Below are 57,671 nucleotides of genomic sequence, written 5' to 3'. Positions count from 1 at the left end.
TAAGTTGTGGTTTCCAGCGGCAGCAATCTCCAGTGCTCGCTTACCTTGTTGTTGGCCAATAATATCTTGTAAGTCTCGACCATGTTTTTCGATCGTTTTTCGCTTAGGCGTTTGAAAAAGATTCAGTCGATGTTGACCACAAAGCTCGGCACATACTTCCAGTAATGATTGGGCCGATTTATGTTGTTCCTTCCCCACCAGCGCCGCCTGATCGCCATTCACATGTGGGACGACCAAATGACGTTGAATCTTACTGGCTTCCAGCGCAGCAGGCAGCACACCTTTTACAGGTCTCAGACCACCAGATAACGCTAACTCACCAACAAATTCGTAGTTTTTGAGCTTATCTGTCGCGATTTGCTCCGAAGCGGCCAAAATTCCCAATGCAATAGGAAGATCAAAACGCCCTCCCTCCTTGGGTAGATCTGCCGGAGCCAAGTTCACGGTGATCCGCTTAGCAGGAAATTGAAAGTTAGAATTAATGATCGCACTGCGTACGCGATCTTTGGACTCTTTTACCGTTGTCTCTGGCAAGCCTACTAAGGTAAACCCTGGCATGCCGTTGCTGATATGAACTTCTACACTAACCGATGGCGCTTGCACCCCGACGCTTGCTCGACTATGAATGATTGCCAGCCCCATACGTTCCTCAATTTTTTTGAACACTCTGTAAACAAATGTTTTATCTAGTTGGTTATGTTATATACCGCGTCCCAATTGAGAGTTAATGTGAAAAAAGAATGACTTTTTGCTTGTCATGCAGCGGAATTGTGTGATACCACTAATGACGCAAACAATTTCGTAGAACATTACACAACATTTTTTAACGAAAAAAGAACGACAGACAGATGAACCTTTTCGCTCATATCAACGCACTGCTAGCCCTGATTATCGTGGTCATTATTGGCACCGCGCGGGGTATTGTGGGCGAAAGGTAACCACAAATTACAAAAAACCCCCGCACTGAAAAGTCCGGGGGTTTTTTTACAACTACAAGTTGTCATCTGTCTAACCCTCGGACAGTTTAACGGGAAGAATGGGAGTGCACATGAAGTGCAATAAATATGGCAATCGCTACGAGCCACAACGTAGCAAAGGAGGTTTACGATGACTGGTGCACAACTTGTCGTAGCCGCTTTAAGACAGCAAGGCATCGAAACCGTTTTTGGCTACCCCGGCGGGGCCATCATGCCAATCTATGATGCTTTGTATGACGGTGGGGTGGAACACATCCTATGCCGTCACGAGCAAGGGGCCGCTATGGCAGCTATCGGGATGGCTCGTTCCACTCAAGACGTTGCTGTGTGCATGGCAACTTCTGGCCCAGGAGCCACTAACCTTGTTACCGGCCTTGCCGACGCTTTCCTTGACTCCGTACCTCTAGTTGCCATCACAGGCCAGGTTGCTAGCTCTCATATCGGTACCGATGCATTCCAAGAAATGGATGTGATCGGAATGTCCCTAGCCTGTACTAAGCACAGCTATCTCGTGACCGAAATTGAAGATCTAGCTCCGACACTTGCCGAAGCCTTTGAGGTCGCAAAAACCGGTCGTCCGGGTCCTGTCATTGTCGATATCGCCAAAGACGTTCAACTCGCTCAAGCACCTACAGACCTTCTTCCTCCATACATAGCACCAGCAATCGAAGATGTCAGCGCTGAAGATATCAAACGTGCGCAAGATGTGCTGGCAGCATCTACTCGCCCAGTGTTGTATGTTGGTGGTGGCGTGCAACTTGCGAAAGCAACCGATGCAGTACGCGAATTTCTTCGCTTAAACCCAATGCCTGCAGTTAGCACATTAAAAGGCCTCGGTACCATTGAACGCCATGATCCTCACTATCTTGGTATGTTGGGTATGCATGGCACCAAAGCCGCCAACCTAGTGGTTCAAGAAGCCGATCTATTGATCGTGGTTGGCGCGCGTTTTGATGACCGTGTGACGGGTAAGCTCGATACGTTTGCACCAAATGCGAAAGTGATTCACATCGACATTGATGCTGCGGAGATTCATAAACTGCGCCACGCCAACGCACCATTACGTGGCGACATCAACACCATTCTTCCTCAGCTAGAGCTGACTCAAGATATCTCACCGTGGGTTCATCACAGTGAAAGTCTGCGCAGCGGCTTTAAGTGGCGTTACGACCACCCAGGCGAGTTAATCTACGCACCGCTATTGCTTAAACAACTGTCTGACATGATGCCAGATAGCTCAATTGTCTCGACCGACGTCGGTCAGCATCAGATGTGGGCAGCGCAACATATCCAGCCACGCGAACCACAAAATTTTATCACTTCTGCTGGCCTTGGCACCATGGGCTTTGGCTTGCCAGCAGCGATGGGCGCTGCAGTCGCACGTCCTGATGATCAGTCTATCCTTATTACAGGTGACGGTTCATTTATGATGAACGTTCAGGAATTGGGCACGCTGAAGCGTCGTCAGATTCCAGTGAAGATTGTCCTTCTTAATAACCAACGTCTTGGCATGGTTCGCCAATGGCAGTCATTGTTCTTTGACGGTCGCCACAGTGAAACCATTCTTGATGACAACCCAGATTTCGTGATGTTAGCAAAAGCATTCGATATCCCGGGCAAAACCATCACCAAGAAAGAAGAAGTCGAACCTGCTCTCAAAGAGATGCTAGCGAGTGAAACTTCTTACATGCTTCACGTTTTGATTGATGAAGAAGAAAACGTGTGGCCATTGGTGCCACCTGGCGCATCAAACAGTGATATGTTGGAAAATACATAGGAGACAATCGCATGGACAGATATTTACTCGACATCAAAGCCGATGACAAACCGGTACTGTTGGAGCGCGTTCTACGTGTGATTCGTCACCGAGGTTTCGTGATCAAACAAGTCGCGGCTACGCAAAACCACGAAAGCAAAGTAGCCAGCGTCGAGATCATCGTCGACAGCGATCGACCAATCTCGTTTTTGATCAATCAAATAGAGAAGTTGTGGGACGTTCGTAAGGTTGAGGTGCTAAAAATCCGCAACGATGAACTGCCAAATCACAACTTACAACAACACGTAAGTGCATAAGGAAGGCAACAAATGGCAACGAAAACTGCAGATTTCATTTGGTTTAATGGTGAGATGGTTCCATGGGCAGAGGCGAACGTTCACGTTCTGACTCACGCAATGCACTATGGTACATCCGTGTTTGAAGGCGTGCGCTGTTACAACACACCAAAAGGCCCAATTGTCTTCCGTCACCGTGAGCATGCACAACGTCTAAAAGATTCTGCCAAGATTTACCGCTTTCCGATCCCTTTCTCTGTAGAAGAAATCATGGAAGCGACCCGCGAAACACTGCGCCAAAACAAACTCGACAGCGCTTACATTCGTCCATTGGGTTTTGTCGGTAATGTTGGCTTAGGCGTATGTCCACCAGTTGGCACTGAGATGGATCTAATCATTGCAGCATTTCCTTGGGGCTCTTACTTAGGCGAAGAAGCGCTAGAAAAAGGTGTCGATGCGATGATTTCAAGCTGGAACCGCGCTGCGCCAAACACCATCCCAACTGCAGCTAAAGCAGGCGGTAACTACCTATCTTCACTATTGGTTGGTGGTGAAGCGCGTCGTCACGGTTACGACGAAGGTATTGCGCTAAGCGTAGATGGTTACCTATCGGAAGGGGCTGGTGAAAACATCTTCGTTATCAAAGATGGCGTAATCACCACACCACCAGCAACTAGCGCGATTCTACCGGGCATCACTCGTGACTCGATCATGACAATTGCACGCGATAAAGGCTACGAAGTACGTGAAGCGAACATTGCTCGTGAAGCCCTTTACCTTGCCGATGAAGTCTTCATGACAGGTACTGCGGCTGAGATTGTACCAGTGGCAACCATCGACAAGATTGAAGTGGGCACTGGTAAGCGCGGCCCTATCACTAAAGAACTACAAGCAGCCTACTTTGGCCTATTTGACGGCACCACGGAAGATAAGTGGGGCTGGTTAGACTATGTGTACCCAGAACAGAAGTAAGAAGGATTAGGAAATGCCAAAATATAGATCAGCTACCACCACACATGGTCGTAACATGGCGGGTGCACGAGCACTGTGGCGTGCAACGGGTGTGAAAGAAGAAGACTTCGGTAAACCAATCATCGCCGTTGTAAACTCGTTTACTCAATTTGTTCCGGGTCACGTACACCTGAAAGACATGGGTCAGCTTGTAGCACGCGAAATCGAAAAAGCTGGCGGTATTGCGAAAGAATTCAACACCATCGCGGTTGATGATGGTATCGCAATGGGTCACGGCGGCATGCTGTACTCACTGCCTTCACGCGAACTGATCGCAGACTCTGTGGAGTACATGGTCAACGCGCACTGTGCCGATGCCATGGTATGTATCTCTAACTGTGACAAAATCACTCCGGGAATGTTGATGGCATCTATGCGTCTCAACATCCCGGTTATCTTTGTTTCTGGTGGTCCAATGGAAGCGGGTAAAACCAAGCTTTCTGATCAGATCATCAAACTAGACCTTGTAGATGCGATGATCCAAGGCGCGGATCCAAAAGTGTCTGATGAGCAAAGCGAGCAGATCGAACGCAGCGCATGTCCAACGTGTGGATCGTGTTCAGGCATGTTCACTGCAAACTCAATGAACTGTCTAACGGAAGCACTGGGTCTTTCTCAACCAGGTAACGGTTCTATGCTGGCAACGCACGCTGACCGTGAACAACTGTTCCTTAATGCAGGTCGTCGCATCGTTGAACTGACTCGTCGTTACTACGAGCAAGATGACGAATCAGCACTGCCACGCAACATCGCTACGTTTGATGCGTTCGAAAATGCGATGGCACTGGATATTGCAATGGGTGGCTCAACCAACACCATTTTGCACCTGTTGGCTGCAGCGCAAGAAGGTGAAGTGGATTTCGATATGGAAGATATCGATCGCCTATCACGCCAAGTACCACACCTATGTAAAGTGGCACCATCTACCCAGAAATATCACATGGAAGATGTACACCGCGCTGGTGGCGTCATGGCAATTCTTGGTGAGTTAGATCGTGCAGGTCTTCTACACAATGATGCGCGCACCGTGCTTGGCCTTTCGATGAAAGAGCAGCTGGCGAAATACGACATCATCCAAACTGAAGACGAAGAAGTACTTAAGTTCTACCGCGCAGGTCCTGCGGGAATTCGTACTACTCAAGCGTTCTCACAAGATTGCCGCTGGGATCGCCTTGATGACGACCGTGCGGAAGGCTGTATTCGTACTATCGATCATGCCTTTAGCCAAGAAGGTGGCCTAGCCGTTCTATCAGGCAACATCGCATTAGATGGTTGTATCGTTAAGACTGCTGGTGTGGATGAGAGCATTCATAAATTCACTGGCCCAGCCGTAGTTTTCGAAAGCCAAGAAGACGCCGTAGAAGGCATCTTAGGCGGCAAAGTAAAAGCTGGCGACGTGGTTGTTATCCGTTACGAAGGCCCTAAAGGTGGTCCGGGCATGCAAGAAATGCTTTACCCAACCACTTATCTAAAATCGATGGGCCTTGGCAAAGAGTGTGCACTTCTGACTGACGGCCGTTTCTCTGGCGGCACATCAGGTCTTTCTATCGGCCACGCCTCTCCTGAAGCAGCAAACGGCGGTGCAATTGGCCTGGTAAAAGAAGGCGATATGATTGCAATTGATATTCCAAACCGTTCAATTTCACTCCAAGTGTCTGAACAAGAACTTGCTGAGCGCCGTGCAAAACAAGACGAACTAGGCTGGAAACCAGTTGACCGCCAACGTGAAGTTTCATTTGCACTCAAAGCGTACGCGAGTATGGCAACCAGTGCTGACAAGGGTGCAGTACGAGACAAGTCGAAGCTAGAGGGCTAGCAATGATGGAAGCTCAACCCGAAAAACAAGTGAACCAAACTGGCGCAGATTATCTGCGCCAAATCCTTCGCGCACCTGTTTATGAAGTAGCAACAGTGACGCCACTGCAAGAAATGCCTCGTTTATCTGCACGTATCGGGAATAACGTGCAGATCAAGCGTGAAGATCGCCAACCCGTACACTCGTTCAAATTGCGCGGTGCATACAACATGGTGGCGAGTTTATCTGAAGCACAAAAAGCCGCTGGTGTCATTGCAGCATCGGCAGGTAACCACGCTCAAGGCATGGCGCTCTCTGGTACTAAGCTAGGCATCAAAACCACCATCGTGATGCCTAAAACCACACCAGACATCAAAGTCGATGCGGTACGTGGCTTCGGTGGCAATGTAGTGCTGCACGGCAGCAACTTCGATGAGGCAAAAGCGGAAGCGGAACGCCTTTCTGATCTGCATGGGTACACATTTGTCCCTCCTTTCGATCACCCACTGGTGATTGCAGGTCAAGGCACCATAGGCATGGAAATGCTGCAGCAAAATGGTCACCTTGATTACATTTTCGTCCCTGTCGGTGGTGGCGGTTTGGCTGCGGGTGTTGCGGTACTTGTGAAGCAGCTCATGCCAGAAATCAAAGTGATTGCAGTTGAGCCAGAAGATTCGTCATGCCTCAAAGCTGCTTTGGATGCTGGTGAGCCAGTAGTACTAGACCAAGTCAGCATGTTCGCCGATGGCGTCGCTGTAAAACGCATTGGCGAAGAGACTTTCCGTCTATGCCAAAAGTACATTGATGGCCATATTGCCGTCTCTAGCGATGAAATCTGCGCAGCAGTAAAAGACATCTTTGAAGACACCCGTGCGATTGCAGAGCCTTCTGGCGCGCTTGCTCTGGCGGGTTTGAAGAAGTTTGCTGAGCAAAACAAACTGCAAGGTAAGAATTTAGGTACTGTGCTGTCTGGTGCCAACACTAACTTCCATGGCTTACGTTATGTTTCTGAGCGTTGCGAGCTTGGTGAGAAACGTGAAGGTTTGCTTGCCGTCACCATTCCTGAGCGTCAAGGTGCCTTCTTTGAGTTCTGTAACCTCATTGGCGGCCGCGCCGTAACGGAGTTTAACTACCGCTACAACGATGACGCATTGGCAAATATCTTTGTCGGTGTGCGTTTGCAAGGCGGTCAGGAAGAGCTAGAACATATCATTCACGACTTACGTGATGGTGGCTACCCAGTGGTTGATTTGTCTGATGATGAAATGGCGAAGCTGCACGTGCGCTACATGATTGGTGGTAAGCCATCTAAGCCGCTTAAAGAGCGCCTCTACAGCTTTGAATTCCCAGAGTATCCTGGGGCGCTACTTAAGTTCTTAAGCACACTCGGTACTCATTGGAATATCAGCTTGTTCAACTACCGTAACCACGGCGCTGACTACGGACGTGTTTTATGTGGTTTCGAGTTAGATGAAAGCGATTTAGCTCAGTTTTCTGCACATTTACGTGAACTTGGCTATCAATGCAAAGACGAGACAGACAACCCATCGTATAAGTTTTTCTTGTCATAAAACGCCACATTTTAAACATATCAATGAAAACACCTCGCTAATGCGAGGTGTTTTTTATGACTGTAACCAATCTTTATGTAGCTGATTAGGCGACCCAAGATAGTCCACCATCCACTGGATCAATTTATGATTATCATCTTTGCGCCATACTAAGCAGCAGTGACTGAGCGGTTTATCATCCGGCATGACCTTCTCCACCAGCACACCATCATTGATTAAGGGTGTTGCAATATGACGTGGCATGTAACCCACGCCCACCCCATTTTTTAAACATTCAATCGCACTATACCAATTGGGCAATAATAATCGGCGCTGTTGCGGATAATGGCCAGTATGGCGTTTTGGCAGCACGTTCGAAGTATCATCAAGACAGATCGCCGGAAATTGACTCACAAACGCTTCAGTAAGCACTTGTTGTCGAACGCAAGGATGAGCGGGTGACATTACAAATGCCCAATCTAATACGCCCATATCTTTGACTTCAAAATCTCCCCCAACGGGAACCGCAGATGTCGCGCCAACGACAATGTCGGCTCGACCTTGTGCTATGGCTTCCCAAGAACCATTGAAGACCTCCATATTGATCTGCAATTCAGCAAATTCAAACTCGCGATAGAAATCTTCCACCAAAGGTTTGAGTTTTTCTAACTTCACCACGTTATCTAAGGTCAGCTTTAACGTGCTTTTCCATCCTTGAGCCGCTCGCCGCGTTTGTGCTTTCACCTCTTCCATTTGACGCAGCAAAGAGCGCGCCTCGGCCATAAAAAGTTCACCCGCTGGAGTTAGCTCGACTTTCCTTGGTAAACGTCGAAACAGCACCACATCTAAATCTTGCTCGACCTGCCTTACTCCATAGCTGATGGCTGAGGGGACTTTATGCAATACCTCAGCCGCAGCGGTGAAACTGCCTAAACGGGCAACCGTATCCAGCATTTCCAAAGACGCTTTAGAGAACATGATTTAACCTTTCAAAAAATTTGATTGATAACCAACAATTTTAGCGTTTTATTTTCTCAAAATCGAAAAATAGAATAATAAGGTAAATAAATCAGGGTTGGCGCCAACTGATGTTGATTAAAAAATGATTAAATAATTTGACTGGTTGAATCATGAAAATCTCAAAACTACAGCTCATTTATCTGGCAGCATTATCGATGCTTGGCTTCGTTGCTACCGATATGTATCTGCCAGCATTCAAAGCGATGGAAATCGACTTTGCAACAGGCCCTGAGCAAATTGCGCTCTCTTTAACGGTATTCCTCGTTGGTATGGCGATTGGCCAGCTAATGTGGGGATTGGCATCCGATAAATTTGGCCATCGTAATACACTCGCAGCCGGGTTGGTGCTATTTACTATCGCGTCATTCGGTTTGGCTTTCTGTGATCAAGTATGGCAACTACTCACACTGCGCTTTATCCAAGCTATCGGTGTGTGTGCACCAGCCGTGATCTGGCAGGCTATGGTCATTAAGCGCTACTCAAGCAGTAGCCAACAAATTTTTGCGACAATCATGCCACTCGTCGCGCTATCACCAGCACTAGCACCTCAATTAGGGGTTGTGTTGGCAGATAACTTCGGCTGGCACAGTATCTTTATTACGCTAACACTGGTTGGTGTCTTTTTGGTCTTTGCGACCATGGCACAAAAAGACGAGAAAGCAGAAATCAAACAAACCAGTATGTCTGCCGACATCAAAGCGCTGCTGAGTTCTAAAAAATACCTTGGCAACGTGTTTATGTTTGCGACGGCTTCAGCTGCATTCTTTGCTTACCTAACTGGGATGCCAGAAATCATGGCGCAACTGGGCTACGAAGCAAAAGATATTGGTTTGAGCTTTATCCCACAAACCATCGCGTTTATGGCTGGTGGCTACTTAGGTAAAGTAGGCGTTCGAAAATTTGGTGATGAAAAGGTTCTGCGCCAACTGATTGGCCTATTTAGTGTCGCGGCATTAATGATTTTCATTGCTTCACAGTGGGAGCTGTCATCGATTTGGCCTATTCTTGCGCCATTCTGTTTGATTGCCGTTGCTAACGGCGCGCTGTACCCAATAGTGGTAAACCGTGCACTGGCCAGCGCACAACAGAGCCCTGCAACAGCAGCAGGTCTGCAAAACAGCCTGCAAATCTGTGTAAGTAGCTTCTCAAGTGCATTGGTAGCCGCAATGGCAAGCCAAGCTCAGATGGTTACTGGCATCGCAATCATCATCTGTATGGGTGGGCTGTGGATGGGATACATTCTGTCGAATCGCGAATTATCCAAGCACTTTACGACTCCTGACAACGCCCGAGTCGTGAGTGAAGACGAACTTTAATCGTTCAGATAATAAAAAGAGCCGCGCAATGCGGCTCTTTCTGTTTATAAGCTTTTCAACCCCCATTTCTTGGCAGTCTGCTTAAAAAAGCCTTGAGTCTTTTTCAACTCTACCCAGTGATTGATGTAATTAATCCATACTTGATCGTCTTGCGGCAACAACATAGCAATTGGGGTTGGTTTACGCGGTGCGGTCACTGGCACTATCGCCAACTGTTTAAACTTATCCACCAACGTCGCTGCTTCCACATTGGACGTCACGGATACATCGGCCCTGCGAGCTAGTAGTTCTTGGAAGTCGCGCGCTGGCGCTTCAATAACAATATGCTGAGCAGACGGGAAGAACTCTTTCACCATTTTTTCTTGTACCGTACCTAACGTCGCTGCGACTTTTACTTCTGGTTTATTAAAATCCGCCCAATCAGAAAATTTGGCGAGATCTTTCTTTTGCACCACAGGTACAAAGGCAAGGTAGAAATACGGCTGGCTGTATCCAGCTACTTTCGCGCGCGACATGTTCAGAGATGCGCTGCCAGTAATATCGTATTTGTTGGCGGTAATGCCATTAACTAGCGTCTTCCAATCCGTGGGCACATACTCCACTTTTACACCGAGATCTTTAGCAAGTTCTGTTGTTACATCGATATCGAAGCCACGATAACTGTTTGTCGCGGGGTCTTTCATCGTCATCGGATTCCAATCTCCCGTCGTTCCAACTCGGAGTACGCCATTGTCTAAAATGGATTGAAGACGGCTTTCAGCGTGAGCGACTTGAGTCACAGCAAGCAAACACATTCCTAGCACTAGTAAAATCTTTCTCATTTTTATTCCCTTAAAAATAATGACCTTATACGGTTTAATAATTAACCTTTATTAGAGCTCTACTGATAACATAGCAGCAACAAAGGAAGTTTTTTAGTTAATTCAGGGAGTAAATGTGACGTTTCGAACTCTATGGCTGTTTTCACTGCTATTACTCACTGGTTGTTCAGATTATCAATGGGGCTGGTATGTACTTGACCCTTCGACGGATCAAGGGCTCACCAATCTAAAGTTTTTAATCGCTGGGTTTAATGACACCATTCAGGTATCACTCCTCAGTATGTTATTTGCGATGAGCTTGGGCCTGATCGTTGCGTTACCCGCTCTGTCGGACTCTGCCTCTCTGAAGTGGATAAACCGTATTTATGTCGAGGTGATCCGTTCAGTGCCAGTTTTAGTCTTACTACTTTGGGTGTATTACGGCATGCCTACACTATTGGATGTCTCACTCAATCACTTTTGGGCGGGTGTTATTGCACTGACTATCGCTGAGAGTGCGTTTATGGCGGAAGTGTTTCGCGGTGGGATACAAGCTATCAGCCGTGGCCAACATGAAGCGGCTGAATCTTTGGGCTTAAGCTATTGGCAAAAGATGCGCCTGGTAATTCTTCCCCAAGCATTTCGGCAAATTCTCCCACCACTGGGCAATCAATTTGTCTACATTCTCAAGATGAGTTCTTTAGTCAGCGTGATTGGTTTAAGCGATCTCACTCGCCGTGCTAATGAGCTGGTGGTGAATGAGTACTTACCCTTAGAGATTTATACCTTCCTCGTTTTGGAGTACTTGTTGCTCATCCTATTTGTATCTCAAGCCGTTCGTTGGCTCGAAAAACGTATTGCCATTCCTAGCTACTAGCGATGAAGCCTTAGCTAGAAACAACAAAGCCGCTCTTGTTGAGCGGCTTTGACAATATAGAGACAGAGTGTAGGTAATGCTTATTTCTGTTTTACAGGACGCTGCCAGCCAGTAATTTTGCGCTCTTTGACGCGAGTAATTACTAACTCACCTTCTTCAACATCTTTTGTTAGTGTCGTGCCTGCACCGATGGTTGCGCCATCAGCGATAGTGACAGGCGCCACCAGCTGGCTATCAGAACCAACAAAAACATCATTACCGATGATGGTTTTAAACTTGTTCGCACCATCGTAGTTACAAGTGATAGTACCTGCGCCGATGTTAGTACGTTGACCGATCTCTGCATCACCTAAGTAAGTTAGGTGGTTCGCTTTTGAACCTTCTCCGATGCGCGCATTTTTCACTTCAACGAAGTTACCCACATGGGAATCGTTACGCATTTCAGCACCAGGACGAAGGCGAGTAAATGGACCAACCGTACATTCTTCACCAACCGTTGCACCTTCAATCACACTGTAAGGGCGAACGATGGTGTTGTCGTCGATTTCACAATCTTTCAGTACACAACCCGCACCGATAACCACGTTATCACCCAGTGAAACTTTACCTTCGACGATAACGTTCACGTCGATTTCACAGTCCATACCGCACTGTAACTCACCACGCAAATCAAAGCGTGCTGGATCGCGTAGCATGACACCTTGCTCTAGTAGCTTCTGAGCTTGCATTGACTGGAAAGCACGCTCTAGACGAGCAAGCTGTGCGCGGTCATTGACCCCTTCCACCTCAATGGCATTGACTGGGTGTACTGCCTCAACGGCACGACCTTCATCGTGTGCAGCTGCAATAACGTCAGTTAGGTAGTATTCGCCTTGTGCGTTGTTGTTGTTTAAGCCAGACAACCAACGCTTAAGATCCCCACCAGTCGCAACCATCACGCCAGTGTTGATCTCTTTAATTTGTTTTTGTTCTTCTGTTGCATCTTTTTGCTCAACGATCGCCACAACAGGACCATTCTTACGGATAATACGACCGTAGCCTGTCGGGTTATCTAGAATCACTGTTAGTAGTGCAATACCGCCTGTTGGCTGTGCATCTAATAGGTTTTCAATCGTTTCAGCTGAAATCAGTGGAACATCACCGTAAAGCACCAGTACTTTTTCATCGTCTTCAAACTTCGGAGACGCTTGATCAACCGCATGACCTGTCCCTAACTGCTCCGCTTGAAGCACCCAATTTACAGGCTCTTCTGCAAGAGTGGTTTGCATTTGATCACCACCGTGGCCAAAGACCAAGTGGATATTTTGTGCACCTAGACCTGTACATGTATCAATCACATGTTTTGCCATTGGCTTACCTGCCAAAGTGTGTAGCACCTTAGGCATGTTCGAATGCATACGGGTACCTTTACCCGCTGCAAGAATCACAGCACTGAATTTCATTGATAACCTATTGACGTTTTATGTTAATTGGCCGTTATTTTAAACAGCTCTTTTAAAATAGTTAATGGAGTAAGGTAAATTTCCAACTAAAATTAATCAAAAAGGCGACCAATTGGCCGCCTTTTTTCATGCAACGTTGCTAATTGAGCTTAGCGACGCTTTTTTGTCAGCTCGATAACTCGTAGCTGAGCAATGGCTTTAGCCAGTTCACTGGCCGCTTGTGCGAAGTCCATGTCACCATGCTGATTCTGGATTTGCTCCTCAGCGCGGCGTTTGGCTTCTTCTGCCTTCGCTGCGTCTAGCTCTTCACCACGGATAGCTGTATCAGCTAGTACAGTCGCTGTACCAGGCTGAATCTCTACCATACCACCAGAAACATAAATAATTTCTTCGTGGCCGTGCTGTTTCACAATACGCACCATACCAGGCTTGATAGCGGTCAGCAGCGGTGTGTGACCATGGAAAATACCAAGTTCACCTTCGCTACCGGTCACCTGAAACGTTTCAACACGACCAGAGAAGATTTTCTTCTCAGCGCTTACTACGTCTAGGTGAAAGGTTATTGCTGCCATATCGCCTCCTAGTTAGCCTTATAGCTTCTTCGCATTCTCAATAGCATCGTCGATGCTACCGCAGTACATAAATGCCTGCTCAGGAATGTCGTCGTATTCACCAGCTAGTAGACCTTTAAAGCCACGTAGAGTCTCTTTTAGAGGTACGTAAATACCAGGGTCACCTGTAAATACTTCTGCTACGTGGTAAGGCTGAGTTAGGAAACGCTCAATCTTACGTGCACGAGATACAACTTGCTTATCTTCTTCAGATAGCTCGTCCATACCTAGGATAGCAATGATATCTTTCAGCTCTTTGTAGCGCTGAAGAGTCTGCTGAACACCACGAGCAACTTCGTAGTGATCTTGACCAACGACTAGTGGATCAAGCATACGAGATGTTGAATCTAGCGGGTCGATCGCAGGGTATAGACCCATTGCAGCGATGTTACGGTTAAGTACAACCGTTGCATCCAAGTGCGCGAACGTTGTTGCTGGAGACGGGTCAGTCAAGTCATCCGCTGGTACGTATACCGCCTGTACAGACGTGATAGAACCTGATTTCGTTGACGTGATACGCTCCTGAAGTACACCCATCTCTTCTGCAAGAGTTGGCTGGTAACCTACCGCAGAAGGCATACGACCTAGTAGTGCTGATACCTCTGTACCTGCAAGTGTGTAACGGTAGATGTTATCAATGAACAGTAGTACGTCACGACCTTCGTCACGGAAACGCTCTGCCATTGTTAGACCAGTCAGTGCAACACGTAGACGGTTACCTGGTGGCTCGTTCATCTGACCGTAAACCATCGCTACTTTTGATTCTTCAGGCTTCTCAACGTTTACAACGCCCGCTTCCTGCATCTCGTAGTAGAAATCGTTACCTTCACGAGTACGCTCACCAACACCAGCAAATACTGATAGACCTGAGTGCTGTAGTGCGATGTTGTTGATAAGTTCCATCATGTTAACGGTCTTACCTACACCTGCACCACCGAATAGACCGATTTTACCACCCTTAGCGAATGGACAAATTAGGTCGATTACTTTAACGCCCGTTTCTAGAAGTGCAATTTCGTTTGATTGCTCTTCGTAGCTTGGTGCACTACGGTGGATAGAGTAAACCTCTTCCGCACCCACTTCACCACGCTCGTCAATCGCGTCACCTAGGACGTTCATGATACGACCTAGAGTTTTAGTACCTACTGGTACTGAAATTGGAGCGCCAGTGTTAACCACTTCTACTCCACGACGTAAACCATCAGAGCTACCCATTACGATACAACGAACTACGCCACCGCCTAGCTGTTGTTGAACTTCAAGAACTAGACGCTCTTTTGAGTCCGTTACGTTTAGAGCGTCATATACACTAGGTACATTGCTCTGTGGGAACTCTACGTCGACTACCGCACCGATGATCTGTACGATCTTACCTGTAGCCATCGTTAATCCTCTAAACTATTTCGTTTTACCTAAGCTTAAACCGCAGCTGCACCACCAACGATTTCTGATAGTTCTTGTGTAATCGCAGCCTGACGGGCTTTGTTATACACAAGTTCCAAATCGTCAATCAAACTGGTTGCGTTATCCGTTGCAGCCTTCATCGCAATCATTCGAGCCGCTTGCTCACAAGCAAGGTTCTCAACCACACCTTGGTATACCTGAGACTCTACGTAACGCACTAATAGCGTATCCAGTAGAGGTTTTGGTTCAGGCTCATAGATGTAGTCCCATGAATGCTCACGCTGCATCTCTTCGCTGTCCGATTTAGGCAAAGGTAGCAATTGATCGATCGTTGGTTGCTGAACCATAGTATTTACAAACTTGTTGAATACTACATATAGACGGTCCAGTTCACCTTCATCGTATTTCTTCAGCATTACGCCAACAGAGCCGATTAGGTCTTGTAGGCTTGGATTATCTCCAAGACCAGAAACCTGTGCCGCAACTTTTGCGCCACCATGTTTAAAGAAAGCTGTTGCTTTTGAGCCAACAACGGCTAGCTCAATCTCAGCACCTTTCTCTCTCCATGCTTGCATGTCTGTAACGGCTTTTTTGAACACGTTAATGTTCAAACCACCACACAGACCACGGTCTGTCGAAACGATGATGTAACCAACACGTTTAGCTTCACGCTCTTCTAGGTACGGATGACGGTACTCTAGGTTTGCGTTAGCCACATGACCGATCACTTTACGCATTGTTTCAGCGTATGGACGAGAAGCTTCCATTGCATCTTGAGAACGACGCATTTTTGAAGCTGCTACCATTTCCATCGCTTTCGTAATTTTCTGAGTGCTTTTAACACTACCGATTTTATTACGTATCTCTTTTGCGCCGGCCATCGTTACTCTCCGTTAGTTGGTGGCAGAAACTGCCACCGACCTAATTACCAAGTTTGGGTTGCTTTGAAGTCGTCAGTCAGTTTCTTCAACTGAGCTTCGATTTCATCGTTGTAAGCGCCAGACTTGTCGATCTCAGCTGCTAGTTCAGCGTATTGACCGCGAGCGTACGATAGTAGAGCCGCCTCGAAATCTAGAACTTTGTTAAGTTCTACATCATCAAGGTAACCGCGCTCTGCCGCGAAGATAGTTAGAGCTTGGTCAAATACAGACATTGGAGCGTACTGCTTCTGCTTCATTAGTTCTGTAACTTTTTGACCATGGTCTAGCTGTTTCTTCGTTGCGTCATCAAGGTCAGAAGAGAACTGAGCAAATGCCGCTAGTTCACGGTATGCAGCTAGTGCTGTACGGATACCACCTGATAGTTTCTTGATGATTTTCGTCTGAGCTGAACCACCTACACGAGATACTGAGATACCTGGGTCAACAGCAGGACGAACACCAGCGTTGAATAGCTCAGTTTGTAGGAAGATCTGACCATCGGTAATCGAGATTACGTTAGTCGGTACGAATGCTGAAACGTCACCTGCTTGAGTTTCGATGATAGGAAGAGCAGTCAAAGAACCAGTCTTACCTTTCACTTCACCGTTAGTGAAACGCTCTACGTACTCTTCGTTTACACGAGCTGCACGCTCTAGTAGACGCGAGTGTAAGTAGAATACGTCACCTGGGAATGCCTCACGGCCTGGTGGACGTTTAAGTAGTAGAGAGATCTGACGGTAAGCTACCGCTTGCTTAGATAGATCATCGTAAACAATCAGTGCGTCTTCACCGCGATCGCGGAAGTATTCACCCATCGCACAACCTGCGTAAGGCGCTAGATATTGAAGCGCTGCAGATTCAGAAGCTGATGCAACTACAACGATAGTATTTTGTAGTGCGCCGTGCTCTTCTAGTTTGCGAACAACGTTAGCGATAGTCGATGCTTTCTGACCGATTGCTACGTAGATAGAGAAAATACCAGAGTCTTTCTGGTTGATGATCGCGTCGATCGCCAGTGCTGTTTTACCAATCTGACGGTCACCGATGATAAGCTCACGCTGACCACGACCGATTGGGATCATTGAGTCAACTGACTTATAACCAGTTTGCACAGGTTGGTCTACCGATTTACGGTCGATTACACCTGGTGCGATCACTTCTACAGGCGAAGTCATTTTCGCTTCGATTGGACCTTTACCATCGATAGGCTCACCCAGCGTGTTTACTACGCGGCCTAGTAGTTCTGGACCAACTGGCACTTCAAGAATGCGGCCAGTACCTGTAACTTTCATGCCTTCCTTAAGGTCAGCATATGGGCCCATTACAACCGCACCAACCGAGTCACGCTCAAGGTTAAGTGCCAGTGCATAACGGCCACCCGGTAATTCAATCATTTCACCTTGCATCACGTCCGCTAGGCCGTGGATGCGGATGATACCATCGCTTACCGATACGATAGTACCCTCGTTGCGAGCTTCACTAACAACTTCGAAAGATTCGATACGTTGTTTGATCAGATCGCTAATTTCCGTGGAATTAAGTTGCATGCTCCAATCCCCATTAAGACTGCAATGCATCGCTCAGGCGGTTCAAACGACCACGCGCTGAGTCATCGATGACTAGGTCTCCGGCTCGAATAATAACCCCACCAAGTAGGGTCTCATCTACACTGCAATTCAGCTTCACTTTGCGTTCAAGACGCTTTTCAAGTTTGCTGCCAATGTTTGCAAGTTGTTCATCAGAAAGCTCTGTTGCTGAAATTACTTCAACATCAATTTCTTTCTCATGTTCTTTTTTCAGAGTAAAAAACTCCGTACAAACATCAGGAAGGGCCGATAAACGACCATTCTCAGCCATTACCTTCAAAAGGTTTTGACCGTGCGCATCAACTTGTTCGCCGCAAACTGCAACAAAAATTTCTGCCATTTTGTCAGCAGAAACCGAACCCGTTAGTAGTTCGTTCATTTGTTCGTTTTTGGCCACTTCAGCAGCAAAAGATAACATTTGGCCCCATTGGTCCAACTGGTCTTTCTCTAAAGCAAAGTCGAAGGCTGCTTTAGCATAGGGGCGTGCGATAGTAGTCAAATCAGACATATGCGCCCCCAGACTTAAAGTTTTGCAGTAATGTTGTCGAGAATATCTTTTTGCGCATCTTTATCGATAGAACGCTCAAGGATTTTCTCAGCACCAGCTACAGCCAGAGTAGCAACTTGTTTGCGCAGCTCATCGCGTGCACGATTGCGTTCAGCTTCAAGTTCTGCTTCTGCTTGCGCTAGGATTTTCTGGCGTTCTGCCTGAGCTTCCTCGCGAGCTTCATCAAGAATTTGAGACTTACGCTTGTTCGCTTGTTCGATGATCTCAGTTGCTGTGCGCTTCGCTTCTTTCAATTGATCAGAAGCGTTGGCTTGTGCTAGATCCAAGTCTTTCGCAGCACGTTCTGCTGCTTGAAGACCATCAGCAATTTTCTTCTGACGCTCTTCGATCGCTTGCATCAATGGTGGCCATACATACTTCATGCAGAACCACACAAATAGTGCGAACGAGATTGCTTGACCTAGCAGAGTTGCGTTTATGTTCACAACAGCTACCCCTCTATTTGGACTTAGTGTTAATCAGTGACAAGCGATAATCGCCCGTCCCGAGTTAAAGGTGATTAACCTAGTTGACCAACGAATGGGTTTGCGAAAGTGAATAGTAGCGCGATTACGATACCGATCATTGGAACCGCATCAAGTAGACCCGCGATGATGAACATCTTAACTTGTAGCATAGGAGCCATTTCTGGTTGACGTGCAGCACCTTCTAGGAATTTACCACCTAGCAGTGCGAAACCAATCGCTGTACCAAGAGAAGCAAGACCGACGATAATACCTACGGCGATTGCAGAAAAGCTCAGTAAAGTTTCCATTACTATCTCCAATTTATAGTTGTTGGCTTAGTGCCCAAATAAAAAGCTTTAAAAAAATTAATGATCAGGATCTTCGTGTGCCATTGACAGGTAAACAATTGTCAACATCATGAATACGAAGGCTTGAATCGTAATAACCAAGATATGGAAGATTGCCCACGGTAGTGAACCCATCCATTGTAAGTACCATGGTAGCATTGCCGCACAAAGAATGAATACAACCTCACCCGCGAACATGTTACCGAATAGACGCATACCAAGTGATAGAGGTTTCGCTAATAGCGATACCACTTCAATTAGTAGGTTAAACGGAATCATCAGTGGGTGATTGAATGGATGTAGTGCAAGTTCTTTTGCGAATCCACCTAGACCTTTTACTTTGATGCTGTAGTAAATCATCAATGCAAAAACGCCTAGAGCCATAGCCATGGTGATATTCACATCAGCAGACGGTACAACCTTAAGGTAAGGAATACCTAGCCAATGCTCTGCTGGGTATGGTAAGAAGTCGATAGGAACTAAGTCCATCACGTTCATCAAAAATACCCAACAAAAGATAGTCAGTGCTAAAGGCGCGATCAGTGGGTTGCGTCCATGGAACGTGTCTTTGACGTTATCGGCGACAAATTCAACGATCATTTCTACAGCACACTGAAGCTTACCCGGTACACCCGCTGTTGTTCTCTTTGCTACTTTGTAAAAAATTCCGAGGAAAATTAAACCAGTAAACCAAGAAAAAAACAGGCTATCGATATGTACGTTCCAGAAACTTGTCTCCGACCCTACTAAACCCAACTTGTATAGCGATAGGTTAGAAAGGTGGTGGGCAATGTAACCGGACGATGTTAGCGCTTCACCTGGCGCAGCCATAACTCATCCTATTTTTTGTTGTTAATGAATAGCACTGGTGCACAGATATTAATACCTAGTACCAGCAAATAGGTTAGTTTGAGGGGAACAAGTTCCACCTGCATATACATGTAGGCAACATAGAACAGTGCAACCGTGATGAGAATTTTCAGTACTTCACCCGTATAGAAGGAAGCAGCGATGCGCTTGGCAGCGCGAGCTCCACTAAACATGAAAGCACACAGCGCGAATACTGCATTGGCAACAACAAAAATGCCTCCGCCAATCAGCGCTGAAAATCCCCAGTCAGGATTTATGGCTACCGCCATTCCTGCTGCCACAAAAATAACCGCGCCAGACTGGATCATTAACAATTGCCTTGCGAGCTCTCGTCCTGGTCTAGCTAACGCAGCTACCATGTATTCGTACCTCTAGTAATATCCACTTCGCACTTAACTCTCTGTGCTGGGAAATTGGCGAAAATTATACGTTCAGTTCAACGTAAAGCAATTCGATTGCATCAAAAACTTACAGTTTTGTTTACAAAACGACAACTTTCGCACAAAATTCGATTAATTAGATTAATTGACCTAAATCAATTATCTCATCTAGGCCTCAAGCTTGGCAATTAGTTGGTCCAATTTGTGAGGCTCATCAAGACTTATCGTCAATTTCGCTTTTCCGTTTGCAGAACGGGTAAGAGAAACTTTTGCATCAAGCAGCTGACTCAATTTATGCGACATTTGCTCGGCTTCGGTATCCTCTTGTTGCCCTTTTTGCTCATTTTGTGGGGCTAAGCACTTTTTTACTAACTGTTCGGTTTGGCGAACAGTCATTTGCTTCTTAGCCACTTGTTGAGCTACTTCGACTTGCTGTTCGCCTTCTAACGCTAACAGAGCTCGAGCATGACCCATTTCCAATTTTTTATCTGCAACCAGACCTTTTACATCAACTTCCAACTGATTCAGACGTAATAGGTTACTGACCGTCGTTCTTGATTTACCAATCACATCGGCCACTTGCTGATGTGTCAGCGTGAATTCATCTTGTAGACGTTCAAGCGCTTGGGCTTCCTCAATCACATTCAAGTCTTCACGTTGAATGTTTTCAATCAACGCCATGGCGATGGCGGCACGATCTTCAACTTTTTTCACCAAACACGGCACGCGTTTTAAACCCGCCTGCCTTGCAGCACGCCAGCGGCGCTCACCTGCGATGATCTCAAACTGACCATTTTCGACCTGGCGAACCACGATTGGTTGAATAATGCCTTGTGATTGAATCGAAGCCGCTAGTTCTTCTAGCGCTTCAGGCGCCATATCTTTACGCGGTTGGTATACGCCCGGCTGCAATTGACCAATCGCTAAATCGGTTAACTCACCGTCTGCCGATAATTCTTGGCTATGCGATGCAATATGCTGTTTTTCACGAGCAAACGAACTGGTCGACAATAACGCATCCAGTCCTTTTCCGAGACCACGCTTAGACATGGGATTGAATTCCTTAGGTTAGAGTTAAACTGGGATTTCTTCGCGGCGGAGCATTTCGCCCGCTAGAGCAAGATACGCTTTGGCACCTGCGGAGTACTTATCGTAGTACATTGCTGGCTTACCGTGACTTGGCGCTTCAGCCAAACGAACATTACGCGGAATGACAGTACGGTAAACTTTATTCCCAAAGTGTTTTTTAAGTTGATCGGATACTTCATTCGATAAGCGGTTGCGTGGGTCGTACATGGTACGCAATAAACCTTCGATTTTTAGGTTTTCATTCACAACAGCCGCTAACTTGCTGATTGTATCCATAAGAGCAGTTAAACCTTCTAACGCAAAGTATTCACATTGCATCGGCACCAGCACAGAGTCAGCTGCCGCCATCGCATTGATTGTAAGAAGGTTTAGAGAAGGAGGACAATCAATAAAGATGAAATCATAGTTATCGCGAACTGACGACAATGCATTTTTTAGACGCACTTCACGAGCGAAAACTTCCATCAATTTGATTTCTGCCGCGGTTACGTCTCCGTTCGCCGCGATCAAATCATACTTCCCTGTTGTTTGGGTACAAACGACTTGATCGAACGGTGTATCTTCGACCAAAAGATCGTATGCGGTGGCATCGACCATATACTTATCCACGCCACTGGCCATCGTAGCATTGCCTTGCGGGTCGAGATCGATCACCAAAACCTTGCGCTTTGTTGCCGCCATCGAAGCCGCTAAGTTAATGCACGTTGTTGTTTTGCCGACCCCACCTTTCTGGTTGGCGATTGCTACAATTTTACCCACGATTACCTCGCTAATTTTCCTTGCGCGATAAGATTACTAGATGACGATCACCTTCCAACTCAGGAACAGCCAAAGATATGATCTCTGTCACACTGCACCATTCAGGAAGCTGATCCATTTCATCTTTAGGGTGCTGTCCTTTCAGCGCTAGAAACACCCCGTGCTCTTGTTTCGGCAAATGGTGGCACCATTCCACCATGTCTGTCATTGAAGCAAAAGCTCGACTCAAAACGCCATCAAATTTTTCTTCAGGTTGGAATTCTTCGACGCGACTTTGAATTGGTGTCACGTTTTTCAGCCCTAATGTGTGCACGACTTGCTTGATAAAACGAATGCGTTTGCCAAGACTGTCGAGCAAAAAGAAGGTTTTCTCAGGGTTCATTATTGCCAAAGGGATGCCCGGTAACCCCGGACCAGTACCAACATCAATGAAGCGCTCACCGGGCAGGTGTGCGCTTACAACGATACTATCAAGAATATGTTTCACTAACATATCAAGCGGATCACGTACCGATGTTAAATTGTACGCTTTGTTCCATTTGTCGAGCAGTTCGACATAACCAACTAACTGCTCTCGTTGCTGTTCTGACACTTCCAAATCGGTTTTCGCGATCAGTGAATCCAGCTTTGTTCGCAATGCGCTCATTATTCTTCCTCACCTTTCTTCAGCAAACCATGCTTTTTCAAGTGAACAAGTAGAATAGAAATTGCAGCAGGCGTAATACCAGAAATGCGTGATGCAATACCAATGCTCTCTGGTTTGGCCTCGCTCAGTTTAGCAACGACTTCGTTTGATAAACCTTTTACATCGCGGTAATCCAAATCAGCAGGTAACTTGGTATTTTCGTGACGCAGTGATTTTTCGATCTCTTCCTGCTGACGCTTGATGTAACCATCGTATTTCACTTGAATTTCAACTTGCTCAGCCGCTTGCTGATCTTCAAGTGCAGGAGCAAACGCTTCAAGTTGCGTCAGTTGCGAATAAGTGATCTCTGGACGACGCAGAAGATCCTCACCACTCGCTTCACGGGCCATTGGGGTTTTCAGCAGCTTGTTCAGCTCATCAACACCCTCTGACTTCGGATTCATCCACGTTGCTTTCAAACGCTGACGCTCCGTTTCCATATTGTTGATTTTCTCGTTAAAGCGAGCCCAACGAACATCATCAATCAAGCCTAGCTCGCGCGCTTTTTCCGTTAAACGTAAATCGGCGTTATCTTCACGAAGTAGCAGGCGGTATTCCGCACGAGAAGTGAACATGCGGTACGGCTCTTTGGTACCCATGGTCGATAAGTCATCAATCAACACGCCCATGTAAGCTTGGTCACGACGTGGGCTCCAGCCTTCTTTGTCTTGGCTAAACAAGCTTGCATTTAGACCGGCCATCAAGCCTTGCGCTGCGGCTTCTTCGTAGCCAGTCGTGCCATTAATCTGGCCAGCAAAGAACAAACCATGGATGAACTTCGTCTCGTACGTTTGCTTCAAATCACGTGGATCGAAGAAATCATATTCAATCGCATAACCTGGGCGAACGATGTGCGCATTTTCAAACCCTTTCATTGAGCGCACGATTTGTACTTGCACATCAAATGGCAAGCTGGTCGAGATACCATTAGGGTATAACTCGTGCGTGGTTAGGCCTTCTGGCTCAATGAAGATTTGGTGGCTGTTTTTGTCAGCGAAACGCATCACTTTGTCTTCAATAGACGGACAGTAACGAGGACCAATACCTTCAATCACACCTGCGTACATTGGACTGCGATCCAAGTTACTGCGGATCACATCGTGAGTTTGTTCATTGGTGTGGGTGATGAAACATGGAATCTGACGCGGATGCTGTTCACGTTTGCCCATGAACGAGAATACAGGCGTTGGGTTATCACCGTGCTGAGCTTCTAGCACTGAAAAATCAACAGTACGAGCATCAATGCGCGGTGGAGTACCTGTTTTTAAACGATCCACACGGAACGGCAGTTCACGCAGTCGATCCGCTAATGCGATCGATGGTGGATCCCCGGCACGACCACCAGACGAGCTTTCCATACCTATGTGGATCTTACCACCAAGGAAGGTACCCACGGTTAGCACAACGGCTTTCGCATGGAAGCGAAGTCCCATTTGAGTTACCACACCAACTGCGCGATCTTGTTCAACAATCAGATCATCAACTGACTGCTGGAACAACGTTAAGTTAGGCGCATTTTCTAATGCATTACGAACGTACGCTTTGTACAGAGCGCGATCGGCTTGAGCTCGAGTTGCTCGTACTGCAGGACCTTTGGAGGCATTTAGTGTACGAAACTGAATACCTGCATGGTCGATGGCTTCAGCCATCAAACCGCCCATAGCATCTACTTCTTTTACTAAGTGACCTTTACCAATACCACCGATCGCCGGATTACAAGACATCTGGCCTAATGTATCGATGTTATGGGTAAGGAGAAGCGTTTTTTGTCCTGTGCGTGCAGATGCGAGCGCGGCTTCCGTTCCTGCGTGTCCGCCACCGACAACAATGACGTCAAAGTTTTCGTGATAAAGCATGAACTGACCTCAGGTATTCAAAGGGATTTAATGGACAGATAAAGGAGCCGTATTTTACCTGCTTTATGCCAGAGAGAAAAACGTTTTCTCGTTTTATCCGTTTTAAGCTTCAAGATAAATATATATAAGATCTATATATATGATCTTTTATTAGATCTACTATTAGGATCGACCGTTTCTGTGGATAACCTAAAAATGATCAACAAGATCATGGATCTTCTTTGGATCATATCTTGTGATCATGATTGGATCAGATCGAGGATTACCTGGGATCAAAAGTGGTGGTTATACACAGGGGGTGAAATTGATCAAAGTTGTTATTGGGATAACTAAAGGAAAATCACTGGATCTTATTGTAGTTATCCACAGTCTGTTTGGTTGGTTTTTGAGCGGTTAAACAAAATAATTTGGTGGGAGAGTTATTCACATGGGAGAAAACAGAGCCGAATTTCGACTCTGTTGAAGGGAAAGTCGTGAGTTTAAAAACGTTCGATATTCTCTTTTAACCACATTTCTGCGGCGTCTTCTGGCACATCATGGCTCAGTACATCGATTTTAAAGCAATCTGCGAGAGGGGTTGCACCAATATCCTCTAATAAATCATAAGCGTGTTGACCAGCGGCACAGAACGTATCGTAGCTAGAGTCACCAATCGCAATCACCGCAAATTTTACATCAGTCATTTTTGGCGGTGTATTTTGTAATGCTGCGATAAAAGGTTGGATATTATCAGGATACTCACCAGCTCCATGTGTAGAGGTGATCACCAACCACGTACCTTGATTTTCGATATCACTGAGGGAAGGCTGGTTGTGGATCGTTGTTTCAAATCCATTCTCGTTGAGTAGATCACTCAGGTGATCCCCTACGTATTCTGCGCCACCTAACGTGCTGCCTGTAATAATGTGGATCATACTTCTTCCTTATTGAATGCGACGGCTAAAGCTCATGGATGGCTTGCCGTACAAAAAGAAACGCGGTGTGAGTTAAGCTCAGCACCGCGCGTTCGATTATTTACTTCCCGATACAGAATGAAGAGAAGATTCGTCCCAGTAAGTCGTCAGAACTGAACTCACCGGTAATCTCATTGAGATGTTGTTGGGTGATACGTAGCTCTTCAGCCAATATTTCACCTGCCATATAGCCTTCAAGCTGCTCCTGGCCTATTTGAAGGTGCTGTGCGGCACGTTCTAATGCATCGAGATGACGACGACGAGCCATAAACCCACCTTCACTGTTGCCAGAGAAGCCCATACACTCCTTGAGATGATCGCGCAGAGCTTCAACCCCTGCACCAGTCTTCGCTGACAAACGGATAAGAGTAGGGTTATTGACGTGGCAGATCCCCATATCTTCACCCGTTTGATCCGCTTTATTACGGATCACAGTTATGCCAATGTTGTCTGGTAGGCGATCCACAAAATCTGGCCAGATATCTTTCGGATCGGTGGCGTCGGTTGTCGTGCCATCCACCATGAACAACACGCGGTCTGCTTGGGCTATTTCATCCCACGCGCGTTCGATACCGATTTTCTCTACTTCATCGGAAGCATCACGCAAACCTGCTGTATCAATGATGTGTAGTGGCATGCCATCAATATGGATATGCTCACGCAGTACATCACGCGTGGTTCCTGCGATGTCGGTTACGATTGCAGACTCTTTACCCGATAGTGCGTTCAGCAGGCTTGATTTGCCCGCATTTGGACGACCCGCAATCACGACTTTCATCCCTTCACGCATAATAGCGCCTTGGTTAGCTTCTTTGCGCACCGCATCTAGGTTGTCGATGATGGCTTGTAGGTCACCAGCCACTTTACCGTCGGCCAAAAAGTCGATCTCTTCTTCAGGGAAGTCGATGGCTGCTTCAACATAGATACGCAAATGAATCAGCGACTCAACTAAGGTATTAATGCGGCCTGAAAATGCGCCCTGTAAGGATTGCAGTGCCGATTTTGCTGCTTCTTCAGAACTGGCATCAATGAGGTCTGCGATCGCCTCGGCTTGAGCGAGGTCGAGTTTATCGTTCAGAAATGCGCGTTCAGAGAACTCACCAGGGCGAGCAGCTCGAATACCATCTATACCTAGAATGCGTTTTATCAGCATATCCATCACGACAGGGCCGCCATGGCCTTGCAGCTCAAGTACGTCTTCACCGGTAAATGAGTGTGGGTTAGGGAAGTACAGTGCGATGCCCTGATCAAGCACAGTGCCATCTTCTGACTTAAACGGCAGGTACTCTGCGTAGCGGGGCTTTAGTGTTTTGCCAGTGACTTCTAACGCCACTTGGTTGGCTTTAGGGCCAGAAACTCGAATAATACCGACACCGCCACGACCAGGCGCGGTCGCTTGAGCGACAATCGTATCTGTAGTCATAATTTTGCCTTTTGAGCTGGGCTATAGGGAAGATACCTAGGGAGCCATCACAATTAATTAGCTGAATTGTAATCAGCCAAAAACAAAAAGGCGACCTTTTGGCCGCCTTTCTCAATCATTTCCTAAAAGGTTACTTGCTGTGTAAGCCTTTTTTCTCTAATCCTTTGTAGATCAGAGTTTGCTGGATAAGCGTTACGATGTTCGACACCAACCAGTACAGAACGAGACCTGATGGGAAGAACAAGAAGAAGAAGGTAAACATAACCGGCATAAAGGTCATGATCTTCTGCTGCATTGGATCCGTTACCGTTGTCGGGCTCATCTTCTGGATTAGGAACATAGACGCACCCATCAATAGCGGCAGGATGTAGTAAGGGTCCTGCGCTGAAAGGTCATGAATCCAACCGAAGAATGGAGAGTGACGTAGCTCTACCGATTCCATTAGTGCCCAGTAAAGCGCGATGAAAATAGGCATCTGTAGGATAAGAGGTAAACAGCCACCTAGTGGGTTCACTTTCTCTTTCTTGTACAGTTCCATCATTTCTTGGCTCATGCGCTGACGGTCATCACCGATACGCTCACGCATAGCTTGCAGCTTAGGCTGAAGCATACGCATTTTCGCCATAGACGTGTATTGCGCTTTTGTTAGTGGGTACATTGCACCACGAACGATGAAGGTCAGACAGATGATTGCCACACCCCAGTTACCAACAAAGCTCTGGATGAATGAAAGCAACATATGAAGAGGCTTCGCAATGAACCATAACCAGCCGTAGTCCACTACTAGGTCTAGGTTAGGTGCCACTTCTGCCATTTCATCTTGCAGTTTTGGACCAACCCAAAGTGTTGCTTCAAACTTAGCCTGATCGCCTGTTGCGATAGTTTTGTTCGGCATACGAACGCCGATGTCGCCGAGGTTGCCAATTACACGAGTGTATAGGTTAGTACCTGGTTCGTTACGTGGGATCCAAGCTGCGGCAAAGTAGTGCTGAATCATTGCTGCCCAACCTTGGCCATCGGCTAGGTTAAGAGACAGGTTGCGATCCTGCATATCATCAAAGCTGTACTTCTTGTAACGCGTATCTTCTGTTGAGTATGCGCCACCACGGTAAGTAGGCATTGTGATGCTACCACCATCGTCCATTAGATTTTGACGTAGGTGAGCGTACATACCAAATGTTGCGTTGTTGCCTGAGTTGTTCACTACATCGTATTCAACATTAAGCGCGTAGCTGCCGCGTTTAAAGATGTAAGTTTTGGTGTATTCGATGCCGTTTGCAGTGAATGTCATCGGAACGCGAAGTTCATCTTGACCGTCAGCCATTGTGAAGCTGTCTGCACTTACGTTGTAGTGAGGGCGATTTGTGCTGCTCAAGTCGATACCTTGAGGACCCACTAGACCGCTTTGAGCGATAAATTGGTGACCTTGAGCGTCTTTAAGCAGAACAAAGGAATCTGATGAATCTAACTCAGCAGAGTATTCGTTAAGGTTGGCATGTACCACATCGCCACCAACGGTGTCGATCGACAGAGTTAAAACATCAGTCGTTACTGTGATAGTTTTTGCAGAAGCTTGCTGTTGACCAGGAACTGGGTCAAGTTCATCAGCAAAAGATGGTGCAGGTAGAGTGCTGCTTGATTGAGCCTGTTCAACTGCTTGAGGTTCTGGATTCTTTGCAACTTGCCATTGTTGAAACAGCAAAAAAGAAACCAGGGCCAAACCGATGAGCAGGATATTACGTTGAGAATCCATCGTTAGTTATCTCTGTCTTGTTTTTGGACTGGTGGAACGGGGTCATACCCCCCTTCATTCAAAGGGTGGCATTTTAATAGACGTTTGCCTGATAACCAACATCCTTTTACAAAACCGTGAGCTCTCAAAGCTTCTAGCGCGTAAGTGGAACAGGTTGGTGTGAACCGGCAACGAGGACCAATCAAAGGGCTGATAAACCAGCGATACAGATAAACGAGCCCAATGGCTATCCACGTGAAGGGCGAGACAGGCGTTGCCATAGCTTATCAAACAACTTAAAAATTTCCTCATTGCTTAAATCTTGCGCGCTTTTCTTCGCAATCACAACAAAATCTTTGTTTGGAAGCTGATGTTGATTGTTACGAAAGCTTTCACGAGCCAAACGCTTAAATCGGTTACGACCGACAGCCGTTTTGATTTGCTTTTTGGGAACCGCTAAACCTAATCGTGGGTGAGAAAGTTTGTTATTGCGAGCAATGATGGTGAAATGAGGCGAGCCAGCTCGATGAGCTTGCTGGAAGACGTTTTGATAATGCTCGGGAGTTAACAAACGTAACTCCCGATTAAACGCGTACGTGTTCAAAATAAACTAGCGATTATTTTGATAGGCGCGCACGGCCTTTTGCACGACGTGCGTTGATAACTTTACGACCGTTCTTAGTTGCCATGCGAGCACGGAAGCCGTGAGTACGCTTGCGCTTTAGAACTGTAGGTTGAAAAGTGCGTTTCATGATAATTACCTTTACTGATCAGTAGTTTTAGGTTCTTGTTAAACCCGGCGTGGGTATTTGCTTTCTTATATAAAGAAGCTCTTTATATAGAGAAGGACAACCGACGCCTCTCAACAAAGAGGCGGAATTGTAATCACACTCACATAATGTGTCAATGACTCAATGAGTACGAAATTCCGGCCGGGCGATTATACGTAGTGTGAGTAAAATCTCAAGGATCAATCGATCCTGATGCTTGATCGTTACTCTATTCCTACTTGGTTAAGGAATTTTTTCAAACGAGGATCTTGTGGATTATCGAAGATATCCTGTGGAGAACCTTGCTCAACGATATTGCCTTCCGCCATGAAGATCACTCTATCAGCGACTTCTTTCGCGAATTGCATCTCGTGCGTCACCACCAGCATGGTTTGATGCTGATTAGCTAACTTCTTCATTAATGAGAGAACTTCACCGACCCATTCAGGATCCAGCGCAGAAGTTGGTTCGTCAAACAACAGCAGTTCTGGTTGCAGCGCCATCGCTCGGCCGATACCCACACGTTGTTGTTGGCCGCCAGATAATGACGCTGGATAACTATCGCCTTTATCCCCAAGGCCGATGTCATCCAGAATTTGTTGCGCTCGTTTGAGAGCATCGGCTTTTTTCCAACCTCGAACGGTCACTAGACCTTCGGCAATGTTCTGGCGCGCATTCATGTGGGCAAACAGGGCATAGTTTTGGAACACAAAGCCAGTTCGACGACGCAGCGCTAATACTTCGGCTTTAGTGTGTTTTTGAGTATCAACGGAGATGTCATCTATCGTGATACGACCTTCATCTGCTTGTTCTAGAAAGTTCACCGTACGCAGCAAGGTTGATTTACCCGTACCACTTGAGCCGATAATCACGATGATCTCACCTTGCTTAATATCGAGGTCGATGCCTTTCAGCACTTCAGTCTCACCAAAACGTTTGTGAATATTTTCTAACTTAATCATCGTACGTACGCCTTATTCAGTTTTGCTTCTGCCCAGATTTGTACGCGAGTCAGAATCACCACCACGCCCCAGTAAATAAGAGCAACCGCAAGGAAAGCTTCAAAGAAACGGAAACTTGATGAGGCTTCCATCTGTGCTTTCGCCATGATTTCGGCCACACCAAGCGTGAAAGCAAGAGACGTTGACTTGATCATATCGATGAAATAGTTCATCAATGAAGGCAGTGCGACACGCGTTGCTTGAGGTAAAATCACTCGGCGCATTGCTTGGGATGTCGTCATACCGACCGATAAGCTCGCTTCCATTTGGCTGCGATCAATGCCAATAATGGCGGCACGAATACTTTCCGCCATATAAGCGGCAAAGTGCAGCGTTAAACCGATAACCGCTGCTGAAAAGGCGTCGATACCGACCATCAATGGAAAAATTTGCGGTAAGCCGTAATAGAGCAGGAAAAGCTGAACCAACAGTGGGGTGCCACGGAAGAAGCTGATGTACAGTTGGCTTAATTGATCCAGAACTGGCAGTTTAAATACGCGAATATTGGCTAAAATGACGGATAAAATCAGCGAAAACACCAATCCCCATGTCGCCATTTCCATGGTTGTGCCAAGATATTTCAGCAATATCGGCAGCAGTTCCAACATGTAATTAAAGTCAAATCCCATACGGCTTACCTAAAGGCTAGAGAAAAGAAAAGGTGGAAAACAAGTTCCACCTTTACGTAAGTTTATTTTAGTCCGAGAGTGATACCACTTTGCGGCCTAAAGTACAAAGAGTTCTTATTTCGTGATGTCAGCGCCAAACCACTTCACGGAAATTTTCTCTACTGTACCATCTGCGCGCATCTCAGCCAGTGCTTTGTTTACTTCTTCTTGCAGCTTACGACCTTTCTCGTTGTCAACGAAAGGCCATGCGTTTTGAATGGTCTCAAACGGTTCACCTGCCAATTCCAGAGGAAGGCCAGTTTTCTTAATCAGCTCTAACGCAGAAAGACGATCCATTACAAACGCGTCTGCACGACCGAGCGCCACGTCATGTTCGATACCTGTGTCGTACGTTTTAATGTTGATCTTGCCGTCTTTGTCGTATTGACGCAGTAGTTGCTCAAAGTTAGAGCCTAGGTTGACCGCAACGGTTTTGCCCGCAAGATCGTCAACACCTTTGATGCTGTCGTTGCCTTTACGCACGGTAATTTGTGCGCCATCTACAACGTAAGGGTCAGCAAATAGGTATTTAGCTTTACGCTCATCAGTCATGGTGATTTGGTTGGAGATCGTATCGATACGACCAGTTTCTAAAAGACCAAATAAACCAGAGAAGTTGGCTGTTACGTATTCGATTTTGTAATCGTTACGTTTACCGATTTCATCCCACATGTCGACTTCAAAGCCTTGTAGCTTGTCTTGCTTTACAAAAGTAAACGGGAAGTAGCGACCTGACATACCAACTTTGACTTCAGTAGCGGCTTGTACGGTTGCTGCCGACAGTGCAATGGCTGCAACGGCAACCTTAATCCAGTTTTTCATAATACATCTCCATAATTTTATGGTTGGAAATACTACTGTTAGTTAGCTCAATTAAATAAATAACCAAGAGCAATAACCTAGACCTGTGAGTTATTAGATAATAGAAGAAGAATGTTAAATGTGACGAAAATGCGAACTGAACCTAGCGAAATGATCGACAAAATCAGCATTGGGAATAAAATAATACACAGACTTATCACCAATCGCTCGATCTTGTGAATTTTGCCCAATTGTGGATCGTTGTGTGGGCAAATTTGGGGCAAGGTGTGTTGATCTCATCAAGTTTGCAGAAATAATTGTGAATAACTTGGATCTTATTCACTGGATCGTCGATCAATCGCTGGCGATCTTGGTTATCAACAGGTAAAATTGCCAGTCTTTTCCGATAATTCAATTACTCAGTGGGGGCACCGTGTCATCTTCGCTTTGGCTGCAATGTTTGCAGCAGCTTCAAGAAGAGCTACCAGCTACAGAATTCAGCATGTGGGTTCGTCCGCTACAAGCGGAGCTCAATGACAATACTCTCACTCTATTCGCGCCAAACCGCTTTGTGTTGGACTGGGTGCGTGATAAGTATCTGAACAATATTACTCGCTTACTGCAGGAATACTGCGGTGGCGATATTCCTAACTTACGTTTTGAAGTGGGGAGCCGACCTGTCTCTGCACCAAAACCAGCGCCGACACGTACGCCTGCAGATGTGGCTGCCGAGTCATCTGCACCTGCGCAATTACAGGCGCGTAAGCCAGTACACAAAACCTGGGATGACGACGCTCAAGCGATTGCGGCTATCAATCACCGCTCAAACATGAACCCAAAACACAAGTTCGATAACTTTGTTGAAGGTAAGTCGAACCAACTGGGTTTGGCTGCGGCGCGTCAGGTATCGGATAACCCAGGTGCAGCTTACAACCCACTATTCCTATACGGCGGCACGGGTTTGGGTAAAACCCACTTATTGCATGCGGTGGGTAACGCGATTGTGGATAACAACCCGAACGCAAAAGTGGTCTACATGCACTCAGAGCGTTTTGTGCAAGACATGGTAAAAGCGCTGCAAAACAATGCGATTGAAGAATTCAAACGCTACTACCGCAGCGTGGATGCGCTCCTTATCGATGACATCCAATTCTTTGCTAATAAAGAACGTTCACAAGAAGAATTCTTCCATACCTTCAACGCACTATTGGAAGGTAATCAGCAGATCATTCTAACGTCTGACCGTTATCCTAAAGAAATTAATGGCGTTGAAGATCGTCTTAAATCTCGCTTTGGTTGGGGTCTTACTGTTGCGATCGAGCCGCCTGAGCTTGAAACACGTGTGGCGATCTTGATGAAAAAAGCTGAAGATCACCAAATCCACCTTGCTGATGAAGTGGCATTCTTCATTGCCAAGCGTCTGCGTTCGAACGTTCGTGAGCTCGAAGGTGCACTGAACCGTGTTATCGCGAACGCGAACTTTACTGGTCGTCCAATTACGATTGATTTTGTTCGTGAAGCGCTGCGCGATCTGCTTGCTCTACAAGAGAAGCTTGTGACAATCGATAACATTCAAAAGACAGTGGCGGAATACTACAAGATTAAAGTAGCGGACTTGCTGTCTAAGCGTCGTTCTCGTTCTGTAGCGCGTCCTCGTCAGCTGGCTATGGCGTTAGCAAAAGAGCTAACCAACCACAGTTTGCCTGAAATTGGCGATGCGTTTGGGGGCCGCGATCATACGACCGTACTTCATGCTTGTCGCAAGATTGAGCAGCTGCGTGAAGAGAGCCACGACATTAAAGAAGATTACTCTAACTTGATTCGCACCCTGTCTTCGTAATCGGTTAGAATAACGGTATTCTAAGCAAATCATTTATTGAGCTGACAGCGTAAAGAGCCAAGCATGAAATTTACCATTGAACGTAGTCATTTAATCAAACCGCTACAGCAGGTTTCGGGCGCTTTAGGTGGCCGACCAACCCTGCCAATCCTGGGTAACCTACTTCTTAAAGTAGAAGAGAACGTATTGTCGATGACGGCAACCGATCTTGAAGTAGAGTTAGTAAGCAAAGTGACGCTAGAAGGTGATTTTGAAGCGGGCAGCATTACCGTTCCTTCGCGTAAGTTTCTCGATATCTGCCGTGGTTTACCGGACGATGCGATCATCACATTTGTATTAGAAGGTGATCGCGTACAAGTTCGCTCTGGTCGCAGCCGTTTCTCATTGGCAACGCTTCCAGCGAACGATTTCCCTAATATTGAAGACTGGCAAAGCGAAGTGGAAGTATCACTGAGCCAAGCCGATCTACGTACGCTGATCGACAAAACTCAGTTCTCGATGGCGAATCAAGACGTTCGTTACTACCTCAACGGCATGTTGTTTGAAATTGACGGCACCACGCTACGCAGCGTGGCGACGGACGGCCACCGTATGGCGGTATCGCAAACTCAGCTAGGTGCGGACTTTGCGCAGAAGCAAATCATCGTGCCACGCAAAGGTGTGCAAGAATTAGTAAAGTTGATGGATGCGCCAGAGCAGCCTGTAGTACTTCAGATCGGTAGCTCCAATGTTCGTGCTGAGGTGAATAACTTTACTTTTACCTCTAAGTTGGTTGATGGTCGTTTCCCTGACTACCGCCGTGTATTGCCTCAGAGCACCAATAAGACACTAATAGCAAGTTGTGACGAGTTGCGCCAAGCCTTCTCTCGTGCTGCGATTCTTTCCAACGAAAAATTCCGTGGCGTGCGTGTGAATCTGGCTGATACTGAAATGCGCATAACCGCGAATAACCCAGAACAAGAAGAAGCGGAAGAGATGCTTGATGTAACCTTTGAAGGTGACGCCATCGAAATCGGCTTTAACGTAAGCTATGTGCTTGATGTTCTGAACACGTTGCGTTGTGAAAATGTACGTGTGTCGATGTCGGATGCTAACGCTAGCGCGTTGATTGAAAATGCCGACGATGACAGTGCCATGTACGTGGTGATGCCAATTCGTCTATAAGCCAACTGAATGCCTCTTTCTCGTCTCATCATTCAGCAGTTTCGAAACATTAAAGCCTGTGATATTGAGTTATCAGCAGGCTTTAACTTTCTTATCGGGCCGAACGGCAGCGGTAAAACCAGTGTCTTAGAAGCGGTTTATCTGCTCGGGCATGGCCGCTCATTCAAGAGCTCTCTCACCGGACGAGTGATACAAAATGAGTGTGACGAACTGTTTGTTCATGGTCGTTTTTTGAACTCGGATCAATTTGAGCTACCTATCGGCATTAATAAGCAGCGTGATGGCTCAACAGAGGTTAAAATAGGCGGTCAATCTGGACAAAAATTAGCGCAGTTGGCACAAGTTCTGCCTCTGCAGTTGATACACCCAGAAGGGTTTGATTTACTGACAGATGGCCCTAAACATCGTCGTGCGTTTATTGATTGGGGCGTGTTTCATACCGAGCCCGCTTTTTATCAAGCATGGGGAAGGTTCAAGCGCCTGAACAAGCAGCGCAACGCGTTGTTGAAAACCGCCAATAGTTATCGTGAGCTCAGTTATTGGGATCAGGAAATGGCAGGATTGGCTGAAAACATCAGCCAATGGCGAGCAAGTTACATCGAGCAGATGAAAACTGTCGCAGAAACTATCTGTCAGACATTTTTGCCAGAATTTGAGATCCAATTGAAGTATTATCGTGGCTGGGATAAAGACACCCCATACCACGAGATACTAGAAAAGAATTTTGAGCGTGATCAGGCATTGGGATACACCTTTAGTGGCCCAAACAAAGCTGATTTGCGCATTAAAGTGAACGGAACGCCCGTTGAAGATGTTCTGTCACGCGGTCAATTAAAACTCATGGTGTGTGCATTGCGTGTAGCGCAAGGGCAACACCTGACAGAGATGGCCGGTAAACAATGCATTTACCTAATTGATGACTTCGCGTCGGAATTAGATAGCCAACGTCGCAAGCGTCTTGCTGACTGCTTAAAAGAGACGGGCGCACAAGTATTTGTAAGCTCTATCACTGAAAGCCAAATCGCCGATATGTTGGACGATAACGGTAAATTGTTTCATGTGGAACATGGCAGGATAGAGTCAAACTAGAAGAGAGAAACTCATGTCTGAAAATTACGATTCATCGAGTATTAAGGTACTGAAGGGTCTGGATGCGGTACGTAAGCGTCCAGGAATGTACATCGGCGATACGGACGACGGCACCGGCCTTCACCACATGGTTTTCGAGGTGGTGGATAACTCAATTGATGAAGCGTTGGCAGGTCACTGTAAAGACATCGTTGTGACAATTCATGAGGATAACTCGGTTTCCGTTAGCGATGATGGTCGTGGCATTCCAACAGAAATCCACTCAGAGGAAAATGTCTCTGCAGCAGAAGTAATCATGACGGTTCTTCACGCGGGTGGTAAGTTCGACGATAACTCATACAAAGTATCGGGTGGTCTTCACGGGGTAGGTGTTTCAGTAGTAAACGCACTATCAGAGAAAGTTGAGCTAACGATTCATCGTGGTGGCCATATCCATACGCAAACCTACCGCCATGGTGAGCCTCAAGCGCCACTAGCCGTTGTGGGTGATACGGATAAAACCGGTACACAAATTCGTTTCTGGCCAAGTGCCGAAACGTTCTCTAACACTGAGTTCCACTATGACATTCTGGCGAAACGCCTGCGTGAACTGTCATTCCTGAACTCTGGTGTGTCGATCAAATTGGTTGATGAACGTGAAGCGGACAAACATGATCACTTCATGTATGAAGGTGGTATTCAAGCGTTCGTTGATCACCTAAACACCAACAAAACGCCAATCATCGAAAAAATCTTCCACTTTAACTCTGAGCGTGAAGACGGCATTTCAGTTGAAGTGGCGATGCAATGGAACGATGGTTTCCAAGAGAACATCTTCTGCTTTACCAACAATATCCCACAGCGTGATGGTGGTACTCACCTTGCTGGTTTCCGTGCTGCGCTAACACGTACATTGAACAGCTTTATGGATAAAGAAGGTTTCTCGAAGAAAGCGAAAACAGCGACTTCAGGCGACGATGCGCGTGAAGGTCTAACTGCGGTTGTTTCGGTGAAAGTGCCTGATCCTAAGTTCTCAAGCCAAACAAAAGACAAACTGGTTTCTTCTGAAGTGAAATCAGCTGTTGAGTCTGCAATGGGTGAAAAACTGTCTGAGTTCTTGATTGAGAACCCGACAGAAGCGAAGATGGTTTGTTCGAAAATCATCGATGCAGCACGTGCTCGTGAAGCAGCGCGTAAAGCTCGTGAAATGACGCGCCGTAAAGGTGCACTAGACCTAGCTGGCCTTCCAGGTAAACTTGCAGACTGTCAGGAAAAAGATCCGGCACTCTCTGAACTATACATAGTGGAGGGTGATTCGGCAGGCGGCTCCGCAAAACAAGGCCGTAACCGTAAGAACCAAGCGATCCTACCGCTAAAAGGTAAGATTCTTAACGTAGAAAAAGCACGTTTCGACAAGATGCTATCTTCTCAAGAAGTAGCAACACTGATCACCGCACTAGGTTGTGGTATCGGTCGTGACGAGTACAACCCGGACAAGCTTCGTTACCACAACATCATCATCATGACCGATGCCGATGTCGATGGTTCGCACATCCGTACGCTACTGTTGACCTTCTTCTACCGTCAAATGCCAGAGCTTATCGAGCGTGGCTATGTGTACATCGCTCAGCCACCACTATACAAAGTGAAAAAAGGCAAACAAGAGCAGTACATCAAAGATGAAGAAGCGATGAACCAATACCAAGTATCATTGGCTCTGGACAATGCATCGCTACACGTAAACGCAGAAGCACCAGCATTGGCTGGTGAAGCACTAGAGAAGCTTGTTCAACAGTACAATGCGGGTATTAAACTGGCGGAACGTATGAGCCGTCGTTACCCAAGTGCTTTGGTAAACGAGTTGATTTACACTCCTCGCCTAACGCCAGAGCAATGCCATGACGCATCAGTTGTGGAAGCGTGGACGAAGCAGCTTATTGAACAGCTGAATGCGAAAGAAGTGGGTGCAAGCCAGTACAGCTACGAAGTTGAGCAGCACGAAGAGCTAGGCTTAAACTTGCCTAAGATTGTGGTTCGTACTCACGGCGTGACGCACGAACATGCAATTAGCATCGACTTCCTAAACTCGAAAGAGTACGGCAAGTTGGCTGATCTATCAGAAGCACTTGATGGACTTCTGGAAGAAGGCGCGTACATCAAACGTGGTGAGCGTACTATGCCAGTGGCAAACTTTGCAGAAGCGCTTGACTGGTTAGTGAAAGAGTCAATGCGTGGCTTAAGCCGTCAGCGCTACAAAGGTCTAGGTGAGATGAACCCAGACCAACTTTGGGAAACCACCATGGACCCAGAAACTCGTCGTATGATGCAGGTAACGATTGAAGATGCGGTAGGCGCAGATCAACTGTTCACTACGCTAATGGGTGACCAAGTAGAACCTCGTCGTAACTTCATCGAAGAGAACGCACTGAAAGTAGCGAACCTAGACGTATAACGACACTTTTCGTGATAGTAAAAAGCAGCGAGAAATCGCTGCTTTTTTTGTTGTACCACCAGCTAAAATCGCCACTTTCTGCTAAAGCGGATGTTTTTCTGGTACTAACTGCCAACAACCCGATCAAGCCTGCCATTTTATATCTGTTTTCTTTTTTTCTCGCCATTTTGTTCGCTTGAGCGCTTTTGCTTTCTTTTTTCTGCTCGCTATAGTGCTGAAGAGCTGATGATTAAGGAGACTAAGAAAATGGTGATGACTTTCCTGAACTAAGCCGGAAGTGATGCACTTCCGGTTCAATGCACTGAATTTATTTGTAAGACAAGGCATTAAGAAGGAAATAATCATGTTTGAACGCTGGTTCTCAGCGTACTGCTTGGCGCTGCGAACTTGGTGGTTAACCAGTCGCTTTTTAACCTATCAATCACCACTAAGGTTGTTATCGCTATTTGAAACCTGCGAGCAACAAGCCCATTGCCGTAACCGAACTCGTATTGCGGTTGGGGACACGGTTCGCTTAGTGGATGTTGAACGCGCCTATCAATATCGCATGACATTGGTCAGCTCGCGCAAGGGGCAACCCATGACAGGTATGCTCGCGGTCGATTCTTATTTGGGGTCTCGACTATTAGGTCGAGCTAAAAATGATGCGCTCGAAGTGGAAATTTTTAATCAGCGACGCTGCTTTGTGATTACTGAAATTGTTCATCAATCGCAACCACCAGCTCAGAAAATGCTGTGTGGTTGTCTGTTGTGCCAATAAATAGAGGTGAAGTCATGAGTAAGAAAGAAAAGAAACAACCGCAGTTGAGTCTAAAAGAAAAGCGCAAACTAAAGCAGGAAAAGGCGGCAGAAAAGGGCGTTGTAAAAGCGCGTAAATCCTCCCGCAAGTAAAGTGTAGATTGAGCCCTCCAGAACGGCGGGCTTTTTATCACTGATCGCGAAGTGATGAGGAACTAAGCTGTTCAAGGGGATTGTGGATGCTTTAAAAATTTTTTGTTTTTTCCCTTGAAAGTCATTTTTGACGACCTTATATCTAGTTATGAAGAGGGTGACTGGCTTGCTAGAGACTAGAAGACCAGCCCTCTGAAATCGCTAAAACGAGATCGCTCAGAAGAGGATATGGCGTTTTAGCACACAACTTAAACCTTTAGATTCAATATCATGTCTCCGAGCCAAACCAAGGCCAGTGGAATGATAAGAATCTCTTAGTTCGGCGTTGGTTTTTGCATAAACACGCCAGTAGGATTGAACTCATCTGAACTAAGACTATTGCTTAATTAAGAGGATAGATTTATGCGTAATGTAGATTTCTCACCACTATACCGTAATGCAATTGGCTTTGATCGTCTGCTAAACCTGATGGAAGCGAATACAGCGAAAAATACTTCTGGCGGTTACCCTCCATACAACATTGAGCAAAAAGACGAGCACAACTACCGTATTACTATGGCCGTTGCTGGCTTTGCTGAAGAACAGCTCGATCTGACTCAAAACGAAAACATGTTGATTGTGAAGGGCGAACGTAAAGCAGAAGAAGGCAAAAACTACGTTTACCAAGGTATTGCAGAACGTGATTTTGAACGTAAATTCCAGCTAGCGGATTACGTAAAAGTCGTGGGTGCATCAATGGAAAACGGTCTGCTTCATATCGATTTAGTTCGTGAAATCCCTGAAGCCATGCAACCACGTAAGATTGCTATCGGTGGCAACAACCTGATTGAGAACAACTAATCAGTTAACCACCCGGTTATAGAATGAGAAAGAGCGCCATATGGGCGCTCTTTTTAGTTTGGGGTTTTCAAATCCGCTATTTTAAAGCTGTAATTTCAAAGAGAAGAACGGCTGAGTTCAATCCGTCTATTTACCTTCGCGGTAAGCCTTTTCCACTTCTTCAGCGATAATCGCAATGCCTTTTTGCATCATCTCATCATCTTGAACGTAGTTCATACGCAGGCATTGGTGCGCGTGATCCCACTCGTCTTGCTGACCAATAAAGAAATATTCACCAGGGACAATCAATACGCCACGCGCTTTCAAGCGTTGGTACAGTTCCATTGTTGTGATTGGCAGTTCATCAAACCATAACCACAAGAAGATAGCGCCTTCCGGCTTGTGGATGCGGAATCGCTCATCGGTAACTGCTTGTTGGAGCAGTTCAACCGCTCGTTGTGATTTTTGCTTGTAGAACGGCTTAATCACCTCTGAACTCAGTTTAAGCAGATCACCTTTGCCAATTATATGGTTTGCCAGCGCTGGACCAACACTGCCCGGCGCTAGGCTGATGATGCCGTTCATATTGGTTAATGCTTGCGTGATTTCTTCACTCGCAATCACAATGCCACAACGCACGCCCGGTAAACCAAGCTTAGATAGGCTCATGCATAGGATGGTGTTTTCATTCCAGAACGGTTCGACATCTTCAAAGATGATGTTCGGGAAAGGTAGACCGTAGGCGTTATCGATGATCAGCGGGATGTTGTTCTCACGTGCTAGCTTGTCCAGCTTACGTACTTCTTCGTCTGTCAGTACATTACCCGTTGGGTTGGTTGGACGAGATGCACAGATTGCCGCAACAGAGTCGTCGACGGTTAGCTGCTCAAAATCGACGTGGTATTTAAACAGACCGTTATCTAACAGCTCGATTTCTGGGTGGTAAGAGATAAAGATATCTTCATCAATGCCAGCATCACCATAACCGATGTATTCAGGTGCGATAGGCAGTAGCACTTTCTTGTGCGAACCGTCTGGCTGTTTACCTGCCAACAAGTTGAACAAGTAGAAGAAGCCACTCTGGCTACCGTTAGTTAGGCTGATGTTCTTTTCGGAAATATCCCAGCCGTAAGTTTCACGGAATAACTGAGCTAGCGCTTTGACGAACGCGTCTTTACCCTGCGGGCCATCGTAGTTGGCGAGGGCGGCGACGAGCTCCCCACTGGCGAGCATTTCCTCACTGGCTTGGTGAAAGTAATCGAGCATGGCAGGAATGGCGGCAGGATTACCTCCACCGAGCATGATGGCACCTGGTGTGCGCAGACCATCATTCAAATCGTCCATTAACTGCGTAATACCTGAATACTGATTAAATTTTTCACCAAACTTTGAGAACTGCATGCTGACTTATACCTAATTCATTGTGATTGCTTTGTGTATGTTTATGCCGATGTTTTATCGGCTTATCGAGTAATCCTTGACCTTACCTCAATGTGTAATTAACGCAAAGTGTGAATTAAGCCGAAAAAGAAAAAAGTGCGTCATCAGACCAGAGGAACGAGACAAAAGGGCAAAAAGAACAATAAAAAAGGGAAGCTTATGCTTCCCTTGCTGGTGGAGAGAGTGTGATTTACTCACCGGTGTAAACAATCAACACCTTGTCGTCTTGGTATTGGCGTTCAAACGCGTAGTAACCTTCTTGGTGGCGAGTGATGTGCTTACCTTGAGCAACTGCTGGGTGGCGTTTACGGAATTCACCCAACTTTTGCCAATGTTGCAGTAGATCTTCTCGTTCGCCATGAATCTTATCCCATGGCATATCTGAGCGTGTGCCTTGGTGGGCGTCTGAACCAGTAATGCCAAAATCACGAGCTATCTCATCACCGTAATAGATCTGTACTGCACCCGGAGCCAGCATCAGAGCATTTGCCGCACGTGCTTGGTCATCAAAGCTGCGGCTGCGAGCTGACCAAAACAGTTGTGTATCGTGTGAAGACAGGTAGCTCAACACATTGAACTCAGGATCGGTATTGATGCGCTCTGCATAGCGGCGGTAATCATTATCAAGTTGAGCGAAACACTTCAGCGCTTTTGGTGCTACATCAGATTGGAACTCGAAGTTGATGATGGAATCGAAGCCGTTATCGAAATACGGGCTCTTCACTACGCTGTGTGCCCACACTTCACCTGTCATCCAGAAAGGTAGGTCATCCAAGGCTTTGTCCGGGTTGTTTTGCTTCCATTGAGCAAGCGCTTGGGTGGTGCTGGCTTTCAGCTCTGCCCACGCTTCCATTTCAACGTGTTTTGCAGTGTCAACGCGGAAGCCATCAATGCCATAGTCACGCACCCAATCGGATAACCAGGTAATCAGGTGTTCACGTGGGGTTTGTAGCTCATCTTGCGCATTGGTGTTTTTATTGCGGAAGAAGTTTGGTAATCCGGTTTTCTGAGTCGATTCGGTTTTTAGATCCGGTAGGTAGTTCAAAGACATGGTGATGTCGTTGTAGCCCGGAGCATCGTAGTCGCCAATATCGGTGCGGATCCAATCTTTGCCCCACCATTTATCCCACGCTTCGCTATCACCGTATTTGATGTAGTCGTTGAAGCTGTGCCAGCTTTGTCCTGATTTTGGCTGCCAGTCGGTCCATTTTTCACCAAGGACTTCTTTGGCTTCTTGGTCATCAAGGTAAAGCTGACCAAATCCGAATTCCTGCATGTCTGCTAATGTCGCATAACCTGTGTGGTTCATGACCACATCCCAAATCACGCGGATACCTTTCTTATGGGCAGTATCGACGAAGGTTCTGAGTTCATCTTCGGTACCCATGTTGGCATCAAGCTTGGTCCAATCTTGGTGATAGTAGCCGTGGTAGCCGTAGTGCTTAAAGTCGCCTTTATCGCCGCCGCCAACCCAGCCGTGGATTTGTTCCAGTGGTGAGGTTATCCAGATAGCATTGACACCAAGTGATTCGATGTAATCGAGTTTTTTCGTTAGACCCGATAAGTCACCACCGTGGAAGGTACCAATCTCATATTTTCCGTCTTTGCTGCGACCGTAGCTGTTGTCGTTGTCTGGGTTGCCATTGTAGAAGCGGTCGGTCATGACGAAGTACACCGTCGCATTGTCCCAACTGAACGGTTTGTCGGCTTGCTGTTCAACTTCTTCTAGCAGCAATAGACCTTGGCTCATAGGACCCGGTTGCATGGTGACGCTGCCATTGGCGACAGTGGTTTCTTGTCCGGTTAAGGCATCACGAACGACAGTGCCATCATTAAAGGTTTGGGCAACGTTGATGGTTTTTGGCGTGTCAGTTGCGACAGGGCAAGAGTAGGTGATGTCCTGACTCTGTTTTGGTTTGATTTTTACCGTCAGCTCATTGGTGGTTGGATTGAGCGTAAATTGATAGGTATTGGCTTTGAAGATGCGCAGCGGCATTTGTGCGTCAGTGGCGCAGTTATCCATTTTTAATGGACGATTGAATTTGATGCGATCTTCTTCTGCTAAGGCAAAGCTACTGCCACAGCTTTGATTACTGTCGGCAATGGTAAAGGTGTAGCTGCCTTTTTCGAGTTTTTGCTCAGCGACAAGTAAGCCTTGTGAGTTTTCCTCAAAAACAGCAGTGTCATCACCAACGTTTAATACGATGGCATTTTCTGGTATCTGGCTGCAGGCGCTCAGTAGACCGATAGAGAGTGCGAGAATTGTTTTTTTCATTGTGTCCTTCCCCCGAATAAACAGTCCAGTTATAGCAAAACTGTGCCTCTACAATCCGAGCTCTACACCAACAAATTAAACGCGTCTCACCCTACAAATTTTAGTCTTGTTCACAAAATGAATAATAAGCGTCACCTTCATCGGTTTGAAGGCAACAAAAAAGGGAAGCATCAGCTTCCCTTTTAGTTATTTCTTAATCACTTCGAAGAGTAATGAATTACTTTTGAAGCAAAGAAATGTCTGCGATCTGTAGGAACAGGTTACGCAGGTTGTTCAGTAGTGTCAGACGGTTCTTCTTAAGTGCTTCGTCGTCTGCCATTACCATTACGTTATCAAAGAACGCATCAACTGGTTCACGTAGGTCAGCTAGCTTGCTTAGGGCTTCTTGGTAGTTACCTGTAGCAAATGCTGGCTCTAGCGCTTCAGTCATTACTTCAACGCTTTCTGCTAGTGCTTTCTCTGCGTCTTCTTGTAGAAGAGCTAGGTCGATGTCTGCTGCTAGCTCGCCGTCGAATTTCGCTAGGATGTTACCTACACGTTTGTTCGCTGCTGCTAGAGACTCTGCTGCCTCTAGTTCACGGAAGTGTGAAACCGCTTTAACTCGTTGGTCGAAGTCTGCTGGTTTCGTCGGGCGACGCGCTAGAACTGCTTGAATGATGTCTACGCTGAAGCCTTCGTCTTGGTACCAAGCGCGGAAACGACCAAGCATGAACTCGATAACGTCTTGCTCAACGTTGTCGTTGGTTAGGCGATCGCCAAATAGTGACTTCGCTTTCGCTACTAGGTCAACAAGATCTAGGTTGTAGCCGTATTCAACGATGATACGTAGTACACCTAGAGATGCGCGGCGTAGTGCGAATGGGTCGCTGCCTTTAGGCGCTTGACCAATACCGAAGATACCTACGATAGTGTCTAGCTTGTCTGCCATTGCAACTGCTGTTGAAACGCCGTTTGATGGCAGTTCATCACCTGCGAAACGAGGCATGTATTGCTCGTTCAGTGCTACTGCAACTTCTTCTGCTTCACCGTCGTGGCGAGCATAGTGCATACCCATAACACCTTGAGTATCCGTGAATTCGAATACCATTGAGGTCATTAGGTCACATTTTGCTAGTAGACCAGCACGCTTTGATTTCTCAACGTCAGCACCGATTTGCTCAGCAATGTAGCCAGCAAGTTCTGTGATGCGGTCTGTTTTGTCTTTGATCGTACCCAGTTGCTTTTGGAAGATCGCTTGCTCTAGTTCAGGCAGACGGTCGATAAGCGGACGCTTACGGTCTGTGTTGAAGAAGAACTCTGCGTCAGCAAGACGAGGGCGAACTACTTTCTCGTTACCTTCGATTACGTAACGAGGCTCTTTTGATTCGATGTTCGATACGAAGATGAAGTTAGGTAGTAGCTTCTTGTTTTCGTCGTAAACAGGGAAGTACTTTTGGTCACCCTTCATGGTGTAAACCAACGCTTCAGAAGGCACTTTTAGGAACTCTTCTTCGAACTTCGCTGTTAGTACTACTGGCCATTCAACCAGAGACGTTACTTCTTCTACTAAGTCATCTTCTAGGTCAGCGATACCGCCAACCGCTGCTGCCGCTTTTTGTGCGTCAGCTAGGATGATTGCTTTACGCGCTTCGTAATCTGCCATTACTTTACCGCGCTCTTCTAGAATCGCAGGGTATTGCTCAGCAGAATCGATAGTGAACTCTTGCTCACCCATGAAGCGGTGACCACGGATAGTGCGGTCAGAAGCAACACCAAGGATCTCGCCTTCGATTAGGTCGCTGCCCATTAGCATGGTTAGCGTCTTAACTGGACGGATAAATTGAGTCGTTTTGTTGCCCCAGCGCATTGGTTTTGCGATAGGTAGGTTTGCTAGTGCTTTCGCTGCAAGTTCAACGACGATCTCAGACGTTGGCTGACCTTTCACTTCTTGTTTGAACAGTAGCCATTCACCTTTGTCTGTTACCATGCGCTCTGCTTGGTCAACCGTGATGCCACAACCGCGTGCCCAGCCTTGAGCCGCTTTTGTTGGGTTGCCTTCCGCGTCAAACGCTGCAGAAACCGCAGGACCACGTTTTTCAACAACTTTGTCAGATTGGCTGTCTGCTAGTGCTGCGACTTTAAGTGCAAGACGACGAGGTGCCGCGAACCATTTCACGCCTTCATGAGCAAGCTCAGCGCCTTTTAGTTCAGCTTCGAAGTTTGCTGCGAATGCTTCAGCTAGTGTGCGAAGTTGCGTTGGTGGTAGCTCTTCTGTACCTAGCTCGATTAGAAATTCTTTTGCCATGTTACTCTACCCCTTACGCTTGTTCTTTCTTACACATTGGGAAGCCAAGAGCTTCACGCGATGCGTAGTATGCTTCTGCAACTGCTTTCGTCAGGTTGCGGATGCGTAGGATGTAACGTTGGCGTTCAGTTACTGAGATCGCTTTACGCGCGTCTAGTAGGTTGAATGCGTGACCAGCTTTTAGAATGCGCTCGTAAGCAGGTAGTGGCAGTGGCTTTTCAAGCTCAAGTAGCTCTTTACACTCTTTCTCACACTGTTCGAAGAAACCAAATAGGAAATCAACGTCTGCGTGCTCGAAGTTGTAAGTTGATTGCTCTACTTCGTTTTGGTGGAAGATGTCACCGTAAGTCACTTTGCTGCCGTCTGGCGCGATGTTCCAAACTAGGTCGTAAACAGAGTCTACTTCTTGGATGTACATTGCTAGACGTTCAATACCGTAAGTGATCTCACCAGTTACTGGCTTACACTCAAGACCACCAACTTGCTGGAAGTAAGTAAACTGAGTCACTTCCATGCCGTTTAGCCAAACTTCCCAGCCCAGACCCCATGCGCCTAGTGTTGGGTTTTCCCAGTTGTCTTCTACGAAACGGATGTCGTGTACAAGAGGGTCAATACCAAGAACTTCAAGGGAGCCAAGGTACAACTCTTGAATATTGTCAGGCGATGGTTTTAGCGCTACTTGGAATTGGTAGTAGTGCTGAAGACGGTTAGGGTTTTCACCGTAACGGCCATCAGTAGGACGACGTGAAGGTTGTACGTAAGCTGTCGACATTGGCTCTGGGCCAAGCGCTCGTAGACAGGTCATTGGGTGAGAGGTACCCGCACCCACTTCCATATCTAGCGGTTGAACAATGGTACAACCATTTTGAGCCCAATAATCCTGCAGCGCGAGGATCATTCCCTGGAAGGTTTTGATATCGTATTTTTGCATAAGTCAGGTTCGCGCGATTCTCTTGTTACTCGTTAATTCGTCATCTATGCCGAGTTTTTCAACTCTAACAACGGCGATAAAGAGTAATTACGGTTGAATAAATTAACAATCTAGTATAACCAGATATTGAGCATGGGAGTAGAGCTAATCTTGATTAATTCGTGGGCGATTTTCTCCTTTAATGAATTTTTACCGCGTTATCTGCTGTATTTTTCCTAAAAGGGAGTTTTTGCCTGCTTTGGCTCTTGAGAAGCGCAACAAAGGTGGCTAGAATTGCGCCTGTCTTTGGGGAGTAGCTTACCTGATGAAGTTTCTGTTTCATCTGGTTCGTCCGTCAACATAATTGGTGCAAAATCACCATGGCGTTCGAGACTTGAAGCCTTTCAAGTTTAGCAAGACCTTAGACAAATCATCACGAACCGGGGTAGGGGCGTGAGGTTTGTCTTCGGTTAAAAATAATAATCCCTGCCCCAATGAGCATGTCGTGAGCGTTTTAGCTATTTCAATTACTACTGTAGCGTTAGCAGAAATTGGCGATAAGACCCAATTGCTATCTCTATTACTCGCAAGTCGTTACCGAAAACCAATCCCAATTATTGCAGCAATCTTTTTGGCAACTATTGCCAACCACGCTTTGGCTGCATGGTTAGGTGTGGTTGTCGCAGACTATCTATCACCTGAGATTTTAAAGTGGGTGCTGGTGGTCAGTTTTGTCGCGATGGCGGCTTGGGTTCTGATCCCGGACAAACTGGATGATGACGAGCAGATTTCTAATCGAGGCCCATTTATTGCCAGCTTTATCGCGTTCTTCGTTGCGGAGATAGGCGATAAAACTCAGATCGCCACTTCCATTTTAGGGGCGCAATACGCGGATGCGTTAAGTTTGGTGATTATCGGTACCACAATCGGTATGCTGCTGGCGAATGTTCCTGTGGTCCTGATTGGTAAATTGTCGGCCGACAAGATGCCTTTAGGGCTGATCCGTAAAATCACCGCATTTTTGTTTATTGCTCTGGCAATAGGGGCTGCACTGTTCTGATTTTTTGCACGTGAAATGATGTGAGTTATCAATCATTAGTGGCGTGCTGCGCGAGTTCAAACTCTGACTCTAAATCGTTCCGTTGCGTGACGGATGACATATAAGTGTCATACTTGTCATGGTAGTTTAATGGTGTGAATGATAGCGAGAGGGCAAGTTTATGCTTACACGTTACATGGGGATGTCCCCGAAGAGTCAGAGTTATTTATTCACTTTTGGTTTAGCGCTGTGTTTACTAGCGATGGTGCTAACTGATATGTGGTTACCGATTGTAGCAGGATCGTTCGTTCTTACTGGATTGACAGTAGAAGCGTGGATTCGTGTCGCTCACATCATTCCTATGCATGAAGAGATGCGGGCAATGAAGAAACAACTTAACAAGCTCCAATCAGAAGTTCGCACACTCGAATACGACGAATAAACAAACGGCAGCCAATATAGGCTGCCGTTTTTAGTTCGACCAGATTATTCCAATCCTTTCTTGATCAGGTACTGATACGGAACTTGCTCCGTTTGTGCCGCAACTAACTGGTGGTCCATAAAGAGGCAGAAACTCGGAATGTCTCGAGTCGTGGATGGATCGTCTGCTTTGACCAGCAAAATCTCACCATCTTGCATGTTGCGAATTGTCTTCCTGACCATCATCACTGGCTCTGGGCAGCGCAGTCCTTGCGCCTCTAATGTCTTGTTTGCCAGTTCAGGATTAAAGCTCATAGTGTGATTCTCGTAACTAACTGAGCGTTGAATTTTACTTTCGTTGAAAAAATATTCAATAACCACTTGGCAAACCGAAATTTTTGTTTTACCTTAAATTAACAATTTGGTAACAACTGGCAAGGGAGAGGCAATGTTAACAGCGTTAGACAGACTTACGATTTACTCAGTGCTGTGTTTTATCTCGTTCTGTGCATTGGTACTTAGGACGCCAGCTGACACCTCTTTGACGCCTCTCGTAGGCATGGTTGCCACTATTATTGGGATTTGGATCGAGATGCGCAGATGGTCTGGCGCATCTGAGCAAGAAAATTAGCGCTTCTTGCTTGGATCAGAATGCTTTTAATAACGCTCACCTATTTTTTACCGACACTTCATTCCGACACTATCCCCATTTTTCTTGGGCTTCCCCGCTGAAAGGCGGGATTTTTTTTGCCTAAAGAGTACAATTTACCCAAACACATACAAAATAAGTGGCTAATTCGTGGAACTGGAAGATATCTATCGCCGAGATTTAAATTTACTGGTTGCGTTGCGAGTACTGATAGAAGAAAACAGTGTCAGTAAGGCGGCAACACGTCTGAACTTGAGTCAATCGGCAATGAGTCGTGTGCTTGGTCGTCTACGCGACTTATTGGGAGACCCGCTGTTTACTCGTCAGGGACAGCATTTGATCCCAACTCAGAAAGCGTTAGAGATCGATCGCTCATTGGGCGAGCCATTAGAGTCTTTACGTCAGTTGTTATCTCCGGTTGAGTTTGACCCATTGCAATGCGTACAGACTTTCAACATCGTGACCACCGATTATGCCATGCAAACGATATTACCGTTCGCTTTGCCGAGAATTTACCAAGAAGCACCAAATGTGTCTTTCAACTTCTTACCACTGCAACACGACCGTTTATCAGATCAGCTCACTTATGAAGGTGCAGACTTAGCGATTTGTCGCCCGACAGGCCCGGTGGAGCCTCTACGCAGTGAAGTGTTGGGGCGAGTGGGGGTGCTGTGTATGCTTTCAAAACAGCATCCATTAGCGAATAAAGAAATGAGCTTGGATGATTATCTGAGTCATCCACATGCCATGATCGCCATCAGTGATGGTGTTAAGGCACTGATCGAACAAGCTTTGATGGAGAAACCTAAGCGTAAAATGGTTCTGCGGGCTTATCATTTAGAAGCCGCATTGGCGATCATGGATACCTTGCCAATTATCATCACAGTGCCAGCGGACTTGGCGTATCTGGTTGCCGAGCGTTATGACTTGGTGGTGAAACCGTTACCATTCCAATTCACGCCGTTTGAATACTCGATGATTTGGCATGCGCGTTGCGAGCATTCTCCCGCTCAAGAATGGTTAAGAACGATTGTGCGTGAAGAGTGTAGCCGTCTGATAGCTAAACGTATCGAAGATATGGGACTGAACTGCTAACAAAAAAGAGCCAGCAATGCCGGCTCTTCGTCTGTTTACACTGAGTCAGTGTTTATAGCTTGATAACCACACGACCCGTTACTTGACCGTTGGTGATGTCTTCTGCATATTTCGGTGCTTCAGTAAGAGCAACTTCAGTACACGCTTGCTCGAAGTAGCTGTCTGGTAGTAGCTCGACCAGCTTTTCCCATGCTGCGATACGTTTCTCTGTTGGGCACATTACTGAGTCCACACCTTGTAGGCGAACATTACGTAGGATGAACGGCATCACTGTGGTTGGTAGATCAAAACCACCTGCAAGACCACAAGCTGCAACTGCACTGTTGTAATCCATTTGCGCCAATACTTTAGCCAGTACTTTGCTGCCTACAGTATCAACCGCACCTGCCCATACTTGCTTTTCAAGTGGACGTGCTGGTTCTTCAAATTCAGTACGGTCGATGATGCGGCTAGCACCTAGTTTTTCAAGTAGCGGGCCATTTTTTTCTACACGACCTGTCACTGCAGCAACTTTGTAGCCAAGCTGTGCTAGAAGCGTTACTGCGACTGAGCCTACACCGCCACTTGCGCCAGTTACAAGGATTTCACCATTTTCAGGTTTGATGCCTGCATCAAGCAGTGCTTGAACACATAGCATGCCAGTGAAGCCAGCAGTACCAACCATCATTGCTTTCTTGCTGTCTAGACCTTTTGGTAGTGGTACTAGCCAATCTGCTTTTAGACGAGCACGCTGAGACATACCACCCCAGTGGTTTTCACCCACGCCCCAGCCAGTAAGGACAACTTTGTCACCAGCTTGGTAGCGGTCGTCTTCTGAGCTTACTACCGTACCTGCTAAGTCAATACCTGGCACCATCGGGAAGTTACGGATGATTTTACCTTTACCTGTGATCGCAAGGCCGTCTTTGTAGTTTAACGATGAGTAATCAACGTCAATCAGAACGTCGCCTTCAGGCAGTTGTGTTTCATCGATTTGCTCGATGTTAGCGATAGTACGTTTGTCTTCTTGATTTAGAACTAGAGCATTAAACATAAGGTTCTCCGATTGTGCGGTAGCATGACTCTGGGTCACATGCAGCAAGATATCAACTGGTCTAAGTGTATGTCTTCTTTGTCTATGAATAAAATGAAACTTGAGCATTTAATGTATGCTCTTCATGCATGTTTGATGTAAAACAAAAAGGGCGACATCAATTGTCGCCCTTAAGTGTAATACTAAAAATTTTAGTACTAGTTCATTTGCTTATGATTGTTGGCTCGATCACTACAACAACGTCTTGAACTGTTATGGTCGTTCAAATACTGTCGCAATGCCCTGACCCAAACCGATACACATGGTGGCCAGACCGTATTTCGCGTCTTTCGCTTCCATTAGGTTGATCAACGTTGTTGAGATACGTGAACCAGAACAGCCTAGTGGATGACCCAATGCTATCGCACCACCGTTAAGGTTGACCTTCTCATCCATAACATCAAGCAGGCCTAAGTCTTTAGCACACGGCAGAGACTGCGCGGCAAATGCTTCGTTTAGCTCAACCACATCCATGTCTTCAATTGAAAGACCGGCACGCTTGAGCGCTTTTTTCGTCGCAGGTACAGGACCGTAACCCATAATAGAAGGATCGCAGCCCGCAATGGCCATGCCTTTAATACGTGCACGAATCTTCAAGCCAAGTTCATTAGCTTTCTCTTCACTCATGATCAACATCGCTGATGCACCATCGGACAGAGCCGATGATGTACCGGCTGTTACTGTACCGTTTGCAGGGTCGAACACTGGGCGAAGTTGAGATAGACCTTCAACGGATGTTTCAGGGCGAATCACTTCATCGTAATCTAGAGTGAACAGGGTGCCGTCAGCGGCGTGGCCTTCAATTGGTAGAATTTCGTTTTTAAAACGACCCTCTACGGTTGCTGCGTGCGCACGAGCGTGAGAGCGAGCGGCAAACTCGTCTTGTTGCTCACGGCTAATGCCATGTAATTTACCAAGCATTTCAGCCGTTAAGCCCATCATGCCCGCAGCTTTTGCTACGTTCTTTGACATACCTGGGTGAAAGTCTACACCGTGGTTCATTGGCACATGCCCCATGTGCTCAACGCCACCAATTAGGCAGATTTCAGCATCGCCAGTCATGATGGCACGTGTACCGTCGTGAAGCGCTTGCATTGATGAACCACACAAGCGGTTCACCGTCACGGCGCCAATTTCAATCGGCAGGCCCGCGAGTAGCGCGGCATTACGTGCAACGTTAAAGCCTTGCTCTAGTGTTTGCTGTACACAGCCCCAGTAGATGTCTTCAATCTCGCTTGGGTTCACTTGTGGGTTACGCGCAAGAATGCCTTTCATTAGGCGCGCAGATAGATCTTCTGCTCGTGTATGACGGAAAGCACCACCTTTAGAGCGACCCATTGGAGTACGTAGACAATCGACTACGACAACATTTCTTGTTTGATTAGTCATTTTAGAATCCCTCCTTAGATAGAACCTTGCTGTTGTGCACCGTAAAAGCTTTCACCTTTCGCCGCCATATCAATCAGCATTTGCGGTACTTGGTACATCGCACCTAGCTCGGCGTGTTGTTTTGCCATTTCAACGTATTCAGCAATACCCACGCTGTCTAGATAGCGGAATACGCCACCGCGGAATGGAGGGAAACCAAGACCATAAACCAATGCCATATCTGCTTCCTGCGGAGTCGCGATGATGCCTTCTTGTAGGCACAGCACCACTTCGTTGATCATTGGAATCATCATACGTTGAATGATGGTCTGATCGTCAAAGTCCTGCTTATCGGCACAAACGTCAGCAAGTACCGGTAAGATCGCTTCGGAGAAGGTTTTCTTCGGCTTACCTTTTTTATCTATGGTGTAGCTGTAGAAGCCATTACCATTTTTCTGACCATATTTGTCTGCTTCGAACAGTGCATCAATCGCATCACGACCTTGTTTACCCATACGCTCAGGGAAACCGTCAGCCATCACAGCTTGTGCGTGGTGCGCGGTATCAATGCCGACTACGTCAAGCAAGTACGCCGGTCCCATCGGCCAGCCAAACTTACGCTCCATGACTTTGTCGATTTTCGTAAAGTCAGCACCATCACGAAGTAGCATGCTGAAGCCGCCAAAGTATGGGAACAATACGCGGTTAACGAAGAACCCTGGGCAGTCATTAACGACAATTGGTGATTTGCCCATTTTCGCAGCATACGCCACAACACGATTGATGGTTTCATCAGAGGTGTGCTCACCACGGATGATCTCAACAAGAGGCATACGATGCACTGGGTTGAAGAAGTGCATACCACAGAAGTTTTCTGGGCGTTTTAGTGATTTTGCCAATAGGTTGATAGGAATCGTTGAGGTGTTTGAGGTGATAACGGTGTCGTCACCGACATGGGATTCAACTTCACTTAAAACTGCTGCTTTTACTTTCGGGTTTTCAACGACAGCTTCAACAATCACATCAGAGTTCTCAATACCTGCGTAATGTAAGCTCGGTGTGATTGACGCTAAAATACCCGCCATCTTAAAGCCATCAATGCGACCGCGAGATAAGCGTTTATTCAGCAGCTTAGATGCTTCAGTCATGCCTAGGTCGAGCGACGCTTGTGCGATGTCTTTCATCAAGACTGGCACACCTTTTAGCGCTGATTGGTAAGCAATGCCGCCACCCATGATACCTGCACCTAATACGGCTGCACGTCGCGTGTCTTTACTTGCTGACTTCGCTGCTTTTTTCGCAATGCCTTTGATGTATTGATCATTAAGGAATAGGCCAACGAGTGATTTTGCTTCTTCCGATTTAGCCAGTTTCACGAAGTGCTTACGTTCAATGTCTAACGCTTCATTACGTGCAAAGCGAGCACCTTCTTCAATCGTGATAACGGCTGTCATTGGGGCAGGGTAGTGAGGACCTGCTTTTTGTGCCACCAGACCCTTCGCCATGGTGAAGCTCATCATTGATTCAAGCTTACTCAGCGTTAGCGGAGATGTTTTCTGTGCTCGGCGTGCTTGCCAGTCAAGTTTCTCGTTAATTGCAGAGTTAAGAGTTTGTAGTGCTGATTCGTATAAAGCATCAGGCTCTACAACTGCATCGAGTAAGCCAATTTTCAATGCTTCATCAGCTCGGCATGCTTTACCTTGGGTGATTATTTCCATTGCGCTGTCTGCGCCAATAACGCGAGGTAAGCGTACACAACCACCAAAGCCAGGCATGATTCCCAGTTTCGTTTCTGGTAGGCCGATGCTGGTGGTTTTGTCACCAATACGCATGTCTGTTGCTAGCACACATTCACAACCGCCACCAAGAGCGTGGCCTTTGATCACTGAGATGGTCGGAACGGGTAAGTCTTCTAATTTGTTAAAGATGCTATTAGCAAATTGCAGCCATTGGTCGAGCTCGGCATCCGTTTTAGCAAACAGACCTAAAAACTCGGTAATGTCCGCGCCTACAATGAATGCGTCTTTATCTGAAGTGAGCAACAACCCCTTGAGGCCTTGATGGGCAATGAGCGCATCAAGAGCTTTATCTAGCGATTCTAATGTCGCTAGGTCGAGTTTGTTGACGGATTTTGGAGAGCAGAAGTTTAGCTCTGCAATACCATCTTGTATTTCCTTTACCTGTAGGGTTTCGGCTTGGTAAATCATTGTCTATCTCCATGACATACAATCGTGGATTGTCTGTATACCTATTTCAACGACGCCGTGTACCTCGGCAAATAGGTATCGAGGAAGTCGTTTTATTTTTGTTCTGGTTTGACCAGTAAAGTTAGTTTGGATCGTGGATTGTTTAATTTCAATACATTTTTTAAACAAGTGTTTAACATTGTGCGCTGTGGCAGATCTTATGCGACGGGTAAATCACACTCGTGATAGACTTCAGGCAAATAGACATGAATCCATAATCCTATGAATGACAAGCCTTATCTGATTCCAGCAGAGCCCGCTCAATTTGAAGAAGAAATTAAAAAGAGCGTCTTCATTACTTATTTGGCACACACGCCAAGTATCGAAGCTGCAAAAGCATTTGTTGATCAAATCAAAGCTAAACACGCTGATGCTAGACATAACTGTTGGGGCTTTGTTGCTGGTCGACCAGAAGATTCGATGAAGTGGGGCTTTAGTGATGATGGAGAACCTTCAGGTACGGCAGGCAAACCAATCCTGGCGCAGCTGTCTGGATCTGGGGTGGGGGAGATCACGGCTGTGGTCACGCGATACTCTGGTGGAATCAAGTTAGGTACAGGCGGCTTGGTTAAAGCGTATGGGGGTGGGGTTCAACAAGCGCTCAAGCTGCTTCAAACTATTGAGAAAAAAATAACCACAAAGCTCAGACTAACGTTAGACTATGGGTTTATGCCTATCGCACAATCAATCATGCCGCAATTTGGTGCGATAGAAGTCGAGGCTGAATACAGCGATCAGGTCGTATTAGTGGTGGAAATTGAGCTTCGAGAAGTGAGCGCGTTTACCCAAGCAATCATCAATAAAAGCGGGGCAAAGGCAATTGTCACTCCGCTAGACGGACAATAATGAAAAACAGGAAGCAACAGGGACAGCTTCGCTAGTCAATTTATCCATGCAATTTCGTTCAATTATTCGAATCGTCGGGCTACTGCTCGCACTCTTTAGTGTCACTATGCTTGCGCCAGCACTCGTTGCGCTGATCTATCGAGATGGTGCTGGTGTGCCTTTTGTCACGACATTTTTTGTTCTGCTGTTTTGTGGGGCCGTTTGTTGGTACCCAAACCGCAGGTATAAGCACGAGCTTAAAGCTCGAGATGGCTTTCTTATTGTCGTCTTATTCTGGACAGTACTTGGCAGTGCAGGCTCGATCCCCTTTCTCATTGCTGACAATCCGAACGTCTCAGTGACAGATGCGTTTTTTGAATCGTTTTCTGCTCTCACGACGACCGGGGCGACCGTTATTGTTGGTTTGGATGAGTTACCTAAAGCGATTCTATTCTATCGACAGTTACTGCAGTGGTTCGGCGGTATGGGAATCATCGTATTAGCGGTGGCGATTTTGCCAGTACTTGGCATCGGTGGTATGCAGCTTTACCGCGCCGAGATCCCAGGTCCAGTCAAGGATACTAAAGTGACGCCGCGCATAGCAGAAACTGCTAAGGCGCTTTGGTACATCTATTTGAGCCTGACTATCGCCTGTGCTTCGGCTTTTTGGTTAGCTGGTATGACGCCATTTGATGCCATCAGTCACAGCTTTTCCACCATTGCCATTGGTGGCTTCTCTACCCACGATGCCAGCATCGGATACTTTGATAGTTACGCGATTAACCTGATTACGGTGGTTTTTCTGCTTATATCTGCATGTAATTACACACTGCACTTTGCTGCATTTGCATCAGGTGGCGTACATCCCAAGTATTACTGGAAAGATCCTGAGTTTCGCGCCTTCTTGTTTATTCAAGTGCTGCTATTTATCATTTGCTTTCTATTATTACTGAAACATCACTCTTACACATCGACATACGATGCTTTCGATCAGGCTCTGTTCCAAACTGTATCAATATCCACAACAGCGGGCTTTACGACAACAGGTTTTGCGGATTGGCCGCTCTTCTTACCTGTGCTGTTATTGTTCTCTTCCTTTATAGGTGGTTGTGCTGGTTCAACAGGCGGCGGCATGAAAGTGATCCGTATCCTGCTTCTTACCTTACAAGGTGCGCGTGAACTAAAACGTTTGGTGCACCCTCGTGCGGTTTACACCATCAAAGTGGGTGGCAGTGCCCTACCGCAACGTGTTGTCGATGCAGTTTGGGGTTTCTTCTCCGCATACGCATTGGTATTTGTGGTTTGTATGTTGGGGTTGATTGCAACAGGAATGGATGAGCTCAGTGCGTTCTCGGCGGTGGCTGCGACTCTGAACAACCTCGGTCCTGGCTTGGGAGAAGTAGCGCTGCACTTTGGTGATGTTAACGACAAAGCAAAATGGGTATTGATAGTTTCTATGCTGTTTGGTCGTTTGGAAATCTTTACCTTACTTATTCTACTTACGCCGACGTTTTGGCGTAGCTAAGGGGAAATCGTGGCAAAAGCATTATTTCTATACTCTTCCCGCGAAGGGCAGACTAAAAAAATTCTCCACTATATAGATGAACAACTTCCAGACTTCGATTGTGAGCTGGTGGATTTACATAATGTCGAGACGATTGACTTCAGCCAATACGACAGAGTATTGATAGGCGCCTCTATTCGCTATGGCCATCTTAATAAAAAGCTATACCAGTTTATTGAGCGAAACCTCAATCAATTGGAGCAAAATAAAGTGGCATTTTTCTGCGTAAACCTAACCGCTCGTAAAGAGGACCAAGGAAAGGATACACCTGAAGGTAGTGCCTACATTCACAAGTTCCTAATTAAGTCGCCTTGGAAACCAACGCTAATAGGTGTTTTTGCTGGTGCACTTTATTACCCACGTTACAGCTGGTTCGACAGAACTATGATTAGGTTCATTATGTCGATGACGGGTGGCGAAACTGATACGACCAAAGAGGTGGAGTACACCAATTGGGAAAAAGTGGCTCTTTTCGCAGATAAATTCAGAGAACTGTAGAAATAACGTGCTCTTTTGACCGCTTTTGATGCAAATTTATCCG

The 57,671-nt window shown here is 46.5% G+C and carries 54 protein-coding genes (1 of these 54 running past the window's edge); 20 read left to right on the top strand and 34 right to left on the bottom strand.

Annotated features, from left to right (window positions below; translation table 11 throughout):
- A protein-coding gene (locus tag R7Z41_RS18650) for a YifB family Mg chelatase-like AAA ATPase (RefSeq protein WP_005383862.1) crosses the window boundary here: on the bottom strand, positions 1-642 show its 5' end (the start). It extends 882 nt beyond the left edge of the window; only the first 642 of its 1,524 coding nucleotides appear in the window; the start codon lies at positions 640-642; the stop codon falls past the left edge of the window.
- Between the two features lie 465 nt (positions 643-1,107).
- Here R7Z41_RS18650 and ilvG point away from each other — a divergent pair, with 465 nt between their 5' ends.
- From ilvG to ilvA, 5 genes are read left to right on the top strand one after another with little or no spacing between them, the layout of a single operon-like run.
- The gene (gene ilvG / locus R7Z41_RS18645) at positions 1,108-2,754 is read left to right on the top strand and encodes an acetolactate synthase 2 catalytic subunit (RefSeq protein ID WP_005378960.1); all 1,647 of its coding nucleotides are present in this window, start codon (positions 1,108-1,110) and stop codon (positions 2,752-2,754) included.
- Positions 2,755-2,765: 11 nt separating this feature from the next.
- Complete coding sequence (gene ilvM, locus R7Z41_RS18640) at positions 2,766-3,050, top strand: acetolactate synthase 2 small subunit (RefSeq protein ID WP_005378958.1); 285 nt, start codon at positions 2,766-2,768, stop codon at positions 3,048-3,050.
- A 12-nt stretch (positions 3,051-3,062) separates the two neighbouring features.
- The gene (gene ilvE / locus R7Z41_RS18635; RefSeq protein WP_005378953.1) at positions 3,063-4,001 is read left to right on the top strand and encodes a branched-chain-amino-acid transaminase; all 939 of its coding nucleotides are present in this window, start codon (positions 3,063-3,065) and stop codon (positions 3,999-4,001) included.
- 13 nt (positions 4,002-4,014) lie between these two features.
- Positions 4,015-5,856 carry a dihydroxy-acid dehydratase gene (gene ilvD, locus R7Z41_RS18630; RefSeq protein ID WP_005383859.1) on the top strand — a complete coding sequence of 614 codons (1,842 nt, stop codon included), beginning with the start codon at positions 4,015-4,017 and terminating at the stop codon, positions 5,854-5,856.
- Positions 5,857-5,858: 2 nt separating this feature from the next.
- Positions 5,859-7,406, top strand: coding sequence for a threonine ammonia-lyase, biosynthetic (ilvA, locus tag R7Z41_RS18625; RefSeq protein WP_017635600.1), 1,548 nt, complete (start codon positions 5,859-5,861; stop codon positions 7,404-7,406).
- Between the two features lie 54 nt (positions 7,407-7,460).
- Here the strand turns inward: ilvA and punR are convergent, their stop codons facing one another.
- Entirely contained in the window at positions 7,461-8,363 is a 903-nt protein-coding gene (gene punR / locus R7Z41_RS18620; protein ID WP_005378948.1) for a DNA-binding transcriptional activator PunR, read from the bottom strand.
- A 152-nt stretch (positions 8,364-8,515) separates the two neighbouring features.
- On the opposite strand from punR, the gene punC reads away from it, so the two are divergent.
- Entirely contained in the window at positions 8,516-9,721 is a 1,206-nt protein-coding gene (gene punC / locus R7Z41_RS18615; protein ID WP_005378946.1) for a purine nucleoside transporter PunC, read from the top strand.
- A gap of 44 nt (positions 9,722-9,765) precedes the next feature.
- Here punC and R7Z41_RS18610 read toward each other — a convergent pair whose 3' ends face one another.
- Positions 9,766-10,542 (bottom strand): transporter substrate-binding domain-containing protein, encoded by a 777-nt coding sequence (locus R7Z41_RS18610; protein WP_017821564.1) that lies wholly within the window; start codon positions 10,540-10,542, stop codon positions 9,766-9,768.
- A 115-nt stretch (positions 10,543-10,657) separates the two neighbouring features.
- Here R7Z41_RS18610 and R7Z41_RS18605 point away from each other — a divergent pair, with 115 nt between their 5' ends.
- Positions 10,658-11,398 carry an amino acid ABC transporter permease gene (locus R7Z41_RS18605; protein ID WP_005383852.1) on the top strand — a complete coding sequence of 247 codons (741 nt, stop codon included), beginning with the start codon at positions 10,658-10,660 and terminating at the stop codon, positions 11,396-11,398.
- 80 nt (positions 11,399-11,478) lie between these two features.
- Here R7Z41_RS18605 and glmU read toward each other — a convergent pair whose 3' ends face one another.
- From glmU to R7Z41_RS18490, 23 genes are all read right to left on the bottom strand, one after another.
- The gene (gene glmU / locus R7Z41_RS18600; RefSeq protein WP_047102566.1) at positions 11,479-12,840 is read right to left on the bottom strand and encodes a bifunctional UDP-N-acetylglucosamine diphosphorylase/glucosamine-1-phosphate N-acetyltransferase GlmU; all 1,362 of its coding nucleotides are present in this window, start codon (positions 12,838-12,840) and stop codon (positions 11,479-11,481) included.
- A 149-nt stretch (positions 12,841-12,989) separates the two neighbouring features.
- Positions 12,990-13,412, bottom strand: a complete 423-nt coding sequence (locus R7Z41_RS18595) for a F0F1 ATP synthase subunit epsilon (protein WP_005378937.1) — start codon at positions 13,410-13,412, stop codon at positions 12,990-12,992.
- An 18-nt stretch (positions 13,413-13,430) separates the two neighbouring features.
- Entirely contained in the window at positions 13,431-14,834 is a 1,404-nt protein-coding gene (atpD, locus tag R7Z41_RS18590; RefSeq protein WP_005383849.1) for a F0F1 ATP synthase subunit beta, read from the bottom strand.
- A 35-nt stretch (positions 14,835-14,869) separates the two neighbouring features.
- Positions 14,870-15,736 carry a F0F1 ATP synthase subunit gamma gene (atpG, locus tag R7Z41_RS18585; protein ID WP_005378932.1) on the bottom strand — a complete coding sequence of 289 codons (867 nt, stop codon included), beginning with the start codon at positions 15,734-15,736 and terminating at the stop codon, positions 14,870-14,872.
- Between the two features lie 44 nt (positions 15,737-15,780).
- On the bottom strand, positions 15,781-17,322 hold the full coding sequence (gene atpA, locus R7Z41_RS18580) for a F0F1 ATP synthase subunit alpha (protein ID WP_005378931.1): 1,542 nt from the start codon (positions 17,320-17,322) through the stop codon (positions 15,781-15,783).
- 13 nt (positions 17,323-17,335) lie between these two features.
- On the bottom strand, positions 17,336-17,869 hold the full coding sequence (gene atpH, locus R7Z41_RS18575) for a F0F1 ATP synthase subunit delta (RefSeq protein ID WP_053350671.1): 534 nt from the start codon (positions 17,867-17,869) through the stop codon (positions 17,336-17,338).
- Positions 17,870-17,883: 14 nt separating this feature from the next.
- Positions 17,884-18,354 carry a F0F1 ATP synthase subunit B gene (gene atpF, locus R7Z41_RS18570; RefSeq protein WP_005378929.1) on the bottom strand — a complete coding sequence of 157 codons (471 nt, stop codon included), beginning with the start codon at positions 18,352-18,354 and terminating at the stop codon, positions 17,884-17,886.
- A 74-nt stretch (positions 18,355-18,428) separates the two neighbouring features.
- On the bottom strand, positions 18,429-18,683 hold the full coding sequence (gene atpE, locus R7Z41_RS18565) for a F0F1 ATP synthase subunit C (protein WP_002540812.1): 255 nt from the start codon (positions 18,681-18,683) through the stop codon (positions 18,429-18,431).
- A 57-nt stretch (positions 18,684-18,740) separates the two neighbouring features.
- Positions 18,741-19,553 (bottom strand): F0F1 ATP synthase subunit A, encoded by an 813-nt coding sequence (gene atpB / locus R7Z41_RS18560; RefSeq protein WP_005378922.1) that lies wholly within the window; start codon positions 19,551-19,553, stop codon positions 18,741-18,743.
- An 8-nt stretch (positions 19,554-19,561) separates the two neighbouring features.
- On the bottom strand, positions 19,562-19,951 hold the full coding sequence (locus tag R7Z41_RS18555; protein ID WP_005378921.1) for a F0F1 ATP synthase subunit I: 390 nt from the start codon (positions 19,949-19,951) through the stop codon (positions 19,562-19,564).
- Between the two features lie 189 nt (positions 19,952-20,140).
- Positions 20,141-21,022, bottom strand: a complete 882-nt coding sequence (locus R7Z41_RS18550; RefSeq protein WP_005383840.1) for a ParB/RepB/Spo0J family partition protein — start codon at positions 21,020-21,022, stop codon at positions 20,141-20,143.
- A gap of 24 nt (positions 21,023-21,046) precedes the next feature.
- Complete coding sequence (locus tag R7Z41_RS18545; RefSeq protein WP_005383838.1) at positions 21,047-21,820, bottom strand: ParA family protein; 774 nt, start codon at positions 21,818-21,820, stop codon at positions 21,047-21,049.
- Between the two features lie 10 nt (positions 21,821-21,830).
- Positions 21,831-22,466, bottom strand: a complete 636-nt coding sequence (rsmG, locus tag R7Z41_RS18540; RefSeq protein WP_005378902.1) for a 16S rRNA (guanine(527)-N(7))-methyltransferase RsmG — start codon at positions 22,464-22,466, stop codon at positions 21,831-21,833.
- Positions 22,466-24,361 (bottom strand): tRNA uridine-5-carboxymethylaminomethyl(34) synthesis enzyme MnmG, encoded by a 1,896-nt coding sequence (gene mnmG, locus R7Z41_RS18535; protein ID WP_005378901.1) that lies wholly within the window; start codon positions 24,359-24,361, stop codon positions 22,466-22,468. The genes rsmG and mnmG overlap by 1 nt, the downstream gene beginning before the upstream one ends.
- Before the next feature lie 479 nt (positions 24,362-24,840).
- Positions 24,841-25,275 carry an FMN-binding protein MioC gene (gene mioC / locus R7Z41_RS18530; protein WP_005378900.1) on the bottom strand — a complete coding sequence of 145 codons (435 nt, stop codon included), beginning with the start codon at positions 25,273-25,275 and terminating at the stop codon, positions 24,841-24,843.
- Positions 25,276-25,375: 100 nt separating this feature from the next.
- Positions 25,376-26,737 (bottom strand): tRNA uridine-5-carboxymethylaminomethyl(34) synthesis GTPase MnmE, encoded by a 1,362-nt coding sequence (gene mnmE / locus R7Z41_RS18525; protein ID WP_005383836.1) that lies wholly within the window; start codon positions 26,735-26,737, stop codon positions 25,376-25,378.
- A gap of 130 nt (positions 26,738-26,867) precedes the next feature.
- The gene (yidC, locus tag R7Z41_RS18520; RefSeq protein WP_005383834.1) at positions 26,868-28,490 is read right to left on the bottom strand and encodes a membrane protein insertase YidC; all 1,623 of its coding nucleotides are present in this window, start codon (positions 28,488-28,490) and stop codon (positions 26,868-26,870) included.
- A gap of 2 nt (positions 28,491-28,492) precedes the next feature.
- A complete protein-coding gene (gene yidD, locus R7Z41_RS18515; RefSeq protein ID WP_005378822.1) occupies positions 28,493-28,750 on the bottom strand; it encodes a membrane protein insertion efficiency factor YidD in 258 nt (85 codons plus the stop codon).
- Positions 28,717-29,040 carry a ribonuclease P protein component gene (gene rnpA / locus R7Z41_RS18510; RefSeq protein WP_005394102.1) on the bottom strand — a complete coding sequence of 108 codons (324 nt, stop codon included), beginning with the start codon at positions 29,038-29,040 and terminating at the stop codon, positions 28,717-28,719. The genes yidD and rnpA overlap by 34 nt, the downstream gene beginning before the upstream one ends.
- Positions 29,041-29,086: 46 nt before the next feature.
- Positions 29,087-29,221, bottom strand: coding sequence for a 50S ribosomal protein L34 (gene rpmH / locus R7Z41_RS18505; protein WP_005378825.1), 135 nt, complete (start codon positions 29,219-29,221; stop codon positions 29,087-29,089).
- Positions 29,222-29,463: 242 nt separating this feature from the next.
- Positions 29,464-30,201 carry an amino acid ABC transporter ATP-binding protein gene (locus tag R7Z41_RS18500; RefSeq protein ID WP_054730019.1) on the bottom strand — a complete coding sequence of 246 codons (738 nt, stop codon included), beginning with the start codon at positions 30,199-30,201 and terminating at the stop codon, positions 29,464-29,466.
- The gene (locus tag R7Z41_RS18495; protein WP_005378829.1) at positions 30,198-30,869 is read right to left on the bottom strand and encodes an amino acid ABC transporter permease; all 672 of its coding nucleotides are present in this window, start codon (positions 30,867-30,869) and stop codon (positions 30,198-30,200) included. The genes R7Z41_RS18500 and R7Z41_RS18495 overlap by 4 nt, the downstream gene beginning before the upstream one ends.
- Positions 30,870-30,983: 114 nt before the next feature.
- Positions 30,984-31,730, bottom strand: a complete 747-nt coding sequence (locus tag R7Z41_RS18490; RefSeq protein WP_005378831.1) for an amino acid ABC transporter substrate-binding protein — start codon at positions 31,728-31,730, stop codon at positions 30,984-30,986.
- A gap of 412 nt (positions 31,731-32,142) precedes the next feature.
- Between R7Z41_RS18490 and dnaA the strand changes: the two genes are divergently transcribed.
- The 6 genes from dnaA to R7Z41_RS18460 all read left to right on the top strand — a co-directional run bounded on the left by dnaA (position 32,143) and on the right by R7Z41_RS18460 (position 39,964).
- Positions 32,143-33,549, top strand: coding sequence for a chromosomal replication initiator protein DnaA (dnaA, locus tag R7Z41_RS18485; RefSeq protein ID WP_005378835.1), 1,407 nt, complete (start codon positions 32,143-32,145; stop codon positions 33,547-33,549).
- 63 nt (positions 33,550-33,612) lie between these two features.
- A complete protein-coding gene (gene dnaN / locus R7Z41_RS18480) occupies positions 33,613-34,713 on the top strand; it encodes a DNA polymerase III subunit beta (protein ID WP_005394106.1) in 1,101 nt (366 codons plus the stop codon).
- A gap of 9 nt (positions 34,714-34,722) precedes the next feature.
- Positions 34,723-35,802: a DNA replication/repair protein RecF gene (gene recF, locus R7Z41_RS18475; RefSeq protein ID WP_005378839.1), complete on the top strand. Its 1,080-nt coding sequence runs from the start codon at positions 34,723-34,725 to the stop codon at positions 35,800-35,802.
- A gap of 13 nt (positions 35,803-35,815) precedes the next feature.
- Positions 35,816-38,233, top strand: a complete 2,418-nt coding sequence (gene gyrB / locus R7Z41_RS18470; protein WP_005378841.1) for a DNA topoisomerase (ATP-hydrolyzing) subunit B — start codon at positions 35,816-35,818, stop codon at positions 38,231-38,233.
- 343 nt (positions 38,234-38,576) lie between these two features.
- On the top strand, positions 38,577-38,993 hold the full coding sequence (locus R7Z41_RS18465; protein WP_017821918.1) for a GreA/GreB family elongation factor: 417 nt from the start codon (positions 38,577-38,579) through the stop codon (positions 38,991-38,993).
- A 533-nt stretch (positions 38,994-39,526) separates the two neighbouring features.
- Positions 39,527-39,964 (top strand): Hsp20 family protein, encoded by a 438-nt coding sequence (locus R7Z41_RS18460; protein WP_005378857.1) that lies wholly within the window; start codon positions 39,527-39,529, stop codon positions 39,962-39,964.
- Between the two features lie 126 nt (positions 39,965-40,090).
- On the opposite strand, the gene R7Z41_RS18455 is transcribed toward R7Z41_RS18460, so the two are convergent.
- The 4 genes from R7Z41_RS18455 to glyQ all read right to left on the bottom strand — a co-directional run bounded on the left by R7Z41_RS18455 (position 40,091) and on the right by glyQ (position 46,873).
- The gene (locus R7Z41_RS18455; protein WP_042523899.1) at positions 40,091-41,344 is read right to left on the bottom strand and encodes a valine--pyruvate transaminase; all 1,254 of its coding nucleotides are present in this window, start codon (positions 41,342-41,344) and stop codon (positions 40,091-40,093) included.
- 229 nt (positions 41,345-41,573) lie between these two features.
- Entirely contained in the window at positions 41,574-43,658 is a 2,085-nt protein-coding gene (locus R7Z41_RS18450; protein ID WP_065274982.1) for an alpha-amylase, read from the bottom strand.
- A 217-nt stretch (positions 43,659-43,875) separates the two neighbouring features.
- Entirely contained in the window at positions 43,876-45,942 is a 2,067-nt protein-coding gene (gene glyS, locus R7Z41_RS18445; protein WP_005378875.1) for a glycine--tRNA ligase subunit beta, read from the bottom strand.
- Positions 45,943-45,955: 13 nt separating this feature from the next.
- Complete coding sequence (gene glyQ / locus R7Z41_RS18440; protein ID WP_005451074.1) at positions 45,956-46,873, bottom strand: glycine--tRNA ligase subunit alpha; 918 nt, start codon at positions 46,871-46,873, stop codon at positions 45,956-45,958.
- A 484-nt stretch (positions 46,874-47,357) separates the two neighbouring features.
- On the opposite strand from glyQ, the gene R7Z41_RS18435 reads away from it, so the two are divergent.
- Together R7Z41_RS18435 and R7Z41_RS18430 are read left to right on the top strand one after the other, a co-directional pair.
- Positions 47,358-47,912, top strand: coding sequence for a TMEM165/GDT1 family protein (locus R7Z41_RS18435; RefSeq protein WP_005378877.1), 555 nt, complete (start codon positions 47,358-47,360; stop codon positions 47,910-47,912).
- 160 nt (positions 47,913-48,072) lie between these two features.
- Positions 48,073-48,333: a hypothetical protein gene (locus tag R7Z41_RS18430; protein ID WP_005378878.1), complete on the top strand. Its 261-nt coding sequence runs from the start codon at positions 48,073-48,075 to the stop codon at positions 48,331-48,333.
- Between the two features lie 44 nt (positions 48,334-48,377).
- On the opposite strand, the gene tusA is transcribed toward R7Z41_RS18430, so the two are convergent.
- Positions 48,378-48,626 carry a sulfurtransferase TusA gene (gene tusA / locus R7Z41_RS18425; RefSeq protein WP_225478062.1) on the bottom strand — a complete coding sequence of 83 codons (249 nt, stop codon included), beginning with the start codon at positions 48,624-48,626 and terminating at the stop codon, positions 48,378-48,380.
- Between the two features lie 133 nt (positions 48,627-48,759).
- Between tusA and R7Z41_RS18420 the strand changes: the two genes are divergently transcribed.
- A complete protein-coding gene (locus R7Z41_RS18420) occupies positions 48,760-48,942 on the top strand; it encodes a hypothetical protein (protein ID WP_005378880.1) in 183 nt (60 codons plus the stop codon).
- Between the two features lie 168 nt (positions 48,943-49,110).
- On the top strand, positions 49,111-50,055 hold the full coding sequence (locus tag R7Z41_RS18415) for a LysR family transcriptional regulator (RefSeq protein ID WP_017821924.1): 945 nt from the start codon (positions 49,111-49,113) through the stop codon (positions 50,053-50,055).
- Between the two features lie 52 nt (positions 50,056-50,107).
- Here the strand turns inward: R7Z41_RS18415 and R7Z41_RS18410 are convergent, their stop codons facing one another.
- From R7Z41_RS18410 to fadB, 3 genes are all read right to left on the bottom strand, one after another.
- Positions 50,108-51,088, bottom strand: coding sequence for an MDR family oxidoreductase (locus tag R7Z41_RS18410; protein WP_054730021.1), 981 nt, complete (start codon positions 51,086-51,088; stop codon positions 50,108-50,110).
- A gap of 252 nt (positions 51,089-51,340) precedes the next feature.
- A complete protein-coding gene (fadA, locus tag R7Z41_RS18405; protein WP_006743176.1) occupies positions 51,341-52,516 on the bottom strand; it encodes an acetyl-CoA C-acyltransferase FadA in 1,176 nt (391 codons plus the stop codon).
- A 14-nt stretch (positions 52,517-52,530) separates the two neighbouring features.
- The gene (gene fadB, locus R7Z41_RS18400) at positions 52,531-54,702 is read right to left on the bottom strand and encodes a fatty acid oxidation complex subunit alpha FadB (protein ID WP_065274983.1); all 2,172 of its coding nucleotides are present in this window, start codon (positions 54,700-54,702) and stop codon (positions 52,531-52,533) included.
- A gap of 261 nt (positions 54,703-54,963) precedes the next feature.
- Between fadB and R7Z41_RS18395 the strand changes: the two genes are divergently transcribed.
- From R7Z41_RS18395 to hemG, 3 genes are read left to right on the top strand one after another with little or no spacing between them, the layout of a single operon-like run.
- On the top strand, positions 54,964-55,587 hold the full coding sequence (locus tag R7Z41_RS18395; RefSeq protein ID WP_005378891.1) for a YigZ family protein: 624 nt from the start codon (positions 54,964-54,966) through the stop codon (positions 55,585-55,587).
- A 46-nt stretch (positions 55,588-55,633) separates the two neighbouring features.
- The gene (locus R7Z41_RS18390) at positions 55,634-57,091 is read left to right on the top strand and encodes a TrkH family potassium uptake protein (protein WP_005378893.1); all 1,458 of its coding nucleotides are present in this window, start codon (positions 55,634-55,636) and stop codon (positions 57,089-57,091) included.
- 9 nt (positions 57,092-57,100) lie between these two features.
- Complete coding sequence (hemG, locus tag R7Z41_RS18385; RefSeq protein WP_054577148.1) at positions 57,101-57,628, top strand: menaquinone-dependent protoporphyrinogen IX dehydrogenase; 528 nt, start codon at positions 57,101-57,103, stop codon at positions 57,626-57,628.
- The last annotated feature ends 43 nt before the right edge of the window (positions 57,629-57,671 follow it).

This window comes from Vibrio sp. 1457, from assembly GCF_033340195.1.
Lineage (GTDB): Bacteria > Pseudomonadota > Gammaproteobacteria > Enterobacterales > Vibrionaceae > Vibrio > Vibrio alginolyticus.
This window is presented reverse-complemented; position numbering and strand designations above follow the sequence as displayed.

Bases quoted from the DNA above. Each gene is read 5' to 3' on its own strand.
- ilvG (WP_005378960.1), top strand. From the start codon at position 1,108: ATGACTGGTGCACAACTTGTCGTAGCCGCTTTAAGACAGCAAGGCATC.
- ilvM (WP_005378958.1), top strand. From the start codon at position 2,766: ATGGACAGATATTTACTCGACATCAAAGCCGATGACAAACCGGTACTG.
- ilvE (WP_005378953.1), top strand. From the start codon at position 3,063: ATGGCAACGAAAACTGCAGATTTCATTTGGTTTAATGGTGAGATGGTT.
- ilvD (WP_005383859.1), top strand. From the start codon at position 4,015: ATGCCAAAATATAGATCAGCTACCACCACACATGGTCGTAACATGGCG.
- ilvA (WP_017635600.1), top strand. From the start codon at position 5,859: ATGATGGAAGCTCAACCCGAAAAACAAGTGAACCAAACTGGCGCAGAT.
- punR (WP_005378948.1), bottom strand. From the start codon at position 8,363: ATGTTCTCTAAAGCGTCTTTGGAAATGCTGGATACGGTTGCCCGTTTA.
- punC (WP_005378946.1), top strand. From the start codon at position 8,516: ATGAAAATCTCAAAACTACAGCTCATTTATCTGGCAGCATTATCGATG.
- R7Z41_RS18610 (WP_017821564.1), bottom strand. From the start codon at position 10,542: ATGAGAAAGATTTTACTAGTGCTAGGAATGTGTTTGCTTGCTGTGACT.
- glmU (WP_047102566.1), bottom strand. From the start codon at position 12,840: ATGAAATTCAGTGCTGTGATTCTTGCAGCGGGTAAAGGTACCCGTATG.
- R7Z41_RS18595 (WP_005378937.1), bottom strand. From the start codon at position 13,412: ATGGCAGCAATAACCTTTCACCTAGACGTAGTAAGCGCTGAGAAGAAA.
- atpD (WP_005383849.1), bottom strand. From the start codon at position 14,834: ATGGCTACAGGTAAGATCGTACAGATCATCGGTGCGGTAGTCGACGTA.
- atpG (WP_005378932.1), bottom strand. From the start codon at position 15,736: ATGGCCGGCGCAAAAGAGATACGTAATAAAATCGGTAGTGTTAAAAGC.
- atpA (WP_005378931.1), bottom strand. From the start codon at position 17,322: ATGCAACTTAATTCCACGGAAATTAGCGATCTGATCAAACAACGTATC.
- atpH (WP_053350671.1), bottom strand. From the start codon at position 17,869: ATGTCTGATTTGACTACTATCGCACGCCCCTATGCTAAAGCAGCCTTC.
- atpE (WP_002540812.1), bottom strand. From the start codon at position 18,683: ATGGAAACTTTACTGAGCTTTTCTGCAATCGCCGTAGGTATTATCGTC.
- atpB (WP_005378922.1), bottom strand. From the start codon at position 19,553: ATGGCTGCGCCAGGTGAAGCGCTAACATCGTCCGGTTACATTGCCCAC.
- R7Z41_RS18555 (WP_005378921.1), bottom strand. From the start codon at position 19,951: ATGGTAGCTGCGTTAGCTAGACCAGGACGAGAGCTCGCAAGGCAATTG.
- R7Z41_RS18550 (WP_005383840.1), bottom strand. From the start codon at position 21,022: ATGTCTAAGCGTGGTCTCGGAAAAGGACTGGATGCGTTATTGTCGACC.
- rsmG (WP_005378902.1), bottom strand. From the start codon at position 22,466: ATGAGCGCATTGCGAACAAAGCTGGATTCACTGATCGCGAAAACCGAT.
- mnmG (WP_005378901.1), bottom strand. From the start codon at position 24,361: ATGCTTTATCACGAAAACTTTGACGTCATTGTTGTCGGTGGCGGACAC.
- mioC (WP_005378900.1), bottom strand. From the start codon at position 25,275: ATGATCCACATTATTACAGGCAGCACGTTAGGTGGCGCAGAATACGTA.
- mnmE (WP_005383836.1), bottom strand. From the start codon at position 26,737: ATGACTACAGATACGATTGTCGCTCAAGCGACCGCGCCTGGTCGTGGC.
- yidC (WP_005383834.1), bottom strand. From the start codon at position 28,490: ATGGATTCTCAACGTAATATCCTGCTCATCGGTTTGGCCCTGGTTTCT.
- yidD (WP_005378822.1), bottom strand. From the start codon at position 28,750: ATGGCAACGCCTGTCTCGCCCTTCACGTGGATAGCCATTGGGCTCGTT.
- rpmH (WP_005378825.1), bottom strand. From the start codon at position 29,221: ATGAAACGCACTTTTCAACCTACAGTTCTAAAGCGCAAGCGTACTCAC.
- R7Z41_RS18500 (WP_054730019.1), bottom strand. From the start codon at position 30,201: ATGATTAAGTTAGAAAATATTCACAAACGTTTTGGTGAGACTGAAGTG.
- R7Z41_RS18495 (WP_005378829.1), bottom strand. From the start codon at position 30,869: ATGGGATTTGACTTTAATTACATGTTGGAACTGCTGCCGATATTGCTG.
- R7Z41_RS18490 (WP_005378831.1), bottom strand. From the start codon at position 31,730: ATGAAAAACTGGATTAAGGTTGCCGTTGCAGCCATTGCACTGTCGGCA.
- dnaN (WP_005394106.1), top strand. From the start codon at position 33,613: ATGAAATTTACCATTGAACGTAGTCATTTAATCAAACCGCTACAGCAG.
- recF (WP_005378839.1), top strand. From the start codon at position 34,723: ATGCCTCTTTCTCGTCTCATCATTCAGCAGTTTCGAAACATTAAAGCC.
- gyrB (WP_005378841.1), top strand. From the start codon at position 35,816: ATGTCTGAAAATTACGATTCATCGAGTATTAAGGTACTGAAGGGTCTG.
- R7Z41_RS18465 (WP_017821918.1), top strand. From the start codon at position 38,577: ATGTTTGAACGCTGGTTCTCAGCGTACTGCTTGGCGCTGCGAACTTGG.
- R7Z41_RS18460 (WP_005378857.1), top strand. From the start codon at position 39,527: ATGCGTAATGTAGATTTCTCACCACTATACCGTAATGCAATTGGCTTT.
- R7Z41_RS18455 (WP_042523899.1), bottom strand. From the start codon at position 41,344: ATGCAGTTCTCAAAGTTTGGTGAAAAATTTAATCAGTATTCAGGTATT.
- R7Z41_RS18450 (WP_065274982.1), bottom strand. From the start codon at position 43,658: ATGAAAAAAACAATTCTCGCACTCTCTATCGGTCTACTGAGCGCCTGC.
- glyS (WP_005378875.1), bottom strand. From the start codon at position 45,942: ATGGCAAAAGAATTTCTAATCGAGCTAGGTACAGAAGAGCTACCACCA.
- glyQ (WP_005451074.1), bottom strand. From the start codon at position 46,873: ATGCAAAAATACGATATCAAAACCTTCCAGGGAATGATCCTCGCGCTG.
- R7Z41_RS18430 (WP_005378878.1), top strand. From the start codon at position 48,073: ATGCTTACACGTTACATGGGGATGTCCCCGAAGAGTCAGAGTTATTTA.
- tusA (WP_225478062.1), bottom strand. From the start codon at position 48,626: ATGAGCTTTAATCCTGAACTGGCAAACAAGACATTAGAGGCGCAAGGA.
- R7Z41_RS18420 (WP_005378880.1), top strand. From the start codon at position 48,760: ATGTTAACAGCGTTAGACAGACTTACGATTTACTCAGTGCTGTGTTTT.
- R7Z41_RS18410 (WP_054730021.1), bottom strand. From the start codon at position 51,088: ATGTTTAATGCTCTAGTTCTAAATCAAGAAGACAAACGTACTATCGCT.
- fadA (WP_006743176.1), bottom strand. From the start codon at position 52,516: ATGACTAATCAAACAAGAAATGTTGTCGTAGTCGATTGTCTACGTACT.
- fadB (WP_065274983.1), bottom strand. From the start codon at position 54,702: ATGATTTACCAAGCCGAAACCCTACAGGTAAAGGAAATACAAGATGGT.
- R7Z41_RS18395 (WP_005378891.1), top strand. From the start codon at position 54,964: ATGAATGACAAGCCTTATCTGATTCCAGCAGAGCCCGCTCAATTTGAA.
- R7Z41_RS18390 (WP_005378893.1), top strand. From the start codon at position 55,634: ATGCAATTTCGTTCAATTATTCGAATCGTCGGGCTACTGCTCGCACTC.